This window comes from Rhodococcus sp. MEB041 (assembly GCF_030208955.1).
In the GTDB taxonomy this organism is placed as follows: domain Bacteria; phylum Actinomycetota; class Actinomycetes; order Mycobacteriales; family Mycobacteriaceae; genus Rhodococcoides.
In genome coordinates this window covers 54,575-109,502 of record NZ_JARVSZ010000001.1, presented here as the reverse complement: position 1 = coordinate 109,502, position 54,928 = coordinate 54,575, and the positions used below count along the sequence as shown (strand labels likewise).

Sequence of the window (54,928 nt, the reverse complement as noted above, 5' to 3'; positions counted from 1 at the left end):
ATGGTCATGCGTGCCCTGCTGCGGAAGGCGAGCGACCTGCGCGCCGACCTCGAGGGCGTCATCTGATGCCCATCGTCGTCCGCATCGACGTGGAGCTGGCCAAGCGCAAGATGAGCGTCGGCGAGTTCGCCGAGCGCGTCGGACTGACCCCCGCCAACGTCGCCGTACTCAAGAACGGGCGGGCCCGCGCGGTGCGGTTCAGCACCCTGGAGACCATGTGCCGGGTGCTGGAGTGCCAGCCGGGTGACCTACTCGAATGGGTGGACGACGAGACATGATGCGGGTGCCCTAACTTATCGGTACGGCCCGGCGAACACGATCGCGCCGGCTGCCCTACACTTCCGTCATGGTCGACCGCATCGGAACTCGTCCACCCACATCCGGAGGCATCACTCCCGTCCGGCTGTTCACGCTGCTCGGCCCCGCGTTCGTCGCCGCCATCGCCTACGTCGACCCGGGCAACGTCGCCGCGAATCTCACCGCGGGTGCGCGCTACGGCTACCTCCTCGTGTGGGTGCTCGTGGCCGCCAATGCGATGGCGGTACTGATCCAGTACCTCTCGGCCAAGCTGGGCCTGGTCTCCGGACGATCACTGCCGGAGATGCTCGGCGACCGCATGCGTCCCTGGCCCCGCCGGGCGTTCTGGGTGCAGGCCGAGGCCGTGGCGATCGCGACGGACCTCGCCGAGGTGATCGGCGGCGCCATCGCGCTCAACCTCCTGTTCGGCGTTCCGCTCTTCGTCGGCGGTCTCATCACCGGCGTCGTGTCGATGGTGATCCTGGCCGTCCAGTCACGGCGGGGTCAGCGCACCTTCGAGTTCGTCGTCATCGGCATGCTCGCCATCATCACGATCGGCTTCCTCACCGGCCTGCTGTTCACCGACATCGACGCGGGCGGTGTCGCCGGCGGTCTCGTACCGGGGTTCGACGGCTCCGGATCGGTCCTGCTCGCGGCCAGCATGCTGGGCGCGACGGTCATGCCGCACGCCATCTACCTGCACTCCGCGCTCGCCCGCGACCGCCACGGCGTCGAGAAGGACTCCGGCAAGCTCGACCGCCTGCTGCGCGCGACCAAGTGGGACGTCACGTTCGCGCTCATCATCGCCGGCAGCGTCAACATCGGCATGCTGCTGCTCGCCGCATCGGCGTTCCGCGGCGAGGAGGGCACCGACACCATCGACGGCGCGCACGCGGCCATCGAGAACAATCTCGGGCCCGCGGTCGCCGCGATCTTCGCCGTCGGCCTGCTCGCCTCGGGTCTCGCGTCGACCTCGGTGGGCTGCGCCGCCGGTGCCGAGATCATGAAGGGACTGCTGCAGAAGCGGATCCCGATCCAGGTGCGCCGCGTCGTCACGTTGATTCCTGCGCTGGTGGTCCTGGGTATCGGCGTCGATCCGACGCTGGCGCTGGTGCTGAGTCAGGTGGTGCTGAGCCTGTGCATTCCGTTCGCGCTGATCCCGCTGGTGCGCATGACCTCCAGCAGCGCGGTGATGGGCGCCCGCATCAACTCACGGACCACCGTGGTCCTCGCCGTCGTCACCACCGGCCTGATCGTGGCGCTCAACGCGGCACTGCTCTGGCTCACGGTCACCGGCCAGGGTTAGCTACCAGCGCGGTCCGCGCTGGATGTCGTCGACCTTGGGCCGCACGTCCACGAGGTACACACCGATGGCGACGACGGCGATGATGCCGACGAAGCCCACCACCGGGAAGACGAGCAGGATCAGCAGCGCGACCGCGAGAATGGCCACCCACCCCGGCTTGTTCAGCTTGTCCGCGGCGGTGAAGGCGTCGGGGCGCTGGCGGATGGCGTGGAAGAGCGCGAACGCCACACCCACCAGAGCGATGAGTTGCAGGATGTTCATGATCGCGCTGGTCGCGCTGTACGCCATGGGCATGCGGTCATCCTAAACGACACCGACCCCCGCGCTTCGTCAGCGCGGGGGTCGGAATTGTCGCGATCGACTAGCTGGTCGACTTCTTGGCCGGAGCCTTCTTGGCCGGGGTGGCCTTCTTGGCGGGGGCGGGAGTCGAGGCCTTGGCCGGGGTGGCCTTGGCGGGAGCCGACTTCGTGGCCGGGGTCTTCTTGATGGGCGAGCCCGCGTTGTTGCGCGTCTTGCCCTCGACCGTGCCGGCTGCACCCGAGGCGCGATCCGACGCCTTCTGGCCTGCGGTCTTCGCCTTCTGGCCGAGCTCGTCGATCTTCTCGCTCAGCTCGTCGGCAGCCTCGTCGACATTGTCGACGGCGTCCTCGGCGCCTTCCTTGATCGCGTCGGTGGCCTCGTCGGCACCTTCCTGCACACGATCGGACGCGCGGCCCGCGAGGGCTGCGGCGCGCTCACCGACGGCGCGGGTCTGCGAGGCGACGGTGCCGAGGGTCTGCTCGGTGAGGTCGACAGCGTCGTTGGCGACGGCGTTGGCGCGCTCGAGACCGTCCTCGACCGCCGGGTTCTTGCGGATGCGCTCGACCGTCTCCTCGCCGCGCTCGGCGAGTGCGGTGTAGAGGTCCGACGCCACCTTGAGGTAGGCCTCGGCGACCTTGCGGAGCTCCTCGGGGGTGAAACGCTCGCGGAGATCGGCGATCTCGTCCGGCAGCTCCTGCGGCAGCGCGTTCAGGCGTCCGCGGAGCGTCTCGACGCTCTCGGTGACGTCTTCCTGCAGGTCGGCGAGGCGGGCGCGGGCGGTGTCGACGCGGTCGTTGACGTCGGCCTGCGTGCTCTCGGCGCGGTGGCGGACCTGGGCGACGACGTCGGCCACGGCCTGGACCACGGCGTCACCGGCGCCGACGGCGGCGAACAGCGGGGTCTTGACGGTGTCGAACTTCGGGTCGGTCATGTGTGATCTCCTGATGTCGTTTCGTGGTTGATCTCTGATCGCAGCGTGGGGGTGCCGGTCTCGTTCTCGCGGCGGAACGAGTAGTAGATCTCGAGGAGCACCTGCTTCTGACGCTCCGTGATGGAGTCGTCACCGTGCACCGCGTCGATGATGGGACTGTGCGGCCGTTCCTCGAGCAGACCGGCTTGCACGTACAGGACCTCCGAGGACACACGAAGACCCTTGGCGATCTGACTCAGAACCTCTGCCGACGGCTTGCGCAGGCCCCGCTCGATCTGGCTGAGGTAGGGATTGCTGACGCCGGCGGAGAGTGCGAGTTGCCGCAGGGACACCTGGGCCGACTCTCGCTGTGCCCGAATGAAACTCCCGATGTCCTGTGTCGCCGTGCTGACGACGCGGGCGGCGAGATCTCCGGCTGCCGACACCACTGTGGTGTCGTCGCCTTCCTTCTCCTCGGATGCCATCTCGAACACTCCTGACTCATGTCGAATGCGCCTCGCCAACGACGATAACCAAGGGTGCTAGCAATTGCAAGCACTGTGCTAGCACCCACACCCGAGGGCACGCGGTGGTGGTGTCGACCAGCCACACACCCTGCTCGGCGCTGCGCACCCCGACCAGTCGGCGGAAAGGGGTGGGCACCTCACGCACCCCGTGCACGGCCGCGGCGGCTACCCGAACAACAGGTGCGAGATCGAATAGATCGCCAGACCCGCAAGCGAGCCGACCACCGTGCCGTTGATGCGGATGAACTGCAGGTCCCGTCCCACCTGCAGCTCGATCTTGCGGCTGGCCTCGTCGGCGTCCCATCGGGCGACGGTGTCGGTGATGACGGTGGTGATCTCGTCGGTGTAGTTCTCGACGATGTAGCGCACGCCGGCCATCAGCCAGCCGTCCGCCTTGCCGCGCATCGCGTCGTCGTCGCGCAGGCGGAGCCCGAACTTCTGCACGTTCTCGCTGATCTTGGCGCGCAGGGTGCTCTTCGGGTCGTCCACCGAGTCGACGATGAGCCGCTTGGCCACCTTCCACGATGCCGCCGCGAGGCCGGTGACCTCGTCGCGGCCCATGATCTCCGACTTGATCGACTCGGCCTTGGCGATGGTGTCGGGGTCGTTCTGCAGGTCGTCGGCGAAGTCGGTGAGGAACTTGTCGGCCGCGAGCCGCAACTCGTGCTGCGGGTTCGACCGGACCTTCCACGTGAACTCCACGAGTTCGCGGTGGATGCGTTCTCCGAGAAGCACATCGACGAACTTCGGCGACCAGGACGGAGAGTCCCTCGACACGATCCGGTCGATGGTCGGCAGGCTGTTCTGGGCCCATTCGTGTGCGCGCTCGGCGAGCAGATCGATCAGTGGCTTCTGCCGGTTGTCCTCGAGCAGCGAGCCCAGGACGCGTCCGATCGGCGGCCCCCACTGCGGATCACCGAGGCGCTTGACGATGGTGTTGTCGATGACCTGCTGAATGTCCTCGTCGTCGAGCACGTCGAGGAAGCCGCGCAGCACGGTCGCCGTCTCCTCCGCGACACGGTCGGCGTGGGCCGGGTCGGCGAGCCAGGTGCCGAGGCGCAGCGGGATGCGCGCGGACTCGACCTTCTGCGACACGACGTCGACGGCGAGGAAGTTCTGCCCGACGAACGATCCGAGGCTGGTGCCGAGCTGGTCCTTCTTCCGCTTGATGATCGCGGTGTGCGGGATCTTCAGACCCATGGGGTGCTTGAAGAGAGCGGTGACGGCGAACCAGTCGGCGAGCGCGCCGACCATGCCCGCCTCCGACGCCGCCCGGACGAAACCGACCCAGCCGCCGGCGCCGCGGGACTCCTGCCACCGGCAGAAGAGATAGACGATGGAGGCGAACACCAGGAAGCCGGTGGCGACGATCTTCATCTTGCGGAGGTCGCGTCGTTTGACGTCCTCGTCGAATGTCATGAGCTGCACCGACTCCATTGTGCAGGGTCGGCGCGCGACTCGTGCCCCGACCGGCGACGACGTCTCGCCCGGACGCGGGTCCGACGGCGCCGGGCACTACTGTTGGAGTGGGCGACGTGACATGCGCCGCCGCACACGAGTGCGCCAGAAGCGCAGTCGGACATCGGGACGGAGTACACGCGCGTGGCGAGCAGATCGGCAGCGAGGAAGAGCGACGGGGACACCGCCGACCAGGACGCCGACGAGACCGGGGCCCGGAAGACCGGGCGAACCCGTTCCGCCAGGGCCGAGACGGTGAAGCCGGATTCCGACGACACCGCGACCGACGCCCCCACGGACAAGCCGGACGGCCGCAAGCGACGCTGGCGCGAGCACAAGATCGCCCGTCGCGAGGAACTGGTGGACGGCACTCTCGCCGCCATCCGGCTGCGCGGCCGCAACATCGGCATGGACGAGATCGCCACCGAGATCGGTATCTCGAAGACCGTCCTGTACCGCTACTTCCACGACAAGAACGATCTGACCAACGCGACGCTCGAGCGATATGTGGAGACGACTCTCGCACCGCGGATCTACGACGCGATCAGCGTCGAGCTCGACGAGTACAACCTCACCCGCCAGGTGGTCGCCGCGTACGTGGAGACCGTCGCGGACGACCCCGAGGTCTACCTGTACGCGATGTCGAACAGCTCGGGGCCGAACCGCGACGTGGTCGCCGAGTCGGAGCGCATGATCGCCGAACTGCTGGCGACGGTGCTCGGTGAGCGCCTGCGCCGGATGGAGATGGACTCGGGCGGCTCGCTGCCCTGGTCGTACGGGATCGTGGGCGGCGTCCAGTTGGCCACGCACTGGTGGATCTCGAACCGGTCGATGTCGGCAGCGGACCTCATCGACTACCTCACCATGATGGTGTGGGGCGGCATCCACGGTGTCGCGGAAGCGGGCGGTTCGCCCTCACGCTTCAACGCGGTCGACCACCCACTCGTCGACGAATAGAGGCGCCTAGCGGTCGTGCTCGTCGTCGAGCGGGACGTCGCGACTCTGCTCGAGCAGGTCCGCGTCGGAGGCGTCGTACGTCACGGCGACCGTGGGCGTGACCGCGTCGGTGTCGTCGTCCCGCACCGTGTCCCGCTCCTGCTCGAGAGCGTCCTCGACGGGAAGTTCCGGGCTCGTGAAATCGGGCATCTGTCGTTCCCTCCCTCGGTGAGTCTGCGTGGGCCGTTCCGAGGTTACCGGCGCTCGACCGGAACCAACACCACGGCCATACCGGCCATACCGATCATGAGGACACCGACCAGGGCTCCCAGGGCGAAGGAGTTCACCGCGGCCGCCACGAAGGCCGCCATCCCGGCGCACAGGGCGACCATCAGGACGATTCCCGCCGTGGTGTGCTCGAAGAGGCAGGTCATCACGGGTGCCTCGGCGGCATCGCCGGCGGTGTCGGGCACGACCGCTCCGGCCGCGTCCACTGTCGGTGTGCTCACTGGTGTTCCCCTCTCCCGCGTCACCTCTCGGTGAACGCAGCGGTGCCTCGATCGGACGTGCTCACCATCCGGTCGAAGGGCAGATACCCGCGCCCGGGCCGATCCAACCCGCCGAGGGTGTGCCGTTTCCCACCACCGGGTGCCGGGTAGATCGGGACAGCCGCATCGCGTCCCGCGACACGGCGAGAACGAGAGAGGTTCACGATGACTGACACCCCGAACACCGACTCCGAGTCGGCCCGCCGCACCGTGGCGTTCCTCGCGACGGACGGTGTCGAGCAGATCGAGCTCACCGCTCCCCGCGAGGCACTCGATCAGGCCGGAGCGACCACGGTGCTGCTCTCGCTGACCCACGGTGAGATCCAGGCCTTCGAGAACGACACCGAACCTGCCGACACCTTCGCCGTCGACCAGTTGGTCGCCGAGGCCTCCGTCGACGACTTCGACGCGCTGGTCCTGCCGGGTGGAACGACCAACCCCGACACGCTGCGCCTCGACACCGACGCGGTGTCGTTCGTCCGCGACTTCGTGAACTCCGGCAAACCGGTGGGGGTGATCTGCCACGGCCCGTGGACGCTCGTCGAGGCCGACGTCGTACGCGGTCGCACGCTGACCTCGTACCCGAGCGTGCGTACCGACATCAGGAACGCCGGCGGCACGGTGGTGGACGAGGAGGTCGTCGTGGACGGCAACCTGATCTCCAGCCGCAACCCGGACGACATCCCCGCGTTCTGCGAGGCCGTGGTCCAGGCCGTCACCGCTCTCGACGCGGCCGAGTGAGCCGGGGTCAGCCGTTCGACTCGTCGGCCGGCTGATCCTGCGCGGGCGGCGGGAATCCGCCGGTCGCGATCGGTCCCCACGTGTCGATGGCGATGCGGATGATCGACTTGCCCTGCGTCACCATCGCCTGCCGGTACTCGTCCCAGTCGGGGTGCTCGCCCGCGATCGCCCGGTAGTAGTCCACGAGCGGCTCGACGGAGTCGGGCAGGTCGATGACCTCCGCGGTGCCGTCGATCTGCACGTAGGGGCCGTTCCAGTCGTCGGAGTGGATGCAGAGCGTGACGGCCGAGGACCGACGGATGTTCACGGTCTTCGCGCGCTGCGGGTACGTCGAGACGACGATGCGCCCCTGCGCGTCGAGCCCGCAGGTCACGGGTGAGATCTGCAGTCCACCGGACTGCTTCGTGGTGACCAGGGTGGCGTGGTGCCGCTCGGCGACGAAGCGATGCAGGGCATCGAGATCGACTCGGTCGGCTGTTGCGTACGTCGGTGCCATGATTCGAGGGTAGGTGCTCGCCCGCCGGGGGCTAGAATCGGTGCCGACAGACGACACTCGGTCCGGACTCACCGGCCACGCGGTTCCGGGGGTGCCGCGGTCGACCTTCCGCCCTCAGGACAGACCGTGACCGTTCCACCTCGTCCCCCCTCGATCGCACCGCCGCCCTCCGCGCTCTCCACCTTCGACGCCGCGGGTGCGGCCGTCGTCGCGTATCTCGACAGCATCCTTCCCGCGACGGCCTGGGCCGTCTCGCGCGTCGTCGACGACAAGCAGATCTTCCTGCGCACCAACACCAACGGCCTGGGGATCGACACCGGCCTCGTCGTGGGGTGGAACGAGTCGCTGTGCCATTCGATGACCGAGGGCGAGATCCCGTCCGTCGTGGAGGACCTCGACGACGCGGGCATTCCGCGCATCGGCGTTCCCGGGCACGACCCGGTCCGGTCGTACATCGGTGTGCCCATCCGGCGGGCGGACGGCTCGCTGTTCGGCACGATGTGCGGTTTCGGCTCGCGGCCGATCATCGGGCCGCTGCCCGCCGGCATGACCGCGCTGCTCGATCTCCTGTCCGGGCTGCTCACCACGGTGTTCGAGACCGACCACGCCCGCGCGGTCGCGGAGCGGTCCGCCGAACTGGCTCGGCGCGAGGCGGAGACCGACCCCCTCACCGGACTCTTCAACAGGCGGGGATGGAACCGGGTGCTCGAGCCCGAGGACGCGCGCTGGACTCGCTTCGCCGACCCCGGCGCCGTGGTGGTCGTCGACCTCGACGGGATGAAGCAGGTGAACGACCGGCACGGCCATGCCGCGGGAGACCGGGTGATCCGACGCGCCGCCGAACTGCTGCGGGCGTGGGCTCACGAGTCCGACGTCGTGGCCCGTCTCGGCGGCGACGAGTTCGGAGTCCTGGTGTTCGACCGCGACGCCACCGACGTCGACGGCATGCTCACGGCCCTGGAGTCCTCCGCCCACGCGGCGGACGTGCCGATGTCGGTCGGATGGAGCACGGTCACCGAGGCCGGCAGCATCACCGCGTCGTGGTCGCTCGCGGACGAGAACATGTACGTGTCGAAGCGTCGGTCACCGAGCAGGTCCGGCATCGACATTCATCCGACCCCCGGACGCCACCAGGGCGGTCACGTCGCCCGGCGGTAGTGGTCGCGCCATCAGGTAGCCCTGGGCGTAGCCGCATCCGCACCGGACGAGGCTGTCGAGTTGGGCCGTGGTCTCCACGCCCTCGCCCACCACGTCGAGACCGAACGCGTCGGCCACCGACACGACGGCGCGGATGACCGCCTCCGACTGCTCGGTCGGCAGGTCGGCGACGAACGATCGATCGATCTTGATGGCGTCGAGGATCGGGAAGCGCGTCAGGTAGTCCAGCGAGCTGTGGCCGACACCGAAGTCGTCCAGCAGGATCTTGATGCCCATCCGGTGCAGCTCGTCGAGGTTGTTCTTCACGGCGGACGTGTCCTCGAGCCACAGGGTCTCGGTGATCTCGATGCCCAGCAGATCCGGGGCGAGACCGGTCCGCTCGAGCGTGTCGGCGAGGGACGACGCGAACGTGCGCTGACGAAGCTGCAGCGGACTGACGTTGACGCGAAGTTCCACCGGATCACCGGTCTGCCAGCGTGCGGCCTCGGTGCACGCCCGGCGCAGCACCCAGCTGCCGAGCGGCCCGATCAGGCCCGCGCGTTCGGCGGCGGGAACGAACTCGTCGGGCCCGACGACGCCGAGACTCGACGTGGTCCACCGCGCGAGCGCCTCGACCCCGGTCATGCGTCCGGATCGGATGTCGAACACGGGTTGGTACGCCACGTCGAGGTCGTCGTTCTCGATCGCAGACCGGAGCTCCGAGGCGATGGTCAAGCGCCGCAACGCTTCTCCGCCCTGCACCTTGTCGTACAGCTCGTAGCTCCCCGGCCCCTCCTTCTTCGCGCCGCCCATGGCGACGTCCGCCTGGCGGACCATCTCCGCGGCGGTGTGCTCGCCGTACCCGACCGAGATGCCCATGCAGGCGGTGACGGTCGTCGTCCGGTTCCCGATGGTGAGCGGACGGCGGAACATGGCCAGCACACCCTGGGCGACGCCGATGGCGTCGAAGGTGCTGCGCAGGCCCGGGCACACGAGCAGGAACTCGTCGCCGCCGAAGCGGGCGACGGTGTCGGAGGGCCTGACGGTGCGGGTGAGCATCGGCGCCACCGCCGTGAGCACCGCGTCCCCCGCCCCGTGGCCGAAGCTGTCGTTGATGGTGCGGAAGTCGTGGAGGTCCACCAGGATCACCGCGGTGAGCGTCCCGTCCTCGCGCGAGACTCCGAGCGCGGAATCGATGCGTTGGTACGCGAGCGTGCGATTCGCCAACTGCGTCAGCGGGTCGTGCAGGCTGCGGTATCGCAGCTCGCGTTCGAGGTCGGACCGGCGCACGGCGGACGCCAGCACCGCGGCCACCGTGACGACGAAGGACAACGTGTCGGCCGACGGCGTGTGCGGCTCGGTGCGATAGACGACGAGGACACCCCACGTGCCGTCGCCCCCGCGGACGGGAGCCGCGATACCGCTGCGGAGGTCGTGGTCCTCGAGCAGGGTGACGTCGAAGCGGGTCTCGTCGCGGGTGTCCGCGCACACGATCACCTCCTCGCGCTCGAGCGCGTAGCCGGCCAGCGTCGCGGTGCCCGAGGGCAGGGTCTCCTCGTCCGGCGGCTCGAAGGTGGCCGCGTGGACGGCCAGGCGGTCCGCACCGCGTCGGCGGAACACCACGGCGTGCGTGGCACCGACAAGGTCCACGATGGACTGCAGAGCGGTGGCCACGAGGTCGTCGAAGGATCCGGTGAGCGCCGCACGGTTGAGCCCGGCGACGATGCGCTGCTCGCGCGCTCGGCGGCGGACGGCGGTGAGGGCGTCGACGAGCTCCTCCTCGCGCTCCTGCCGCTCGGAGCCGTCCACGAGTGTCGCGACCACGACCTCGTGGCCGTCGGTGGGCCCGAGTACCCAGGCGGACACCAGGATCGGTCGGGCCGGAGTTCCCACCGCGACCCGACCGGTCCAGGCTCCCGTGGCGTTCAGCTCGGCGAGAATGAGGTCGAGTGTCGAGGCGGCCGTGTCCGCGACGAGGTCTCGCGCGGACGGGTTCTCGTGGGCCGGGAACTCGAGGATGGTGCGGGCGGCGGCATTGGCGTACCGCACGGAGGTGTTGCGATCGAAGACCACGACACCGTCCTGGGACGACTCGGAGATCGCCGTCAGCGCTGCCAGAACGGTGCGCCTGTCGCCGGCGTCGCCCGAGTCCGAACCACCAGAGTTCAGGCCACCCGAGTTCAGGCTTCCCGTCACCACGTCTCCGCCCCCAGACCCGTTTCCGCCCCCAGCAACACCTCGCGATTGTTCCACCTTCGACGCACTCTGCCCGTTCTTTGCCCGCTTTTCCTCTCGGGGACCGGTACCTGCCCGCGTCACGCTCCGTCCGACGACGCCCAGTCCAGCAACCGGTCGACCGGCCAGGTGGTGACGATACGGTCCGGCGGAACGCCCACCGCGGTGGCACGCGCACAACCGTGGCCGAGCCAGTCGAGTTGGCCGGGGGCGTGCGCGTCGGTGTCGATGCTGAACAGGCAGCCGATCTCCAGAGCGAGCTCCATCAACCGCTCCGGCGGGTCCTGGCGCTCGGGACGCGCGTTGATCTCCACCGCGGTCCCGTGGTCACGGCACGCCTCGAACACGGCACGGGCGTCGAACGTCGACTCGGGGCGGGTGCCGCGTCCGCCCTCGACGAGACGGCCGGTGCAGTGGCCGAGAACGTCGACCTGCGGGTTCGTCACCGCGGCGATCATGCGCGCCGTCATCGTTGCGCTGTCCGCGCGCAGGTGGGAGTGGACGCTCGCGACGACGATGTCGAGGTCGTCGAGCAGCTCCGGCTCCTGGTCCAGCGACCCGTCGTCGAGGATGTCGACCTCGATGCCGGTCAGCACCCGCATCGGCCGCCCGCCGTCGGTCTCGAACCGTCGCTGCACCTCGTCCATGACCTCGAGCTGGGCGCGCAGTCGGTCGGCGGAGAGCCCGTGGGCGACGGTCAGACGCGGTGAATGGTCGGTGAGCACCCAGTACTCGTGCCCGATCCTGCGCGCGGTCTCCGCCATCTCCTCGATCGGACTTCCCCCGTCCGACCAGTCGGAGTGCGTGTGCAGATCCCCGCGCAGAGCTGTTCGCAGTTCCTCGCCGCCGACACCGATGGGCTGTGCCTCGGCGCGCAGTTGCAGGAGGTACTCGGGAACCTCGCCGGCCGCGGCCGCCGCGGCGACCGCGGAGGTCTTCGGACCGATGCCGCGCAGGGTGGTCCAGCCGTCGATGCGAGCGAGCTCGGCCACCCTGTCGGCGTCCAGTGCGGCCAGGACGTCGGCGGCGGTGCGGTAGGCCTTGACCCGGCGCGTCTCGGCCCGCGACCGCTCGAGCCAGAACGCCACCTCTCGCAGTGCGGCAACAGGTTCCATGCCGTCAGAGCCTACGGCCCCGGACATGACACTGCCCCTGCCACCGGGAACCGGCGACAGGGGCAGGGGGGAGCGACGACCCGGACGAACCGGATCACGCCGAGTTTCGGTGCAGCGTGGTCAGCGGACCACGCGTGCGGTGGGCTCCCACCGAGCGGCACCCATGACGCGGGTGACCGCGTCGCCGACCACGAGGGTCAGGTGGGAACCGTTCGCCGCGCTGCGGTCGTCGAGACCCGCCACGACGGAAAGTGCTGCGGTGCCGAAGAAGTCGACTCCGGACAAATCGAGCACGATGCTTCGTCCCGCCTCGACGTCGTTGCTCACGACGTCCGAGAAGGTGGACGAGTTGGACAGGTCCACACTGCCGGTGACGCGGTACGTGGTCTCCGAGTCGGTGCGCACGACGGAGATGAGTCCGCCGAGCATGACGACGTCGTCGCCGAGAGTGGTGGTGGTGGATGCGTGTGAAGTCGAAACAGTCATGATTCTCCAAATGCCGATCTAGCTGGAGAAGCAGAGCAATGGTGCTGCAGGAGAAAGAACCCGTCCGCGACTGCAGAATGAGTGGCGGTTGATGGAAAGGAGTCCGAGCGACCATCGACGGTGCTTCGTACGTCGGCTGCTGACTCAACCTGTCTCTGAACCTACGCTACCCGGAGCGGTCTGCCAACCACTTCGGTGAGGATCCTGGTGAACATCGAGCGACGCCGCGGGAGACGCCGCCGGTACGGTGCACGTTTTGCGACGACGGCCCCCGGGTAATCTCGACCGGTCGAACACGTACGAGGTTCGTCTGAACCGACACGCGACACGAAGAAGTGGGAGACCTCATGACACGGGCCATCACGACGGAGCCGAACACGGAGGGGGCCGACGCCACCATCGAACTCGGTGTCCACGCCGACGCGAGCCAGCTGTCGGTCACTCGCGCCGTGGCCGCGACACTCGCCGCCCAGGACGACTTCGATCTGGACAGCATCGCCGACATCCGGCTCGCCATAGACGAGTCCTGCAGCCGCCTCATCGTGCGTGCCACCCCGGGTGCCCGCATGGTGTGCCGTTTCCTCACCGCGGACGACGCCCTCCACGTGTCGGTGACGACGACGACCGAGGCCGGCGCCGATCTGGACGCCAGTGGTTTCGGCTGGCACGTTCTCAACGCCCTGACCGACTCCGTGTCGACGTCGCAGTCCGAGAACGAGCACGGTGTCGTCTCGACCACCATCGAGTTCACCAAGAGCAAGCACGGCTGGGACGAGTGACGACAAGCGAACGCAAGCCGAAGTCACGGCGCTCGGCGGACGAGTACGCCGACGTCGCCGAGCGCTTCACCCGCATCCGCACGCTGCCCGAGGGCGATCCCCTGCGAGGCAAGCTGCGCGACGAGCTGGTGACGCGGTGTCTGCCACTCGCCGAACACATCGCCCGCCGATTCGACGGCCGCGGTGAGGCGCACGACGATCTGGTGCAGGTCGCCCGCGTCGGGCTGGTCAACGCGGTCGATCGCTTCGACGTCGAACGCGGATCCGATTTCGTGTCCTTCGCGGTACCCACGATCATGGGCGAGGTACGCCGGCACTTCCGTGACGCGGGATGGGCCGTCCGCGTCCCTCGGCGCATGAAGGAACTGCACCTGCAGCTCTCCCGTGCCATCGCGGATCTGTCGCAGACGCAGGGGCGGTCACCGACCGTCTCCGAGTTGGCCGAGTATCTCGACCTGGACCGCGACGAGGTCGCGATGGGGCTCACCGCCGGTAACGCCTACCAGACACTCTCGGTCGACAGTGCCTCCAGCGGAAGCGATTCCGAGGGCCTGTCGTTGGCGGACACCCTCGGCGACTACGACAAGGAGATGGAGAACGTCGAGAACCACGAGGCTCTCCGTCCCCTGCTCGAGAAGCTCCCCGAGCGTGAGCGCAACGTGCTGCTGCTGCGCTTCTTCGGCAACATGACGCAGACGCAGATCGCCGAGAAGATGGGGATCTCGCAGATGCACGTCTCGCGTCTCCTCGCCCGGACACTCGCCCAACTCCGCGAGGAACTGCACTAGAGAAGCGGGGCGTACGCCTACGCTCGCGGGATGAGCAGCTCACCGTCGCCCGGCTTCACCACGAATCTGCCCGCGGCCCTGGCCGCGTCGGGCACGTCGTGGTCGACGGTGGACGCCGCGTCGACGCCCGGTTTCGATCGCGACAAGGACGCCGGCAAGGAGTTGATGTCGGCGCGCGGCAAGATCCTGTCGGAACTTCAAGAGCGTCTGTACGCCTGCGGCAAGAGCGGCGACCACCGGTCGGTCCTGCTCGTGCTGCAGGGGATGGACACCTCGGGCAAGGGCGGCATGGTCCGGCACGTGCTCGGCATGGTCGAGCCCCAGGGTGTCGATCACGCGACCTTCGGCACCCCGACGGAGGAGGAGCGGGCGCACCCGTTCCTGTGGCGCGTGGAGAAGAAGCTGCCGCGACCGGGCCAGATCGGGGTCTTCGACCGGTCCCACTACGAGGACGTCCTCATCGTCCGTGTGAACGAACTCGCGCCTCCCAGCGTGTGGCGCACGCGCTACGACGAGATCAACGACTTCGAGCGCCGCGTGGTCGAGAGCGGCACCACCATCGTCAAGGTGGCCATGGCGCTGTCGTGGGAGCAGCAGGGCAAGCGTCTCGCTCGTCGACTGCGCCGGCCGGACAAGTACTGGAAGTACGACCCGAGCGACATCGAGGCGCGCGAGAAGTGGGTCGCCTACCAGGAGGCGTACCAGGCGGTCCTGGATCGCACCGACACGCAGTGGGCGCCCTGGTACGTGGTGCCGTCCGATCACAAGTGGTACAGCCGCCTCGCCGTCACGGAGCTACTGACGGGAGCACTGACGTCGTTGGACCTGCAGTGGCCGCCCGCGGACTTCGACGTGGAGCACGAGAAGCAGCGTCTGGCGTCCCTGCCGCGGCCGTGAACGCCGACGGGCGCCGACCGCGAGGTCGGCGCCCGAAGGTGGTGTTCGCAGCTGTGGCGCTGCGCCTGTGGATCAGAGGGTGGCGGTGTCGATCACGAAGCGGTAGCGCACGTCCGACTTGACGACGCGGTCGTACGCCTCGTTGATCTGGTCGCCGGAGATGACCTCGATCTCGGCGCCGATGTGGTGCTCGGCGCAGAAGTCCAGCATCTCCTGGGTCTCGGCGATGCCGCCGACCATGGAGCCCGCGAACGAACGACGGTTCGCCAGCAGGTTGAAGGCCGGGACCTCGAGGGGCTTCTCGGGAACGCCCAACTCGACGAGCGTGCCGTTACGGGCGAGCAGGCCGAGGTAGTCGCCCATCGGCAGGTTCGCGGAGACGGTGTTGAGGATGAGGTCGAACTTGCCGCGCAGGTCCTTCAGAGCGGTGGTGTCCTTCGTGGCGTAGTACTCGTCGGCTCCGAGTCGCTTGCCGTCCTCCTCCTTGCTCAGCGTCTGGCTGAGCACGGTGACGTGAGCGCCGAGCGCGTGGGCGATCTTGACGCCGACGTGACCCAGTCCGCCCATGCCGATGATGGCGACCTTCTTGTCGGGGCCCGCGCCCCAGTGCTTCAGCGGCGAGTAGAGGGTGATGCCGGCGCACAGCAGCGGCGCGGCGACGTCGAGCTCGACGCCCTCGGGGATGCCCAGCACGAACTTCTCGGTGACGACGATCTGCGTCGAGTAGCCACCGTGGGTGAACTCACCCTCGTAGGTCTTCGAGTTGTACGTCTGGACGACGCCCTTGGTGCAGTACTGCTCGTCGCCGTCCTTGCAGGCCTCACAGGTGCCACAGGAGTCGACGAAGCAGCCGACGCCGACGCGATCGCCGACCTTGCGGCTGGTGACGTCGGAACCGACCTCGGCGACGATGCCGGCGATCTCGTGGCCGGGGACGACGGGGTACGTGGTGCCGCCCCACTCGTTGCGGGCGGTGTGGATGTCCGAGTGGCAGATACCGGCGAACTTGACGTCGATCAGGATGTCGTTCGGACCGAGCTCTCGTCGCTCGATGGTGGTCTTCTCGAGCGGTGCGTCGGGTGCGGTGGCGGCGTATGCGGTTGCTGTGGACATGTACACATGTCTACCCGTGCATCGTTGACTCGTAAACCATGTCCGATTCGTCCCCGGCGACGGATCAGCGAGCGGTGGCCATCCGGTACCCGAGGAAGCCGAGGTACCCCGCGAGCGCGACGAGACCGACCTTGCGCGTGGCCGGGACGGCGATGGCGGTGCCGATCACGAGCTCCGACGCACCGTTGCGGTAGGTCCACGTACGAGTGTCCTTCGGGAACGCCGGCTCGGTGATCGAGCGGAAGGCGTCGGGCGCCACGAAGTGCGCGGCACCTGTTGCAGCGAGACCGATTCCAGCGATGGTGGGCACCGTGATCGAAGCCATGACGTGACGTCCTCCCCTGTACGCGAACGGGTCCGACCGGACCCCGTCGGTCACAGTAGCAACGTCCGCACCGCCGTGGGCGTGGTCACGCTAGCGTGGTCGGTATGGCCGAGACACCCGCGGTACGGCGGACCCGAGAACTGCTCCGAACGGGTGTCGACGCGTCGTCGCCGATGCGCGGAGTGCTCGACGTCCGGGTGACGGACTCCACAGCGCGAGAGGCGTCCCCCGCCTCCGCATCGTCCGTCGCCGGGCGCCTGATGACCTTCTCCCCCCTCGCGGCCGTCTACGAACGCGCGTGGCGGCCTCTGTTCCGCCTGTGGATGGGCGCCGGCGGGCCCTCCGTGGAGGAACAGCGGGCCTACGCGGTGCGTGACCTCGGTCTCGTGTCCCCCGACGTGTCGGTCGTCCTGGACGTCGCGTGCGGACCCGGCAACTTCTCGCGATCGCTGGCCGAGGCCATGCTCACCGGAGCGCACGGTCGGCCTCTCGTGACCGGGCTCGACGTGTCGGAGCCTCTCGTGATCGGCCTGGACGCGTCGGAGCCGATGATCGCCCGCGCGTCGGCGGACACCGACGACGACGAGCACGTCGCCTACCTGCTCGGGGACGCGCGAGAGATCCCGTTCGAGGACGACGCCGTGGACGCGGTGTGCTGCTACGCCGCGCTGTACCTGGTGCCGGAGCCGTACCGGGTCCTCGACGAGATGATCCGGGTGCTGCGACCGGGCGGCCGCATCGCGCTCATGACGACGGTACGTCGCGGCCCACAGCCGGTCGGGGTGGTCACCGCCGCGGCAGCGAGCACCGTGGGACTGGAGATGTTCCGACGCGACGACATCACCGACGTCCTGCGGGAACGCGGGGTCGAGCATGTGGAGCAGCGCATCCACGGCGCAGCCCAGTTCGTCACCGGGCGGCTGAGCCGCAGCGATCAGGACGTGCCGGTGTCGGCTCCGTAGTCCGAGACCAACCACTCGTCGCCGGTGTGCTCGACGGTCACCGTCAGAAGCGTCGGCACGGCACCGGGTTCGGGCTGCTGCAGGTTCTGCGTGGTCTGGGTCGCGAAGACCGACACCGTGTAGGTGTCGCCCTCCTGCGCCGTAACCGTCGCTGCGTTCACCCGACCCGACGCCACCACCTGCGAGTCGGTCATGATCTGCGTCAGCACCTCGCGCACACCGTCGAAGCGCTCACGCAGAGCGTCGGTGGTGCCCTCCTCGACGCCCCCGAAGAAGCCGTCGATGTCCGTGTGGTCGTAAGTCAACGACCGCTCCGTGTACGCCCGCGCCGTGTTCTCGGCGGTGGCGCGGTCGGCGTCGGCTCCGCGTTCCGCGGCCAGGGCCGAGTGGGCGGACTGCCACTGCACTCCTGCCACCACGGCAGCGACGGTCGCGAGCACGGCGACCACGGTGGCGACGATCGCCACGAGGCGCGTCCGGGACGACACCGCGGGCACCGCCGTGTCCGGCGCCGCGTCGTCCTCGGTCGAGGTGGTGTCGAGTTCTGTTGTCATGATGGCCTTCTCGTCGTCCGTCTGATGCAGGAGGGGTACGTCAGTTGCCGGGCAGGGTCACGGCCACCCGAGCCGGTCCGCCGCGCGGGAAGACCTGCTCGAGCATCGTCACCAGGGCGCCGGCATCGACCCGGAGCGGGCGGATCGGCTGTGTGACCGGGCGCAGCACGGTGGCGATGAAGCCGAGGTCCGGCGACAACTGACTCAGGTACTCGTCGATCTTGGGCACCAACCGGGCCAGTTCGCCGTCCCACACGGTCTCGCCGACGTACGAGTAGTCCTGGTACGAACCGATCAGGTGGTCGAGACCTGCTCCGGAGGCGTTCAGTTCGGGAACCGCGTCCGCGAGCCGCGGGCCCAGCGCATCGGCGTACGCGTTCTCGCCGAGCACCTGCAGGTTGCGATACAGCCGCCGGATCTCGTCCTTCTTGTCGGCCAACGTGAGGGACAGCAGCCGCAACACCTCGACGACGTTGTCGATGTCCGACTCCCGGCCCCGCGTGGCGGTGTCGACCGTGTCGACGATGCCGCCCAGCGCATCGGTGTCGATCTCGCGCGTGAGTGCCTCGGCGACCGCGAGGGTGTCGCTGACGCTGGGAGCGACCGAGACGTCCGCCGCGTCCACCACGTCCCCGTCCGCCAGGTACGGCCCGGAGTCCGAGTGCGGACGGAAGTCGAGGAACTGTTCGCCCGCCGCGGAGAGATTCGAGACCCGCACCTCGGTGTCGACCGGAATCTTCTGCGCGGCATCCACTCTGACGACGGCACGGAGTCCACCGCCCTCGACGTCGATCCGCTCGACCCTGCCGATGGCGAATCCTCGCAACGTCACCTGAGAGGTGTCGATCAGGCCGCCGGACGTCGTGAGCGGCACGGTGATCTCGGCGTGGTCGCGTCGCGGATCGATGTCCAGGACGTTCAACGACAGGTATCCGACACCCAGCACGGCGACCGCCGCGAGCGCCGTGGCGGACAGGATCGAACCCCTCATCGCACGAATCCGATCGATCGCAGAACCTGAATCATCTCGTCGGCTCGATCGAGGCCGTCGGCCGGCCTCCGGCCTTCCCGGTCGGGTGCTTCTCCCGCGGGCGTGTCGCCCGAGACGGAGGCGATGCGGACGTTCGGCGACGACGTGAAGAACGGCACCAGCTTCTCGCGCAGCAGGGCGTCCATGCGGGACGCCAGCATCGGCGCCGTCAGATCGGCCGTGGCGAGAGTGCGGATCATGGGCTGCAGAGTGGCGATCACGTCGTGCAGATCTCCCGCCACCGGGTTGATCACGGCACCGATGTTCCGCGACATGTACCCCAGATCGATCAGCGCGTCGACCACGACCAACAGGGCGTCCGCGAGTCCCGCGACACGTTCCGGACCACTCGTCAGGATGGTGTCGAGCGTGTCCGTCTTCTCGGCGAACGACCGGGTCACCGCCTCGGCGCCGCCCAGGATGCGGTCGAGCTCCGTCGTGTTGGTCGCCAGGTCCCGCAACGCCTCTCGGGCCTTGTCGTTGATGAGGTCGACCGTCGCCGGATCCGGTGGGATCGCCCGGTTGAACCGATCGATGGACCGCTGGAAGTCGACGATGTGCCCGCCGGCCACCACCTCGGAGAGCCCGCGCAGCACGTCTTCGACGTTGTCCGCCGGCGTCGTCCGCTCGAGCGGGATGACATCGCCGTCCTGCAGGGTGGCACCCGAAGTGTCGGATCCGTCCTCCGGACGCTGCAACGCGACGTAGATCTCGCCCAGGATCGTGCCCTGGCGCAGTTCCGCTCGCGTGAGCGCCGGCAGTGCGACGGTGCGATCGACGTTCACGGCGGCGACGGCGGTCGAGCCGGTGAGGGTGACCGACTCCAGGAGCCCGACGTCCACACCGTCGAGGACCACCTTGGCCCGCGCCGGCAGATTCAGCACACTCGAGAACTCGATGTCGACCCGGTAGGTCGGGCCCGGAACGTAACTGCCCGGCACGGGCAGGTCGGCGATCGAGGCACCGCAGCCCGACGCCGTCACGGCCGCGGCCGCCACGGTCAGCGCCGCCAGGAGCCGCTTCACCGGGACCCTGCCGATCCGAGCACGAGCGGGACCAGATCGACGTTCACGGTGGACCCACCCGCGACGGGCACCGCGAACTGCGGAGGTGCGAACGTCAGCCGGGCGGCCTGCGTGTCCGGATCCTGGAGGGAGGCGAGCTGTTCCGTCTGCTTCGGCACCCGCGACAGGATGCTCGCGATGTCGCCGACTCTGCTGACGATGATCGCCACGATCGGGACGACGACGTCGAGCACGCGGTAGAGCGTGGGTGCGAACTTCGGCAGCGTCTTCTCGAGGACGGGGAGAAACTCGACCGTCAGGTCGATCGCCTGGGCGAACCGCTCCGAGAAGTCGCCCGCGGCCCCGAGCCCCTGCTTCAGGTTCTCGATCAGCAGGGTGATGTCCGGCCACCGGTCCACCAGGGTCGCCGTCAGCGTGTCGACGTTGTCGACCATGCGGCGCACCTGGGTGTCCTTGTTCGCCGGATTGCCGACCAGATCGGAGACCTGGGACAGCGCGGTCCCGAGTTGCTCCCCGCTGCCGTCGAGTGCGGTGTCGAGCGAGCGCAGGGTGTCGCCGAGAATCTCCTCGTCCGGCGGCCGCGGGTTGTCCGGATCGGTCGTCGACGTCGTTCCGAGAAGCTCCGCGCCGAGCTTGTTCACCGCCTCGAGGGTGTCGCTGATCCCGATGGGGGTGCGGGTGCGCTCGAGCGGGATGCACTCGTCGCGATCGAGGGGCACGCCGTCGCGATACGGCGTGGTCAGTTCGAGCCGGCGATCGGTGACGATGGAGTCCGACATCGTCACCGCACCCACGTCGGCCGGCAGCGTGAGCGAGTCCTCGACGGACATCGTGACCCGGACGTGGTCGCCGCGAGGCTCGATGCCGGTCACCTCGCCCACGGGGATGCCGAGGAGCGTGACGTCGTTCCCCTCGTAGAGACCGACCGAATCGGTCATCTCGGCGCACAGATCCGAGCGCGGGGTCCCGACGAGCTGGGCTGCGGACGACGCCGCGGTCCCGGCGCCGACCAGGACGACGGCGGCGACGGCCACTGCCACCACCTTGCTGCGAGCGGCCACGTCAGCACACCTTTCCGGGAACCGGGACACACAGCGTCGATCCGGTGACGACGGCGGCACTGCGGTCGATGACGGGCCCGGCGCCGGTGTCGAGAAGGCCGGCCATGGACTCGGAGAACTCGCGGCCCGCGGAGATCGCGTCGTCGATGGACCCCGTGCGCTCCTTCAGCGACGCCACGAGATTCTCGACCTCGTCGATCGTGGGGCCGAGCCCCTCGTCGAGCGCCATGATCGGTCGGTGCAGGAGCGAGAACAGCCGGTAGAGCTTGTCGGCGGCCGCGGCGACGTCGGCGCGCTTCGCGCCCAGCTTGGAGGTGATGATGCCGATCTGCTTCAGCAGCCCCAGCAAGATCTCGCGATCGGTCGCCAGTTCGCCGATGTACTCGTCGGCCACGTCGAGGCTCCGGTCGAGATCGTCCTGGCGATCGGCGATCGCACCGGTCATGGACGTCAGGGTCGTGGTGATGTCACGGATCGACTCCGGCTGAGCCTGCACGGCCCGATCGATCTCGGCGATGTTCTGCCGCAACGACGTTCCGTCCAGATCACGGAGGATCGGCGTCGCCGCCTCGACCGTGTCGGACAGCGAGAACGGCACGCGGGTGTGCTCGAGCGGGATCTCCCCGTCCTGCAGCTCTCCGGTACCGCCGGGAGTCAGCGAGAAGTAATGGCCCCCCACCGGCGTCAGCAGGCGCACCCCGAGCGACGTCGCGTCGCCCAGTTCGACGTTCTCGTCCACCTCGAAGGCCACCTGGACGTGGTCGCCGTCCAGCTTCATCGACGTCACCGATCCCACCGAGATACCGGCGATGCGGACGTCGTCCCCGGCGTGCGCTCCGCCGGTCGTCTCGAATGCCGCTGTGTACGTGCGATGCCCGATGGGAAGCGAGTACACGACGACGGCGGCCACCACGGCGACGACGAGCGCGAGCACGCCCACGATTCCCCAGACGGTCTGGCTTCCCTGACGCACGGAGCTCATCGGCACACCACCAGGCGCTGGGTTCCGAGCACGACCGAGCCGATGCCGGGAATCTCGGTGTCGCCGGCCGAGCACGCGGAGACCTGCCCCTCGGGGGCGTTGCGCACCGTCTGGTCGACACCGCGCAGCAGACTGGGCACCATCGCGAGCAGGTCCACCAGTTGCTGAGCTCCCGGTACGAGCCGCCTGAACGCCGAGTCCACCGGGCCGTACTCGGAATCGTAGGTGTCGCGCAACTGCTCTCCGATCGAGATGAACGGTCCCTGACCGGAATTGATGTCGTCGACGGACGAGAGCAGGGTGTCGGCCCTGTCGGCGAACGTCGACACCACGCGGTCGAGTTCGGCGAACAGTCGACCCAGTTGCTCCGAGCGCTCGGCCACCACACCGGAGATGGCGCCCAGGTTGCGGATGAGGAGCACGATGAGGTCCTCGCGCTGCGAGGCATAGGTGGTCAGCCCGTCCAGGTCACGCAGGACCGGCCCGAGGCCCGACCCGTCGCCCTGCACGAGATCGAGCACGTTCTGCGCGAACCGGTTCACCTGGTCGGTGTCGATGGTCTCGAAGATGGGCTGGAACCCGTCGAAGAGCGTCGTGATGTCGAACGACGGCACGGTCATGTCGTCCGCCAGCGAGGACCCCGGTGCCAACTCGGATCCCGAGTCGTCGGTGCTGATGAGCTCGAGATACCGCTGACCCAACAGGTTCTGGTAGCGCACAGCAGCTTTCGTGGTCGTGAGCACCGGCCGGTCGGAGTCGACCTCGAAGGACACCCTGGCCCGGTTCCCGTCGAGTTCGATGTCGTTCACCGACCCCACGAGCACGCCCGAGAGGCGGACGTCGTCACCGGCGTAGAGACCGGAGACATCGTCGAAACGCGCGTCGAACGTCGACCGGTCGTCGCCGCCGCCGTTGCGCAGCGCGCCGCCCACGAGGACGAGACACAACACGGCCACGAGCGCGAACGCACCGAGCTTCACCAGGGTCGCCACCGGCGTCCCCACCACCGACGAGCGCGTCACAGCACACCGCCCAGTCGCGCCGCGAAGGCTTCCGCCGGACCGGCCATGGCGGGCATGTTCTTCACGATCACCTGAAGTTGCAGCTGGGTCCGGCCGTCGACGTTCGGGAAAGCGTCCTCGACGCCGGAGATCACGTCGGGTACACGCTGGTATGCCGGCGCGAGCGTTCCCGCCGAGAGCGCCACCGGCAGCAACACGTCCAGCAGGGTGTCGAGCAGCGGGCGGAGGTACGGACCGTTGTCGCGCAACAGATCTCCCAGTGGGATCGAGAGGCCGGATCCGAGTCCGGACATGGCCTTGATCGCCCGCGCACTGTTCTCCGGATTCTCGAAGTACTCACTGCTGGTGACGACCTGGTCGATCACGTCGGTGACCGGTCCGATGGAGGCGCCCAGCCCGTCCGCCAACTCACCACCGCGGTGCAGCTTCCAGGCGAGCGGCGCACGCTGGGTCTCGGCCATCATCTGCGCGGTGTCGAAGAAGGGCTTCAGGCTGTCGCCGAACTCCGACGACACGCGGGACGCCAGGTCGAGCACCCGCTCGGTGTTGTCCGCGTCCAGCACGTCGGTCAGATCGGCGAGTCGGCGGAAGACGCCGGTGACCGTCGCCGTCTCGGTGTCGTCGCCCAGTGCCAGGACGGTGTCCTCGCGCAGCGGGGATCCCTGTCCCTCCGAGTACAATTCGATGACCGTCGCTCCGAAGACCGTCGCGGAGGAGAACCGCGCGGTGACGTCGTCGGTCAGGACCGAGGCGACGGCCGGCTCGATGTGGGCGTGCACTCGCTGCGATCCGAACCCGAGCGGCTCGATCTCGTCGACACGGCCTATGGGTAGTCCGCGGTACTTGATGTCCGACCCGACCGCGAGGCCGTCACCGACGGCGGTGCTGTCGATCGTGAGATCGAAACGGGACTCGAAGTCACCGGTGGCGTACTTGCCGAGCACCACACCGAGGACCACGAGCACGACGGCCACCACGAGGCCACGTACCCGGAGCGAGCGAGGGCCCGCGGATCTGCGGGACAGATCGTCGAAGACTGCCATGGTCCCCTACCCCGAGATCCTGATGCCGACGTCGACTCCCCAGATGACCACGGTGAGGATCATGTCGAGGACGACGATGACGATGAGCGACGCGCGGATCGCGCGGCCCGACGCACGGCCGACACCCTCGGGTCCGCCCGTCGCGTAGTAGCCCTGGTAGCCGTGGATCATGATGACGGCGCCGACGAAGATGGTGGCCTTGAGCAGGGAGTACAGCAGATCCGACGGCTGCAGGAACGCCGAGAAGTAGTGGTCGTACGTCCCCGACGACTGATCGCCGAACGCGGCGACGATGAACGCGCACGAGACGTAGCTCAGGATCAGCGTGAGCAGGTACAGCGGAATGATCGTGACCACGCCGGCGATGACGCGCGTGGTGACGACGAACGGGATCGAGCGGATCCCCACCACCTCGAGCGCGTCGATCTCCTCGGAGATGCGCATCGCACCGATCTCCGCCGTCATGCGGCATCCCGCCTGGGAGGCGAACCCGATCGCGGCGATCATCGGGGCGAGTTCCCGCGTGCTGGCGTAGGCCGAGATGAAGCCCGTGAGAGGACCCATGCCGACGAGATTCAGGGCGTTGTAACCCTCGATCCCGATGGACGACCCCACGGCCACGCCGAGGATGACCAGCACCGAGACGGTACCGCCGCCGACCACGAGATTACCGCTGCCCCAGGTGATGTCGGTGAGCACGATCATGGTCTGGCGCCGGTAGGCACGCAGGGTGTGCGGAATCGCGACAAGCACCTGCCACACGAAGGTGAGCTGATGCCCGAGGTGCTCGACCAGCCCGAGCGGTACGCGGGCGATGCGCTTGCCGCCGCGGACGAGCGGCGCGGTGCCGGGCGGGGTGTAGCGAGCGACGGTCATGGCGTCACCCGAGCCGCTGCGGAAGGAACATCGACACCAACTGGGTGGCGAGGACGTTGACGATGAAGGCCGACAGCACACCGACGACGACCGAGGCGTTCACCGCGTTCGCGACACCGCGAGGGCCCGACGTGGCCTCGAACCCACGCTGGCACGCGACGAGAACCACGATGATGCCGAAGATCTCGGCCTTCACCATCGCGACGACCAGATCGGTGGTCGAGGCGAAGGACGCGAAGGAGGACAGGTAGCTGCCCGGCGTACCGCCCTGGAACCCGACGTTGACGACGTACCCGGACACCAGACCCATGAAGATGACCAGCGAGCACAGCAGCGGTGCGACGACGAGCATGGCGGCGAGCCGGGGGGTCGCGAGCCGACGCACCGGGTCGATGCCCATGACGCGCATCGCGTCGATCTCCTCGCGCACCGTGCGGGCACCGAGATCGGCCGCGATCGCGGATCCTGCTGCGCCGCCCAGCAACAGCGCGGTCACGATGGGCGCTCCCTGGCGGATGACTCCGAGGCCGCCCGCGGCGCCCGCGATGGACGTGGCACCGATCTGGTTGGTCAGGCTGCCCACCTGGACCGAGACGATGACACCGAACGGCACCGAGACGAGCACGGCGGGAAGCACGGTGACCGTGACCATGAACCACGCCTGGTCGAGGAACTCGCGCCAGGCGAAGCGCAGGCCGACCAGGTCCCGCACCAGGTGACCGAACGCAGCGACCACGAGGTCGGCGAAACGACCCAGCGTGCGGGTGCCCGTGGTGACGCGGGAGACGAGCGGCATGCTGCGCGCCATGTCGATCCCCCCGTACGTCTCGAGTCAGTCGGACGCAGGTGGTGCGCCGCGCTGAAAACTAGCGCGGCAGAACGGGGATCGAGTCGGTTTCTCGGGAGTTCAGTGACGCCTGACAAACATCGGGCCCCGGACTAGGTCGCGATGCGACCGTTGACGTACTCGTAGAACCCGGCACTGGTCTTCTTGCCCAGCAGGCCGGCCTCGACCATGCGGAGCAGGAGAGGCGGCGGCGCGTACAGCGGTTCCTTGTACTCGGCGTACATCGAGTCGGCGATCGACTTCACGGTGTCGAGCCCGATGAGGTCCGACAGTGCGAGCGGGCCCATGGGATGCGCGAGGCCCAGCACCGTGGCCTTGTCGATGTCGTCGCGCGTGGCGAAGCCCGACTCGACCATGCGGATCGCCGAGAGGAGGTACGGCACCAGCAGAGCGTTGACGACGAAGCCGGACCTGTCCGCCGCGCGGACGACCTGCTTGCCGAGGACGTCCGCCGCGAAACGTTCCGCGCGTGCCAGGACGGCATCGGACGTCTTCAGCGACGAGATGAGTTCCACGAGAGGCAGAACCGGCACCGGGTTGAAGAAGTGCATGCCGATGACCCGCTCGGGGCGGGTCGTGGCCACGCCGAGCTTCATGATCGGGATCGACGAGGTGTTGGAGGCGAGCACCGCGTCGGGATCCGTGACCACCCTGTCGAGCTCGACGAAGAGAGCCATCTTGATCCCCTCGTCCTCGAGCACGGCCTCGACGACGATCTCGCGATCGGCGAAGTCGGACAGCTCGGACGTGAAGGTCAACCGTGCGGCGGCCTGCTCACGTTCGCGCTCGGTGATCTTGCCGCTGCTGACGCCGCGGTCGAGCGACTTCAGGATGCGCGCCTTGCCCGCGGCAGCCAGTTCGCGTGTCTGCTCGAACACGATCACGTCGACGTGGGCGCGTGCGCACACCTCGGCGATTCCGGCCCCCATCTGTCCGGCGCCGACGATCCCGACACGTTCGATCTTGTCCACGGCCACGAAAACTCCTTCGAAATGGGACTCCCTGCGCGACAACGCGAAAGGGTGAGACGGGGGTGACTCTGCTGGGGCACGGGCGAAGCCGGGCCGATACGAGACAGGCGGCCCGCAACGAATGTCGCGAGCCGCCTGACTAGTGCGCTGAAACCTCGGAGTGGCGGATCAGTGGAACTGGCCCTCTTCGGTGGAGCCCTTCAGGGCTGCGGTCGACGTGTTGGGGTCGACGGTGGTGGCGATGCGGTCGAAGTAGCCGGCGCCGACCTCACGCTGGTGCTTGATGGCGGTGAAGCCACGCTCCTCGGCCGCCTTGAACTCGCGCTCCTGCAGGTCGACGAACGCCGTCATGCCCTCGCGGGCGTAGCCGTGCGCCAGATCGAACATGCCGTAGTTGAGCGAGTGGAAGCCGGCGAGGGTGATGAACTGGAACTTGAAGCCCATCGCGCCGAGCTCCTTCTGGAACTTCGCGATGGTCGCGTCGTCCAGGTGCGCCTTCCAGTTGAAGGAGGGCGAGCAGTTGTAGGCGAGCAGCTGGTCGGGGAACTCGCTGCGGACCGACTCGGAGAACTTCTTGGCGACCTCGAGATCCGGCACGCCGGTCTCCATCCAGATGAGGTCGGCGTACGGGGCGTAGGCCTTCGCACGGGCGATGCAGGGCTCGATGCCGTTCTTCACGCCGAAGAAGCCCTCGGCGGTGCGGGTTCCGTCCAGGAACTCCTGGTCGCGCTCGTCGACGTCCGAGGTGATCAGCGTGGCTGCCTCGGCGTCGGTGCGGGCGATGATGACGGACGGCACGTCGGCCACGTCCGACGCGAGACGCGCGGAGGTCAGGGTGCGGATGTGCTGCTGGGTGGGGATGAGCACCTTGCCACCGAGGTGGCCGCACTTCTTCTCCGAGGCGAGCTGGTCCTCCCAGTGCACGCCTGCGGCGCCGGCCGCGATCATGGCCTTCTGCAGCTCGTAGGCGTTGAGCGCGCCACCGAAGCCGGCCTCGGCGTCCGCGACGACGGGCGCGAGCCAGTTCTTCACGGACGAGTCACCCTCGACCTTGGCGATCTCGTCGGCGCGCAGAAGAGCGTTGTTGATGCGACGCACGACGCTCGGAACCGAGTTGGCCGGGTAGAGGCTCTGGTCCGGGTAGGTGTGGCCGGAGAGGTTGGCATCACCGGCGACCTGCCAGCCGGAGAGGTAGATGGCCTGGAGGCCGGCGCGCACCTGCTGCACGGCCTGGTTGCCGGTGAGGGCGCCCAGCGAGTTGATGTAGTCCTCGTTGTTCACGAGATCCCAGAGGATCTCCGAGCCGCGACGCGCGAGCGTGGCTTCCTCCACGACGCTGCCCTGCAGGTCGGACACCTGCTGTGCGGTGAAGTTGCGGGTGACGCCCTTCCAGCGGGGATTGGTGTCCCAGTCCTTCTGGATCTCTTCCGTGGTCTTCGGTGTGCCGGTGGTCGACATCGAAAAGCTCCGTCTCTGTTGCGTCTGCGTCGGCAGCGTGCTCGTGCTTCGCAGGCTTGCCAGGCATATCGGATGTACGACCCCACGATGGCACAGAGAAAAAGTGGTGTCTACCTGCTGAGACTGTAAATCTACGCTAAGCAGTACGCGCGTTCTGCGAATCTTGCGAAGAACGTCGCGAGTGTCGTGGCGACTCCGTACCCGTCAGTAACCTGATAACCGCAGTTCGGGAACGAAATGCACGCAATGCCGAACACCGACGAGATCGCCGTGCGACACACTCACTCCCGGCGTCGCCCGCGGCCGGCTGTGACCACCGTCACCGTACGTTCGTACTGTTTTCTGGTGCGTCAGGCTGTCGCAGCGACCCGACGACGCTCGGTCAGCACTCCCAAGACACCCATCGCCGCGATCACGACGCCGCCGACGAGCGCGTAGTAGTCCGCCGTGCTCGCACCGGCGGGGAATGCGAGGACGACGGGTGACGTCGCCAGCACGACACCGAGTACGACGTGGGCCCAATGGCTCGAGCGCGATGCACTGCCCATGGCCCACAGCGCCGAGAATGCCGCCAGCAGACCCAGCACGAGGATGGCGCCGGCCACCTCGCTGCGGTGGGGCACCGGGAGCCAGAGCGTCGACAACACCAGAACGGTGCCTGCCACCAGCACCACCGCGTCGCGGGCAATTTCCTGTCGTACCGAGTGGGCCATCTCGCTTCTCCTCACAGTCGTCTCTCACGTGCACTGCACATCTGCCCCCTGCAACGCCCAGTGTGCGCCCGTCTTCCCCGGCGCGCCCGTGTGTGACAGACCAGACCTGAAACCCGTCTCACCTGCAAGGACCTGGCAAAGACGGGGTAATGCCGGGGGCGTCCTAGACTGTCCGCATGGCACGGACCTACGTCGGCGGCCGGCTTCGCCAACTGAGGGTCGAGCGAGGGTTGAGCCAAGCGGCGCTCGCCAAGCAGCTCGCGATCTCGGCCAGCTACCTCAACCAGATCGAGCACGACGTCCGACCGCTGTCGTCAGCGGTGTTGACGCGCATCACCGCAGTGTTCGGAGTCGACACCACGTTCTTCTCCACCCAGGACGACACGAGGCTCGTCGCCGAACTCCGCGAGGTGACCCTGGACCAGGACGTCGGAGTCGACGCGGACATCGACGAGCTGGCCGAACTCGTGGCCGACCACCCGGCGATGGCGCGAGCGATGGTCACCATGCATCGCCGGTACCGCAACACCACCGCCCAACTCGCGGCGGCGACCGAGGACCGCTTCGCCGACGGCAGCGGCAGCGGATCCATCTCGAAACCGCACGAGGAGGTCCGCGACTACTTCTACCAACGCCAGAACTACCTCGACGCACTCGATCGTGCGGCCGAGGACCTGGCGAACCGATTGCGTTTCCACCGGGCGGACGTCGCGGCCGAGATAGCCAAACGGCTCCGCAATCTGTACGACGTCCAGGTCATCGAGCGCATCGACCTGGGCGAGAACGTCCTGCACCGCTTCGACGCGCGGACCCGTGTTCTCGAGATCTCCCCGCGACTGTCGGCCGGCCAGAAGGTGTTCCGCTTCGCGGCCGAACTCGCGTACCTGGAGAACGGCGACCTGATCCGCAGCATGGTCGAGGACGGGGGCTTCACCGGCGCGGAGTCGCGGGCACTCGCACGACTCGGCTTCGCCAACTACTTCGCCGCGGCGACCGTGCTTCCGTACGCGCGCTTCCACGAGGTGGCGGAGGATTTCCGGTACGACATCGAACGACTCTCCGCCTACTACGCGGTGAGTTACGAGACCATCTGTCACCGGCTCTCGACGCTGCAGCGGCCGTCGCTCCGCGGGGTCCCGTTCTCGTTCGTCCGGGTCGACCGTGCCGGCAACATGTCCAAACGCCAGTCGGCCACCGGGTTCCACTTCTCGTCGAGCGGCGGCACGTGCCCGCTGTGGAACGTGTACGAGACGTTCGCCTACCCGGGCAAGATCATGACCCAGATCGCCGAGATGCCCGACGGTCGGCGCTACCTGTGGATCGCGCGCACGGTGGAGCGGCGAGCGGCGCGCTACGGCGAACCCGGCAAGACCTTCGCCATCGGTCTGGGATGCGAAGTGCGTCACGGAAATCGGTTGGTCTACGCCGACGGCCTGGAGTTGGACGGATCCTCCGTGGCGACGCCGATCGGCGCCGGATGCCGCGTGTGCGAGCGTGCCCATTGCCCGCAGCGTGCGTTCCCGCCGCTGGGCAAGGAACTCGACATCGACGAACATCGAAGCTCGGTGTCGCCGTACACTATTCGCTGACTCAGTCCTCTTCGGTCTCGAACTGCTGCTTGCGACGGCGGCTGCGCCGGATCATCAGCGCCACCGCTCCGCCGCCGACGATCCCCCCGACCACCAGGCCCGCCCACGTGTCGGCTCCCGCGCGGCTCGGCAGGTACTTGTCGGGAGCGAGCGTCACGCCGATGCCGACGAATGCGACGAGCATCAACGCGGCAGTCACGTTGGCGCGCGCCGTGAACCACCGCGACTCTGCGAACAGGTCGACGTTCTTGGACTTGGCGTACCCGATGGTCGCGTAGTTCACGACCGCACCGAAGACGATGATGCCCAACGAGATCCACGCACCTGGCGGCCCGACAGCCCACGGGAGGACGGCGGCGGCGATCAGCCCGCCGAAGATGTGCAATTGCAGACCCACGGCGGCAGACTCGTTCCACACGTCCCTCTGACGCTCGTCGTCATAGAATTCGCTGTCCAGATCGCCGACCATTCGCATTGACGAGGTGAAGATGCTCATGTCGATTCCTCCTCAGGTTCGAGCCGATCATCGGGGGTGAGCGGGAAGAGATCCTCGACCGTCGAGTCGAGCGCTCCCGCCAGCTTCAGGGCCAGGTACACGCTGGGCGAATAGTCGCCACCCTCGACCGAGACGATCGACTGCCGGCTCACTCCGCACGCCCGCCCCAGTTCCGCCTGGGTCAGGCGCGACGACTTACGGAACTCCCGCACCCGGTTCGTCACGACCATGATCCGAGTCAACTCCACTTGTCATTACGTGTCAAGAGCTCTTGACATCAGACCACCGAGCGGGGGACGACTCGGGTGTTAGCCTCAGCGACGTGACAGGACACCGCACCCCTCCGGCCACCCTCCGCTCGCTGCGTCCCGTCAACTGGGGCATCGCCCGACTGGCCGGCGCGGTCACCCGCACCGGCGACATGCACCTGTTCTCCACTCTGGGACAGACGGGCGGCCTGTTCCGCGCCTGGCTGTTCTACAGCGGCCGCCTGATGCCGTTCGGTGGGTTGCCCCGCAAGGACACCGAGACGGTGATCCTGCGGGTCGCCGCACTCCGCGACTGCCGGTACGAACAGGACCATCACCTCCGTCTGGGCGCGCGCGCCGGCATCGACGACGCCCTCGCCGACGCCATCGCCGCCGGTCCCGACGCTCCGGGTCTCGACAGTCGGACCGCCCTGATCCTGCGGGCGGTGGACGAGCTGGTGTCGACCCGCGATCTGTCCGACGCCACGTGGACCGAGCTGACGACCGTCTGGTCGTCCCGATCGCTCATCGAGTTCGTGCTGCTGGTGACCCAGTACGACGGACTCGCCACCACGATCACGACACTGCGCATCCCCCGCGACTACCAGTAGCTGCACAGACGAGAACACCCCGGTCGCTCGTGAGCGGCCGGGGTGTTCTCGTCGGAAGATCAGAAGTTGATCATGTGCCCTGCGAGGCCGTGGATGGCCTCCTGCAGTGCCTCGGACAGCGTCGGGTGCGTGTGCACGTTGCGCGCGAGTTCGGTGGCCGTCAGGTCCCACTTCTGCGCGAGCGTCAGCTCCGGGAGGAGCTCCGAGACGTCGGGTCCGATGAGGTGCCCGCCGAGCAGCTCGCCATGCTTCGTGTCGGCGATGAGCTTGACGAAGCCGGTGGGATCGCCGAGTCCGTGTGCCTTGCCGTTCGCCGTCATGGGGAACGTCGCGACCTTGATGTCGTGGCCGGCGTCCTTGGCCTGCTGCTCGGTGAGACCGAAGCTGGCCACCTGGGGCTGGCAGAAGGTCGCGCGCGGCATGAAGCGGTAATCGTCGATGGGAAGCGTCTCGGCGCCGCCGATGGTCTCGGCCGCCACGACACCCTGTGCCTCGGCGACGTGGGCGAGCTGCAGCTTCGCCGTCACGTCACCGATCGCGTAGATGTGCGGCACGTTGGTGCGCATGACCGAGTCGATGGCGATGGCCCCGCGATCGGTGACCTCGACGCCCGTCTTGTCGAGCCCGAATCCCTCGACGCGAGGAGCGAATCCGACGGACTGCATGACCTTGTCGACGGTGACCGTCTCGGTCTCGCCGCTCTTGTTGTTCTTGATCGCGACGGTGACCTTGCTGCCGTCGTCGTCGATGCTCTGCACCGCGGCGCCGGTCATGATCTTCACGCCGAGCTTCTTGTACTGCTTGGCGATCTCCTTGGAGACGTCCTCGTCCTCGTTCGGGAGCGCGCGATCGAGGAACTCGACGATGGTGACGTCGACGCCGTAGTTCTTCAGGACGTACCCGAACTCCATGCCGATGGCGCCCGCGCCGACGATGAGGATGGAGCCCGGGAGCTCCTTCGTCATGATCTGCTCTTCGTACGTCACGACGTTCTCGCTCAGCGACGTTCCCGGCAGCAGCTTCGTGGTGCTGCCGGTGGAGATGATCGCGTTGTCGAAGGTGACGGTCTCGCTGCCACCCTTCGTCAGCTCCACCTCGATGGTGTTGGCGTCGGTGAACGACCCCTTGCCGTCGAGCTGGTCGATCTTGTTCTTCTTCATCAGGAAGTGGATGCCCTTGACGCGACCGTCCGCGACCTTGCGGCTGCGATCGTAGGCAGCGCCGAAGTCGAACGACACGTCACCGGAGATGCCGAACTGCTTGGCTTCCTTGGTGAACAGGTGCGCCAGTTCGGCGTTGCGCAGCAGAGCCTTGGACGGGATGCAGCCCACGTTGAGGCAGACACCGCCCCAGTACTTCTGCTCGATGATGGCGGTTTTCAGGCCCAGCTGCGCCGCGCGGATGGCTGCGACGTACCCACCGGGTCCGGCTCCGAGAACGACGACGTCATAGTGTGAGGTCACGGTTGTCCACCTTAGTCCCGTCGATCCGGACACACATCGAAAGGTCCGGCTACTGGCTGGTAACCGGACCTTTCGTGTCTTTATTTCAGCGGCTCTACTCAGTCGGGGATCATGTCGAACGTGTCGGGGTTCGGGCCGGTGCGGCCGTCCTCGCCCTTGTCCAGCGCCGATATGTCGGCGATCTGACGGTCGTCGAGTTCGAAGTCGAAGATGTCGAAGTTCGCCTCGACGCGCTCCCGCGTGACCGACTTCGGGAAGATGATGTCGCCGCGCTGGATGTGCCAGCGGAGGGTGACCTGCGCGGTGGTCTTGCCGACGTCCTTCGCGATGCGCTCGAGCTCGGGGTCACCGAGAACCTTGCCCTGCGCGATGGGTGACCACGCCTCGGTGGCGATGCCGTGCTCCGCGCCGTACGCGCGCACCTGGTAGTTCGAGAAGTACGGGTGGACCTCGATCTGGTTGACCGACGGGACGGTCTCCGTCTCCTGCGCCAACTTCTGGAGGTGCGGCACCTGGAAGTTCGAGACACCGATGCTGCGCGCCCGTCCGTCCTTCGTGAACTCCTCGAGCACCTTCCAGGTGGAGACGTAGTCACCGTCGTACTGCGTCGGCAGCGGCCAGTGGATGAGGAACAGGTCGATGTAGTCGGTGCCCAACTTCTCGAGTGTCTCGTCGAACGAGCGACGGGCGTCGTCGGGGCGGTGGAAGCCGTTGTTCAGCTTGCTGGTGATCCAGACGTCGTCACGGGAGACGCCCGAGTCCTTCACTCCCTGGCCGGTCTCCTTCTCGTTGCCGTACATCTGCGCGGTGTCCAGGTGGCGGTAGCCCACCTCGATCGCGGTGCGGACGGCATCGGCGGTCTTCTCCGGCTCGATCTGGAAGACGCCGAAACCCAGCTGGGGGATGGACCGGCCGTCGTTGAGGGAGAGGGAAGGAACGTGGCTCATGTGCGTGAACTCCTGTTCGTTGTTCGTGATCCGAGTTCGTGCTCGTGTGCGCGGAGTACCCCGCGACGGGGGCGGTGAAGCCACCCGCGGGCGCCCCGCTCCTCTGGTGCAACGGGTGTGTCGAATCGTTATTCCGGATCGATGGTCGTCGCGACGACGAGGACACCAGAATGACCACCATGAGCGACTTCAACTCGATGGTCATCGCGGAGTTCCGCGACAACGGTGGACACGTGGCGACAGCCGGGTTCGGCGACAACCTCGTGGTGCTGCACTCGATCGGTGCACGTAGCGGCGAGGTGCGGCTGAACCCGCTCTTCGCGATCTCCGAGAACGGCACCTGGTTGGTGGTGGGCTCCGCGGCGGGGGCGGTGAAGGATCCCGCATGGGTGCACAACCTCCGGGCTCACCCACGCATCGACATGGAGGTCCCCGGCGACGACGCGACCGTACGCACCATCGCCGTCGACGTCACCGAGGTGCCCGACGACGAATGGGAGACTCACTGGGCGAAGTTCACCTCGGCGTCCCCCGGCTTCCTCGAGTACACGACGACGGCGGAGGGGCGACAGTTCCCGATCTTCCGCCTGACGCCCGCCTGACAGGGTCGGGTCCAGCCGGCGTCAGGTCCACACGGCGTCGGCCACGCGGCGGAAGTTGCCGCCGAACACAGCCGCCACCGCACTCTCGTCCCAGCCGCGCTCGGCGAGCACGGCCGGGAGCGTGTGGGTGTCCTCGGGCGGAACCCACTGCAGTGCCCCGTATCTCGTGTACTCCTCGGAGAACGCCTCGGGGTGGAGCGCCAACTCGGTGTTGAAGTCCTCGTGGTCGAAGGAGTAGTCGCTGCCGACACCGATGTGATCGATCCCGACAAGGTCGACTCCGTACTCGACGTGGTCGGCCATGGCGCGCACCCGATCCGCGCGACGTTCGGGTTCGTTGACGCCGAGGAAGATGCCCACCCCGTTGATGCCGACCACGCCGCCGGTGTCGGCGCACGCACGCGCCTGCTCGTCGGTGATGTTCCGCGGATGTTCCCACAGCGCAGCGAAATTGGAATGACTGTAGATCATCGGCCGGGACGTCGTCGCGGCGATGTCGAGCCCCGTCCGCCGGGAACAGTGCGACCCGTCCGCTGCCATGCCCGCCTCGTTCATCGCCCGGATCAGGTCGCGTCCGTGGGCGGTGAGACCCGTGTCGACGGCGTCGAGGCATCCGCATCCCGCGGCGTTCGCATGGTTGTAGGTGGGCAGCATCGAGCGCACGCCCAGTTCGACGAAGTAGCGCACGTTGTCGAGGTCGCCGTCCAGAGGAGCGGAGTCTTCGAGGTCGAAGGCGAGGGCACGCAGTCCCCGTCGTCGGGCCTCGTCGATGTCGGCCACGCTCCGGGCCGGAAGGAAGCGACCGTCCGCGAGTGCCCGCGCACTCCACGTCGTGGCCAACTCCGTCGCCGACGCCTTCGTGTGGGGCGAGTAGCCGACGTTGACGGAGAGGTAACTCCCCGCCTCGTACCGCGCCAGTTCGGTGATGTCGGTGTCCGCGTACAGCGGCAGGCAGGTGTGCTGCTCCCACAGCGCTGTCACCGCGCACCCCCGGCCAGCGCGCGAGAGAGCAACGGGGCGAACAGCATCGCGAGCAGTGCGTAGAGGCCCACCGACGGGACGAGCAGCGCCACCGCGGAGACCACCAGGAACAGAACGACCGGAACCCAGGGCACCGCCGCGCCGCGCGCGCCGGGACGCAGATCTCCACGCAGGAAGCCCGCAGCGCGCACGCGTGCTGCGAGGAGACGGGACACGATCATGGTCACGGCGATGACCCCGAGGTACAGCCCCACCGACAACGGGTCCCCGTGGGGAGCCGCGACCTCCAGCACGGTCGCCACGGGCATCAGCACGATGCCGGCGAGCCACAGGAGGTTGAGCCGCACGACGACCTCGTCGTACCCCGTGACACGAGTGAAGAGCGCGTGATGATCGCGCCAGAACCCCGCGATGACCGCGAAACTGATGCCCGCGGCCACGAGTGCGTAGCCGTTCTCCCGCAGGAACGCTCCCGCACCCTCCGGGGTGTCGCGGGCACTGTCCACGAGGGGGAGCACGACGAGCGTGATGGCGATCGCCACCACCGCGTCGGAGAAGAACACGATGCGGTCCAGCCCCTGCTGAGAGCGCACCTCGGTGTCGGGTTCGGTCACCCGGACGACTCTAGGCCCGGCGGCGCCTCGCGAGAACGACGACCGTGCGCACGAGCGATCCGACGTTCGGTCGCGCAGTGCCCGACAGCGGCCGCGTGCTCACCGGCACCTCGGCGATGATCCAGCGCTGATGGTGCACGGCGTGGGCGGAGGTGACGAGGGACGGGAGGAGACCACCGCGCAGCGCCGCAGCGCCGCCGATGGATCGCCAGGCGTCGCCCGTGTACACGCGGAAGCTGGAGGTGACGTCGCGCAGCGGCAGGTCTGCGGTGTGCCGGATCAGCGCGTTCGCCACTCTCGTGCCCACGCGACGCAGCGCGGACGATCCGTCTCGACCACCCGTCGTGCTGCGCGATCCCACCACCATGCCGACACTGCGGCGCGCCGCGGCCTCGAGGAGAGCGGGGACGTCGGCCGGGTCGTGCGACCCGTCCATCAGGACCATCGCCTCACCGTCGACGGACAGCTCGTGCAGACGATCCGCCTCGACGAAGGTCACCTCGGCGCCGGGCAGGATCAGGCGCATCGCTGCCGTGACCACCGCCGATCGGTGACCGAGGTACACGACGTGCACGCCGGCGTAGTCGGTTCCCCGAGCCGAGGTGCCGTGGACACGGCTCCTGGAACCCGTCACACCGTGGCCCGCCACATCGTGGTTCGTCACGGCTCCGACGCCGTCGCTCTGGATCGACACGGTCATCATCCACTCCCTGTGATGGTCTCCCCGACCGAATACGGACTCTTTCCGTCCTTTGTGGCGTGATACTACCCTATAAACATACCGCGATCTTGTTTTGATGCCACTACGATTCCTCCACGCGCTGTTTCCGCACGCGGCGGCGGTGTCGCCCCACGGGCAGAATGGTGCGTGTGACCGACAAGTACGAGTGGCTCGAAGACGTGACCGGCGACGCCGCCCTCGAGTGGGTGCGTGCCCGTAACGAGCGCACGGTCGACGAGTTCACCGCGAACGACGAGTTCCGGACGCTCGAGACCGACATCCGGAGCATTCTCGACACCGACGCGCGCATCCCGTACGCGCGCAGGCGCGGCGACCACCTCTACAACTTCTGGAAGGACGCGTCGCACCCCCGCGGGCTGTGGCGGCGCACCACCATGGAGGAGTACCGGAAGGACAGTCCCGCCTGGGACGTCATCATCGATCTCGATGCTCTCGCCGAGGCCGAGGGCGAGAACTGGGTGTGGAAGAGCGCGCAGGTGCTCCGTCCGTCGTTCGACCGCGCGCTGATCTCCCTGTCGCGCGGCGGCGCGGACGCATCGGTGATCCGCGAGTACTCGCTCACGTACCGCTCCTTCGTCGCACCCGACGAGGGTGGCTTCGTCGTCCCCGAGGCCAAGACGGACATCGACTGGATCGACGCGGACACGGTCTTCGTCGGCACGGATCTCGGACCCGGGTCGCTCACCGATTCCGGGTACCCCCGGCGCGCACACCGGTGGCTCCGTGGAACTCCTCTCGCGGAGGCTCCCGTCGTGTACGAGGGTGAGCAGACCGACGTCGCGGTGTCCGCCTCGCACGATGCGACGCCCGGCTTCGAGCGCAGCCTGGTCCAGCGCGCCACCGACTTCTTCAATGCCGTCACCTCCATTCTTCACGACGACGGATCGACCACGGTCCTCGACGTGCCCACCGATGCCTCGGTGTCCCTGCACGAGAACTGGTTGACCGTTCGCCTGACGACCGCATGGACCGTCGACGGCACCGAGTACGCAGCAGGGTCGCTGGTGGCCGCGAAGATCGACGAGTTCCTCTCCGGTGCAAGGGATCTGGTCGTCGTCTTCGCTCCCGACGCCCGCACGTCGCTGCACCAGTACGCGTGGACCGAGAACCATCTGCTGATGGTGCTGCTCGAGGACGTCCGCTCCAGCGTGCACGTGGTGACGCTGGGCGACACGGTCACCTCCGAACGCCTGCAGGGGCTCCCGGACGCCGTCGACGTCACCGTCATCGGCACCGACCCCGAGTTCGGCGGTGACGAATACTTCCTCGACGCGAGCGGCCACCTCACTCCGTCCACTCTTCTGGTGGGCACCGTCGGGACCGAACCCGAGGTCCTGAAGTCCGCTCCCGCGTTCTTCGACACCACGGGCCTCGCGGTCGAGCAGTACTTCGCCACCTCACTCGACGGCACACGCGTGCCCTACTTCGTCGTACGGAACCCCGGAACGCAGGACCGTCCGACGGCCGCAGGCCCCACCCTCCTCTACGGATACGGCGGTTTCGAGGTCTCACTCACCCCCTCGTACAGCGGCGTGGTCGGCGCGGCCTGGCTGGCTCGGGGCGGTACCTACGTGGTGGCGAACATCCGCGGCGGCGGCGAGTACGGGCCGTCGTGGCACACCGAGGTGCTGAAGTCCGGTCGACACAAGGTGCACGAGGACTTCGCGGCGGTCGCGAGCGATCTGGTGGAGCGCGGCATCACCACCCCGGACCAGTTGGGCGCGCAGGGCGGCAGCAACGGCGGCCTGCTCATGGGCATCATGCTCACCAAGTACCCGGAGTCGTTCGGCGCCATCGTGTGTCAGGTGCCGCTCCTGGACATGAAGCGGTATCACCGCCTGCTGGCCGGGGCGTCGTGGATGGCCGAGTACGGAGATCCCGACGATCCCGACGAGTGGGCCTTCATCTCCGAGTACAGCCCGTACCAGAACGTCTCACCGCCGGGGAACTCGATCGGTGTGTATCCGCCGATCCTCATCACGACGTCGACGAGGGACGACCGTGTGCACCCCGGGCACGCGCGCAAGATGGACGCCCTCCTCGAGGAGTACGGGTACGACGTCTCCTACTACGAGAACATCGAGGGCGGCCATGGCGGTGCGGCCGACAACGCGCAGGCCGCATTCAAGTCCGCGCTGGCGTACACGTTCCTGTGGCGGACGCTCGGGGGCGGTACCCGCTAGGTCAGTCGGTGTCCGGTTCCGCAAGTCCGACGATGGACGGATCCGGGCGCCCCACCACCTCGTGGTCCTTGTTCGAGTAGTCGAAGCTGTTCAGCACGAAGCGCATCGCCTCGAGTCGGGCGCGTTTCTTGTCGTTGCTCTTCACCGTCGTCCAGGGGGCGTGATCGGTGTGGGTGAACCGGATCATGTCCTCCTTGGCCCTCGTGTACGCGTCCCACTTGTCCAGGGAGGCGAGGTCCATGGGCGAGAGCTTCCACTGCCGTACCGGATCGACCTGGCGGATGGCGAAGCGCGTCCGCTGTTCGAGCTGGGACACCGAGAACCAGAACTTGGTCAGCTGCACTCCGTCGTCGACGAGCATCTGCTCGAACAACGGTGCCTGGTGGAGGAATCGGTGATACTGCTCGTCGCTGCAGAATCCCATCACACGTTCCACGCCGGCCCGGTTGTACCAGGAGCGGTCGAACAGGACCAGCTCTCCGGCAGCCGGTAGGTGGGTGACGTACCTCTGGAAGTACCACTCCGTCGACTCGCGTGGCGACGGCTTCTCGAGTGCCACCACCCGCGCGCCGCGAGGGTTGAGATGCTCCATGAAGCGCTTGATCGTGCCGCCCTTGCCGGCGGCGTCGCGACCTTCGAAGACGATGACGTGGCGGCCACCGGTCTCCTTGATCCACATCTGCAGCTTCAGCAACTCGATCTGCAGAAGACGTTTCGTACCTTCGTATTCCGCGCGCGGCATCCGTTCGTCGTACGGGTACGCCTGGCGCCAGGTGTCCACCGGGACTCCGTCACCGGTCAGCAACACGGGGTCGTCGTCGTCGTCGTCCCGCACGCTGAACGACGAGGTGTCCGAGAGGTCCACGATCCGGGACAGGGCGAAGTCATCGAGAGCGGTCACGCCAGGAACCTACGAGCCGCCGGAGACGGGACGGTGATCACGGGGTGAACAGCAGATGCCGTGACAGGCGGAGTTTCAGGGTACGTCTCGGGGTGGTCACCGATGGTGCAGCGCGCGGGCGGAACTCAGGATGGAGACATGACATTCCACGAGAGCAACTCCACCGTCCACCCGAACCCGAACCACACCACGCAGCTGACGCGAAGCCGAGACGACGCCTGGATCGCCGGGGTCTGCGGCGGTGTCGCCGCGTACACCGGATGGGATCCCAGCCTGGTGCGCGCCCTCACCGTGGTCGGCGCCCTCGTCTCGTTCGGCACCGTCGCCCTGCTCTACCTCGCGATGGTCATGCTCGTTCCCCGAGCATGACCATCGCGAGTTCGGTCACTTGCCTCCGGTCACCAACCAACCACAGGGAGAGGCCAAGTCGTTCGCTGCCTCGGGTCCCATCGAGCCGGGCTCGTACGGGAGCACGGCCGGCGGAGAGGTCAACAACGGTGCGGCGACCTCCCACACGTGAGCCAGTCCGTCGGGACGGGTGAACAACGACCGGTCACCGTCGAGTACGTCGAGAATGAGTCGTGAATAGGGCGACAGCGGCTCGGCGTCCGACACCGTCGACAGGTCGAGCGACATCCGACCGATCCCGAGGTCCTCGCCGGGGCCGGGCTCCTTGACCGTCATGGCGATGTCCACTCGGCCGTCGCCCGACAGGTCGAACGTCAGCACGGCGCCGTCGGCCGGCAGGTGCTTCACCGGTCCCTCGGGGCGACGGAACACCAGCGACACCCGCTGCGTGCTGGTTCCCAGCATCTTGCCGGTGCGCAGGACGAAGGGAACGTCGCGCCACCGGTCGGTGTCGACCCACATGCGTGCGGCGACGAACGTGTCGGTCGACGAATCGTCCGCGATCCCCTCGACGTCCTGGTAGCCGCGGTACTGACCGAGGACCACCTCGGACGTGTCGAGCGGGCGGAACGCCGCGATGACCGACTCGCGGGCAGTCTGCAGGTCGTCCGCACCGAGGCTGAGTGGGGGCTCCATGGCCACCTCCGCCGCGACCTGGAACAGGTGCGTCACCAACATGTCGAGCACGGCACCCGTGGCGTCGTAGAACTCGGCACGGTCGTCGATGTCCAGCGTCTCCGGCACGTCGATCTGCACCTGCTCCACGTGTTCCCGGTTCCAGATCCCCTCGATCATCCCGTTCGCGAAGCGCAGGATGTGCAGGTTCTGGGTGTTCTCCTTGCCGAGGAAGTGGTCGATCCGATAGACCTGCTTCTCGTCGACGATGGCATGGACCGCCTCGTCGAGCTTCTCGAAGTTCTCCTGCGACGTGCCGAACGGCTTCTCGTAGACCACCCGCGCGCCCTCGGCGAGATCGTGTGCGCCGAGCGCCTCGGTGTAGTCGATGAAGGTCGAGGGCGGCAGCGCGATGTAGTGCACGAGCTGCACGTCGCCGCCCAGCTCGTCCTTCACGTCTCCGATGACCGACGGCAGGTCACCCGGATCGTCGGCGGTGAATCCGTTGCCCGCGAAGCGAACACGGTCCGCGAACGACGACCACACCTTCTCGTCGATGCTGTCGACACCCTCCCCGGGACCGAACTCCTCGAGCGCCGCGCGGATGTGCTCGCGGAACTCGTCGTCGGTCTTCTCACCTCGACCGTTGCCCACCAACGCCCACTGCTCGGGCAGCAGTCCTTCCTGCGCAAGTTCGTAGAACGCCGGCAGCACCATGCGCTTGGCAAGGTCTCCCGTCGCCCCGAAGAGCACGAAGATGGTCGGAGCCCCGCCGGATTCGGATGTCGCAGTGTCAGCCATGCCTCCATGATGCCCAGTCGGGGGCTCCCCCGAACCTCGATCGCCTCACAGTGCCGCGTCGACGCTACTGTCGAGCCGGTGACACGATCGATCTTCGACGGCGACATCGCCGGTTTCGGGACCTCCAGCGGAACCAGGATCGTCGTCGGCCACTGGACGTCGTCGCCGCTGGGCGACTTCACCGATGTCATGGTCGAGTTCGCGGACGGCGAGCGCCTTCTGCTGGCACCGTCCGACGCGGTCCGCGAGTTCGTCACCGCGACCTACCACTTCGACACGACGACCATCACCGACGTCTCGTATCACCGCCGAGGTGACCGAGTCGGCGTCTCCGCGGGTGATCTCGAGGTGTCGTTCCAGATCGGCGGCCCGACCCTGCTGGGTCGACTGCTCACCCTCGCACCGACGTCGGTGGTCACCGCACCCTGGTTCTGTACGGTGAGCGACCCGATCGCGCGGGTCGTGATGCGCGGCGTGCGGACCAGGGGCACCGCCGGCGGTGGGCGGCGCGAATACTACGGAGCGCGAGGGCAGCGCAGCATCGTCGGCGCGACGGCATCGTGGAAGGGCGACGATCTGGGACACCTGTCGCCGGTGGAGCCGCCGGTGCGGTTCGGATTCGGGTCCACACCCGCGGCCCCGTCGACGACGCGGATACGCACGACGATCGACCACCGCTGACCGATGTCACCGCAGGGTGGTGTTCTCGTCACGGGAGAGGAAGAACGCGTTCGAGCCGACGCGGGCGCACGCGACTCCGTCCTCCCGAGAGACGCAGAAGCTCTGCCCCGTGTTGATCACCTCGCCGTACTGCAGTGTGCGGATGTTCTCAGAGCCGGTGAAATAGCCCTGATTCGTGCAGTAGTGGATCGGCCCGGCGCTCTCCACACGGACGGCGTACTTGCTGGTGGCACCGTTCGAGCAGACCTCGCCCTCGTCGGGAGCGACACTGGACACGGCCTGGCATCCCAGGAATCCGACCGAGGTTCCGTTCGGGAAGAGCCCACACGACACATTCCCCGACGGCGTCCGGAAGTAGTACCCCTCACCCGCCCCGCCACTGTCGCGGAAGAGCTCGGGATCCACCGACACCTCCTGTGACCCCGGACGCGGGAGTGCGTCCGCCGGGTCTGCCGACTCTGCCGACGGCGACTGCTCGACCGGCTGTTCCTCTGCGCCCGGCTGATCCGACGCTGCACCGGTGGGCGGCTCGATCGGCGCCACGACCGATGTCCCCGTCGGCGTCACGACCGAGGTGTCAGCGGGCGCCGGAACCGCCGTCGCCGACGTCACCTGGTCCGGAGCCGAACATGCCCCCAGCACCGCGGCGCCGGCGACCAGGGTGGCCGCGACGGCAGCCCGTGTGCTCATCGAGAACGACATGTCGACTCCTGTCCGGAGCCGGCCGATCGCCGCCCCTCTGACATACCCATCGGTCTCTTTCGTGGCGTCGTTACCTGTACTCACGTCACGATCAGGACACGAGCCGGCTAACTGCCGTCGAGGGGTGCGATGCCGGCAATGAGTTGGTACGGAGTGAACGGACCACTCTGAGGTCAGAACCAGCGGACGCAGTCGACCAGGATCGTGGTGCCCTTGGCGCGCTCCGCAGCAGCGACGTCCGGACACGTGGGGAAGATCCCCGGCACCACCTCGTAGTACAGCGGCCCGATGTAGGTCGGCTCCGCGGAGGCGGTTCCCGCCCCTGCCAGCACCGATCCCGCCGTGACGGCTCCGGCGGCGAGTACTCCACCGACCACTCGCCGTAGTCCGATTCGCACCATGACACACACCTTCCGATGGGAGAGCCCCGGCCTTCGAAAACCGTACCGTGCGGATTGTTACGGAGGAAGAGGCGTGCGGGAACGCAGGCACGGTTGCCGTAAAATACGAGGGTCCACCAGGCACTTGTTTCGATCAGGGGAGTCACGTGACCGCGCACGTCGAAGAAATGCAGTTCCAGGCCGAGACCCGGCAGCTGTTGGATCTGATGATCCACTCGGTCTACTCCAACAAGGACTCGTTCCTCCGCGAGTTGGTGTCCAACTCGTCGGACGCGCTGGACAAGCTGCGACTCGAGTCGTTCCAGAACAAGGATCTCGGCGCCGACACCTCCGATCTCCACATCGACCTGGAGATCGACAAGGAGAACCGCACCCTCACCGTGCGGGACAACGGCATCGGCATGTCGCGCGACGAGGTCGTCGATCTCATCGGCACGCTCGCGAAGTCGGGCACCGCCGAGGTCCGCGCGAAGCTGAAGGAAGCGAAGGACGCGGCCGCGTCCGAGGAGCTCATCGGCCAGTTCGGCATCGGCTTCTACTCCACGTTCATGGTGGCCGACAAGGTCACCCTCGTGACCCGGCGCGCGGGTGAGGACACCGCGACGCGCTGGGAGTCCAGCGGTGAGGGCACGTACACCATCGAGGAGGTGTCCGACGCGCCTCAGGGTAGCGCCGTGACCCTGCACCTGAAGCCGGCCGACGACGAGGATCACCTCTACGACTACACGTCCGAGCACAAGATCCGCGAACTGGTGAAGCGGTACTCGGACTTCATCGCGTGGCCCATCCGCATGCAGGTCGAGAAGACCACCGGCGAGGGCGACGACGCCACGACGGTGCTCGAGGACGAGACGGTCAACTCGATGAAGGCGCTGTGGACGCGCTCGAAGGACGAGGTCTCGGACGAGGAGTACACCGAGTTCTACCGCCACGTCAGCCATGCATGGGACGAGCCGCTCGAGGTCATCCCCATGAAGGCCGAGGGCACCTTCGAATACCAAGCGCTGCTGTTCATTCCGTCGCGCGCACCGTTCGACCTCTTCATGCGGGAGTCGAAGATCGGTATCCAGCTGTACGTCAAGCGCGTCTTCATCATGGACGACTGCGAGGAACTCGTGCCCGAGTACCTGCGCTTCGTCAAGGGTGTCGTCGACGCAGCCGATCTGTCGCTCAACGTCTCTCGTGAAATCCTGCAGCAGGACCGCCAGATCCGCGCGATCCGCCGCCGTCTGACCAAGAAGGTGCTGAGCACCGTCAAGGATCTGCAGGCGAACGAGCCGGAGAAGTACAGCACGTTCTGGGGTGAGTTCGGCCGTGCCCTCAAGGAAGGGCTGCTGTCCGACCACGACAACCAGGAGACCATCCTCGGGCTGTCGTCCTTCGCGACGACGCAGAGCGACGAGAAGCCGACCACGTTGGCGGAGTATGTCTCTCGCATGAAGGACGGCCAGGACGCGATCTACTACATGACCGGCGAGTCGCGTCAGCAGGTGGAGAACTCCCCGCACATGGAGGCATTCACTGCCAAGGGGCTCGAGGTGCTGATCCTCACCGACGCCGTCGACGAGATGTGGACCGGGTCCGTCCCCGAGTTCGACGGGAAGCCGTTCCGCTCCATCGCCAAGGGCGCCGTGGACCTGGGCGACGACGAGGCCGAATCCGAGGAGAAGGACGCGCAGAAGGCGCGGTTCGCCGACCTCACCACCTGGATGGCCGAGACGCTGTCCGACGACGTCAAGGAGGTCCGCCTGTCCTCACGCCTGACCACCTCGCCCGCGTGCATCGTCGGTGACGACTTCTCACTGAGCCCCCAGCTCGAGAAGATGTACCGCGCGTCCGGTCAGCCCGTGCCGAAGACCAAGCGCATCCTGGAACTCAATCCGGATCATGCTCTGGTCACGGCTCTCGAGACGGCCCATGCCGAGCACAAGGACGACATGGCCCTCGCCGAGACCGCGAAGCTGCTCTACGGCACAGCCCTGCTCGCCGAGGGTGGCGAGCTGGACGACCCGGCGTCGTTCGCGAAGTTGTTGGCGGAGAGGCTGACACGCACGATGTGACCTGAGGACATATGCCCACCCGTAGGGTGGGCATATGTCGGGGGACGTGGTCGTGATCGGGGCGGGGCTCAGCGGGTTGGTGGCAGCACTCGACCTGACCAGGGCGGGGCGCTCGGTCATCGTCCTCGAGGCCGCCGATCGGATCGGCGGCAAGGTTCTCACCGTCGACACCGAAGGTCACCACGTCGATCACGGCGCCCACTGGATCGGTGGAGACCAGACCGCGGTGCGCGCACTCGCCGCCGAGTTCGGTGTCGACACGGCTCCCGAACCGCGACGGCGACGCGGTGCGGACGAAGTGTTCGCGGCGGCCGGCCGCGTCCACCGCTATCACGGTCAGGTGCCGCGCATCCCCGTTCGCGAGTGGCTCCCCGTCCGTTCGGGTATCGCGCGCCTCGACCTGGCGGTCCGCACCGTCGACCGCGCGGTGCCGCTGCTGTCGACCTGGCGGCCCGGAGATCACGAGATGTCCGACGTTCTCGCGCGTCGGATGTTTCCCTCCGCCTACGGCCGCGACATCCTCACGTGTTTCTTCCGGCTGATCTTCGGCGCCGACCCGGACGAGGTCCCCGCCCGAGCCGCACTCGAGTACCTGCGCGCGGCCGGCAGCCTGCGGGCGATCGCCGAGGTGCGTGACGGAGCGCAGGAACGCTACTTCGTGGACGGCACCGCATCGCTGATCTCAGCTGTGGCACAGCACCTCTCCGCCCCGCCGGAGACGTCTCGACCCGTCATCGCGATCCGGCCGGACACCTCCGGAGTCGACGTGGTCACCGCGGACGGCACAGTCCGCGCATCCTCGGTGGTTCTCGCGGTTCCCCTCCCCCGCGCCGCCGACATCGACGGCGCGCTCCCCGCCGGACTCGGGGACCGGATGCGCACCTCCCGCATGGGCGAGTACGCGAAGACCATCGTCGTGTACGACAGTCCGTGGTGGCGCGAGAACGGACTCACCGGAACGGCACTCGACGTCGACGGCCCGGTCCAGATGATCGTCGACGGCAACGCCGGACGGGACTCGCCCGGCATCCTGGTCGCCTTCAGTGGCGGTCGAGCCGCGGCAGACCTGTTCTCCCGCACAGATCGCCGTGACATCGTCGTCGCCGAGCTGGTGCGGCTGTTCGGCCCTCGGGCGCGGTCACCTCGTCGTGTCGACGACATCACCTGGTCGGCGCAACCCTGGCTGGGTGGGGCGCCCACCGCGATCCCGCCGTACGGAGGCGTCTTCCACCATCAGGACCTGACCACGGACCGCGTGCACTGGGCAGGAACGGATCTGGCCGATCGCTGGCCCGGCTACCTCGACGGGGCCGTGCGTTCCGGTCGGCGAGCGGCACGTGAGATCCTGACTACGTCTCGAGGTGGGACCGTCTGAGATCGGGCAGTCTCCGCGGTGCCGCGAGCCGACGCAGAGCCGGTGCCACCGGTCGGCCTCGGAGAAGCCCCTCGGTGGTGCCCGCCTCGAGGGCCTTCCGGTAGACGAGGACCGCCTCCCGCACAGCATCGACCGTGTGGTCGATGTCCGAGTCCGTGTGCGCCGCGGACACGACGAACGACTGACCGAGGACACCGCGGGACAGCATCTCCTGCAGGAAGAGAGTCCGGTAGGCCTGCGAGGGAACCCCGTCGGCATCCGCGGTGGCGAACACCAGGCAGCTGGGGCGTCCGAGGACCCGAAGGTGCTCCCCGACACCGGCATCGAACGCCACCTCGGTCACGGCGTCACGCAACCGGGCGCCGGCGCGCTCCATGGCGCCCACGGGGTCCTCCGTCTCGTACGCCCGGACGACGGCACGAAACGCGGCGAGCCCCGTCGTCTCCGGTCCGTGCGTCGTCGACAGCAGGAAGACTCGGTCGGAGTCCGTGCGCAGACCGCCGAGTTCCATCAGATCGCGGCGGCCGGCGAGCGCGGACAGCGGGAGTCCGTTGCCCATGGCCTTGCCCCAACACGACAGATCGGGAGTCACGCCGTACACACCCTGCGCACCCGCGGACGACCATCGGAACCCGGTGATCATCTCGTCGAACACGAGAACGGTCCCGTGTCGATCACAGGCTGCGCGGACGGCCTCGAGATACCCCGGTGACGGTTCGGCCAGCGCACCGGCTGCCTCCATGACGACGCACGCGATGTCGTGATCGGCCAGGATCCGTTCCAGCGCAGGGGTGTCGTCGAACGGAAACCGATGCACCGCGCCGTGCGGGATTCCCGCGTTCATCTCCGTCGTCCCGATGAACCAGTCGTCGACCGAGAAGAACGGCTGCGCACAGACCGCGATCTCGGTACGGCCGGTGACCGCACGCGACAGGCGGACGGCCGCGGTGGTCGCATCGGAGCCGTTCTTCGCGAACTTCACCATCTCCGCGGTGGGAACGGTCCTCAGGAAGTCCTCCGCCGCGAGCACTTCGAGCTCGGTCGGCCTCGAGAAGTTGGTTCCCCTGGCGACCGCGTCCGCCACGGCGTCGACCACGGGACGGTACCCGTGTCCCAGTGTGACCGAGCGCAGACCACTCCCGTACTCGACGTACTCGTTGTCGTCGACGTCCCACACACGGGCGCCGACCCCGTGCGTGAGGATCGGGGTGAGGTGCTCCGGGTACTGATCCGAACCCCGTGCGTACGTGTGGCTTCCACCGGGGACGAGGCGGTGCAGACGTTCCTGGAGTTCCGAGGATCTCTCGTGTGTCATCGCGTGGCCTCTCGGCGGTCGTCATGGGAGGGACGGGTGACGTCAGGGTGGTCCGCCTCGCGCCGCAGGACGGTCCGCGCGGTCGTGGCGACGAACCACAGCGCCACCGCCCACTCGGAGACGAGCACCCCGACGACCATGGTCACGACCGATCCGGTGACCGAGGTGATCAGCAGAGCCGACGCCGCGAGGATGACGCCGAGGACGGCGCCGCCGAGGACCGTGGACGTCCGACCCTGCGCCGGCAGCACGGCGGTGGTGACGTAGGACGTGAGCGTGGTGGCTGGGAGGATCCAGGCGAGGATGCGCAACAGGTCGGTCGCCTCGGCGAACTCGGTGCCGTAGACGATGCGGATCACCAGGGGGGCCACGAGCGTCAGCCCTGCCGCGGCGACGACCGCGAGTGCGAGACACCCCGCCGCACCCTGCATCGTCCGCGCCCGGAAGGCCTGGCCGTCCCGAATTCGGGTCATCCGCGGGAGCAGCGCGAACCCGATCGGATCGAGAACCGACTGTCCCGCTCGGACCAGCCGGTCCGCGGCCGAGAACAGGCCCAGGGAGACCGCGTCGAGCACCGTGGAGTACGCCGCCGCGCCGCCCTGTCCGTAGCCGGTCAGCAGGAGCCGCGACGCGAGCACCGGTGCCGCCGTTCTCAGAGTGTCACCGACTCGCCACGAGGGAACGAGGCGTCCGAAGTGCCGGTCGGCGTCCACGCCGGTGGCGATCACGGTGACGATGGACGAACCGCCCAGACAGGCCAGCGCGACCTCGGGCGACGGGAACTGCGGCAGCAGAACGACCAGCGCCACCAGGTATGCCACACGTCCGGCGGCCTGGTACGCGGTGGAGGCACCGAAGCGGCCACGACCGATCAGCAGCCAGTCCTCCGACAGTGACCAGACACCCCCGGCGACCGCCCCGAGCAGGATCATCCGGGCGGCCCCGTCCACACCGGCGGCCCACCCGACCAGCGCCGCGACGGCGAGCACGGCGAAGAGGCCGCACCGCACCACCGCGTACGCGCCACGCACCTGCGTGATGTCGGGGTCGTCGACGCGCGCAGCGAAGTACTGCGTGGCACCGAGATCGACGAGAACCGAGCCGAGGAAGTACGCCGACATCCCCACCGCGACGAGCCCGACTCCTTCGGTTCCGAGCAGCCGGGCTGTCAGCGGCAGGGTGACGAGCGTGACGAGGAACTGACCGTAGGTGCCGAAGCCCACGAGCAGGACGTCTCGGGCGAGCCGCAGCATCAGCGCCGCAGGAGGCGGTCGGCCACGTCGCCGGCTCGCGCACGTAACCGGGTGAGCACGGCGCCGAGAATGCGTCCGTCTCCGGCGAGGACGTCGCCGGTGGAGACCAGAGCCGGGAGTTCGCGTGCGAGACGGTGATGCAGCCGGACCGACTCGCTGAGCTTGCTGTAGCTCGACGTCCGGCTGCACAGGTTGAAGGTCGAGTCGCGCCACGCTGCGTCGATGGTGGAGACGCCGTGGAAGTCCCCGTGAGCGCCCATGCGAGCGAACAGATCGACGTCCATCGGGAACACCAGGTCGCCGCGGAAACCGCCGACCCGGTCGAACAGATCCCTGCGGAAGGTGGTGGCCGCGGTCGGCCCGAACTCGGCGGGACCGCGGCGCACGATGATGCCCGCGAGGTCCTTGCCCGGGCGTCGACCGAGCAGGCCGGGGAGGCCGAGCCCGGTCTCCTTCACCGACCCCTGCTCGTCGATCACCTCGAACTTGGACGAGACCACCGCGATCCCGGGATCGTCCAGTACGGCCTGCTGTCCCGCCAGCGCACCGGGACGGAGCACGTCGTCGGCGCACACCACCTTGACGAGCCGGCCCGTCGAGGCCCGCACGGCCGCGTTCCAGTTGTCCCCGATGGCGAGCACCCGGTCGTTCCGCACGATCCGGACGCGCTCGTCGCGGAAGGAGCGGGCGATGTCGCCGGTCGCGTCGGTGCTCGCGTTGTCGAGCACCAGGACCTCCATGTCCTCGTCCTGGTCCAGGACGGAGGCCAGTGTGGTCTCCAGGGTGCGCGCGGCCTCGTAGGCCGGGATGCACACCGAGAGCGGAGCGGTCATGAGCGGAGTCCTTCCGTGGCCGAGTCGAGATCGACGAACGACATCTCCGGATGTGCCGCAGCGACTTCCGGGAGGAGATCCGGGACGGTCACCACCACACGGTCGGGACGATGGGTGTACAGCCATTCCGGGCCGACGATGGGAACGTCCGTACCCGGCATGCGGCGGCCCCATTTCGCCGGGGACGCATCGACGACCGCGCCGACCGTCTCCGTGGTCACCCCCGCCATCGCGAACAGAGCGACCGCGCGCGACGCCGCTCCGTACGCGGCGAGCGTCACACCCGCGCGAGACGACGCGCCGAGTCTCGCCCGCACCGCCTCGACCTCGGCGACGGCGGCTGCTCCGAGGGACGACACGACGGTGGGATCGGTGACGGCGGCGGCAGCCTCGGCTTCCCGCACGCGCCGTGCCGTCACGAGGTCGTCCTCCCACACCGGGAGGCGCACCGAGTCGTCGCGCATCGCCGAGACCAGGAGAGTCCCGCCGTAGAGGTCCGACTCCCAACACCCGGTGGGCATCAGACCCGCTGCCCACAGAGCGGTCTCGAGCGCGGTCGACGACCAGTAGGCGAAGTGTCCGTGGCGGAGCGCCGTCCACTGGCGATCCCGCACGATGGTCATGAAGGAGTGGACCTGCAGCACCAGTACGCCGCCGTCGCCGAGCAGCGCCCGACGTTCACGCAGAGCGGCCGCCTGGTCCGGCTCGTGCATCAGCCCGAAACCGTCGACGACGAGGTCGGCGGAGCGCGAACCCGCCACGGCCGGACCGGCATCCGCGACGCCACGGGATCTCACGTCGGGGATCCAGGACCCACCGTGGGGGCTTCCGTACTCGCGGACCACGGCGCCGTCGGGGAGCCACCCGCGTCGCACGATCTCGTCCATCGCCCGAGAAGCGGCTCGCGTCAACGCCTCCGGCTCCACTCCACGCGGCTCATTCGCGCGGGTGTCGTCGTCCAGGAGCTGTGCCAGGCCGCACGTCGTGCACAGGCCCATCGCGAGAGCATGCATCTCGTCGCCCTCGGGAGAGGACTCGGCCGTCGGGAAACTGTCCGCGGCCGGCACGAGACCGAGATCGAGCACCGTGGACACCGTCGCCGAGGCGCAGGCTCTGCACGAACTCATGAGATTCTCCGGCTCGTCGTACGCGGGGAGCACCCGTCGGCGACACTGGACTCATGCGCGTCGAGACCACACCTCTGCGAGACGTCCTGCTCTTCCTGCCCACCCCGCATCGCGACGATCGGGGTTTCTTCACGAGGACCTTCGACACCGAGATCTTCGACGCGGCGATCGCCGAGCACACGACCCTGTCCACGAGAGCCGCTGATTTCCGTCAGGACTCCCAGTCCCGTTCCGCCGGCGGCGTTCTGCGTGGCCTGCACGGGCGAGGAGGCCGAGGCGAGGCCAAGTTGGTGCGGTGCGCCCGCGGCGCCGTCCAGGACGTCCTGGTGGACACCAGAACGGAGTCGCCCACCTTCGGTCAGTGGTTCGACGTCGTGCTCGACGACGTGGAGTGCGCGCACCTGTTCGTGCCCCCCGGCTTCCTGCACGGCTTCCTCACCCTGGGCGAGACCGCAGACGTGTGCTACCGGATCGACCGTCCGCACGAACCCTCCGAGGACGTGGGCGTCCGCTGGGACGACGCGGATCTGGCGATCCGCTGGCGCGGGACGCCGAGCATCGTGAGCGACCGGGACGCGGCAGCGCGGTCCTGGCGCGACCTCGTCGCCGGCGGGTGATCTCTCACGCACTGCCGACACCCACCCGCGTCCTGCGGAGGTTCTCGTCGATCGCGCCGGTCCGCTGGAGCTCGGTGACGCGGGCCAGACGCGTGAAGCGCTGCGCCAGTGCGTCCGCGGTGAGACCGTGGCGGGCGTATGCGGCGACCAGCTCTTCAGCGCCGGCTCGGACACTCCACTCGGGGACGAAGGCGGGCAACACCTCTCGCGCCGCGGAGAAGTCGACGCGGTAAGACCGCGGGTCGGCGCCGTATTCTCCGGTGACCACCACCTCGGCACCCGTCACGTCGGCGACCGTCTCGGCGATGTCGCGCACCGTCACGTTGTTCGCCTCGGTGCCGATGTTCAACGCCCGGTTCCGAATTCGGTCGACCGGCGCCTCGAGCGCGGCCGCGAAGGCGTACGCGATGTCTCGCGCGTGCACGAGGGGTCGCCACGGCGTGCCGTCGGACTTGACGACGATGCGTCCGGTGAGGAACGCCGACGCCGTGAGATCGTTGACCACGATGTCCGCCCGCAGCCGCGGTGAGTAGCCGAAGGCCGTCGCGTTGCGGAGGAACACCGGCGCGAAGCTGTCGTCCGCCATGGCCGCGACGTCGTCCTCGACGCGCACCTTGCTCACGGCGTAGGGGGTGAGGGGCCTCAGCACCGCGTCCTCCGTGACCGCGTCCTGACCGGCGGCGCCGTAGACCGAACAGGTGGACGCGTACAGGAACCGGCCCACCCCCGCATCCTTCGCGGCACGTGCGAGACGCACGGAGGCATGGTGATTGATGTCGTGCGTGATCTCCGGCGCCAGCGTGCCGAGCGGATCGTTCGACAGTGCGGCGAGGTGCACCACCGCGTCGACACCCGTGAGATCGGCGGCTACGACGTCGCGCAGATCCGTGGCCAGGGTGACCGGATCCGCGGGTGCGTCACCGAGAACGCAGTCCGCGAACAGGCCGCTGTCGAGCCCCACCACGGTGTGACCACGCTCCTGCAGGAGCGGAACCATGACGGTACCGAGGTATCCCTGGTGTCCGGTGACGAGTACACGCATGCTGTTCACGACCCTTTCGTCTGCGGTGCCGGACGGTCCGACCGCAGGTTCTCCGTGTGCAGGAGTATCTTCTCCACGACGAACGCCTCGGCATATCTGCTGCGGCACTGCACTCCTCGCACGCGCGCCAGCCCGAGAAAGGTCTCGGAGTCGTACCAGTCGTGGTGATGCTGCGAGGGGTAGTGCCGCGACAGCAGCTCCGCCTTGCGCACCGCCACGTCGTCGGCGAGCGGATAATAGAGACCGGGTGTCGGAAGATCGGACTCCCACTTGACGATCTCGTAGCCCAGCACCAGATGGTCGCGAAAGACGGTGGGAACCAGCTCCGCCAGCAGGCGGTGATCCTGGTGCGCGTCGCGCCGCTGCGGTGCGAGTACGACGTCGGGCTCGCACGTACGCCGGAACTGTTCGAGTCCGTTCTTCACCGCGCTCCAGTGATCAGGGGAGCGGCCGTCCGGCACGTCGAGCACGGTGAGCGACACCGGTCCGTCCGAACAGAAGTCCGACAGTGCCTTTCGCTCCTCGGCTTCCCGCTCGGTACCGCCGCCCGACAACACCAGAGCGTGCACCTCGACATCTCCCCCACGGGTGAGGTCGAGGAGCGTTCCTCCGGCGCCGATGGCGATGTCGTCCGGATGCGCCCCGAGCACCGCCACCGAGCGGATACGGCTGGGGGACAGGCCAATCACGCGACGACGCTCGACAGTGGCGGTCGATTCCGATCGCCCTCCCACACCGCCCACGGGCGAATGCCGCGCCCGTAGTCGTTGTCGAGTTCCGCACGCTCCTTGAAGGTGTCGGCCGGCTTCCAGAATCCCTCGTGCCGGTATCCGAACAGTTCCCCGCGGCCCGCCAGTGTCATACACGCATCGCCGACCAGATCGCCCCCCTCCGGAATGTGGTCGAAGACCTCCTGACTGAGCACGAAGTACCCGCCGTTCTCCCAGATGGGAAAGCGGCTCACCGGAACGATGTCCTTGATCTCGCCGGCCTCCGACACGTCCACGCAGTGGAAGCTCGACTGCGGCGGCACCACCAGCATGGACGCCACGGCGCCCGACTCGTGATAACGCTCGATCATCGTGTCCAGCGGGGCGTCGGTCAACACGTCCGAGTAGTTGGCGAGGAAGTACGGATCGCCGTCAAGGTGGTCACGGACGCGCCGCAACCTCTCGCCGATGGGCGACTCGACGCCGGTGTCCACGAACGTGATCGACCAGTCGCTCATGTCCGTGCTCAGCAACTCGACCTTGCCGTCGCGCATGACGAAGTCGTTGGACTGCTCCTCGTGATAGTCCAGGAAGAACTGCTTGATCGCTGCCGCGCCGTAGCCGAGGCACAGCACGAAGTCCTTGTGGCCGTAGTGTGCGTAGTACTTCATGA

The 54,928-nt window shown here is 67.9% G+C and carries 61 protein-coding genes (2 of these 61 cut by a window edge); 19 read left to right on the top strand and 42 right to left on the bottom strand.

The genetic code is table 11. The features are described from left to right. From QRN16_RS00620 to QRN16_RS00610, 3 genes are all read left to right on the top strand, one after another. A protein-coding gene (locus QRN16_RS00620; RefSeq protein WP_027506328.1) for a DUF2975 domain-containing protein crosses the window boundary here: on the top strand, positions 1–66 show its 3' end. 414 nt of this gene lie to the left of the window's left edge; 66 of the gene's 480 nt are visible here — the last part of the coding sequence; its start codon lies off the left edge, out of view; its stop codon occupies positions 64–66. Beyond that, the gene (locus QRN16_RS00615; RefSeq protein ID WP_027506327.1) at positions 66–278 is read left to right on the top strand and encodes a helix-turn-helix domain-containing protein; all 213 of its coding nucleotides are present in this window, start codon (positions 66–68) and stop codon (positions 276–278) included. The genes QRN16_RS00620 and QRN16_RS00615 overlap by 1 nt, the downstream gene beginning before the upstream one ends. A 68-nt stretch (positions 279–346) precedes the next feature. Further along, entirely contained in the window at positions 347–1,603 is a 1,257-nt protein-coding gene (locus tag QRN16_RS00610; protein WP_051613478.1) for an Nramp family divalent metal transporter, read from the top strand. Here the strand turns inward: QRN16_RS00610 and QRN16_RS00605 are convergent, their stop codons facing one another. The 4 genes from QRN16_RS00605 to QRN16_RS00590 form a co-directional block, all read right to left on the bottom strand. After that, positions 1,604–1,897, bottom strand: coding sequence for a DUF2516 family protein (locus tag QRN16_RS00605; protein WP_027506325.1), 294 nt, complete (start codon positions 1,895–1,897; stop codon positions 1,604–1,606). 67 nt (positions 1,898–1,964) lie between these two features. Beyond that, the gene (locus QRN16_RS00600) at positions 1,965–2,834 is read right to left on the bottom strand and encodes a heparin-binding hemagglutinin (RefSeq protein WP_056441562.1); all 870 of its coding nucleotides are present in this window, start codon (positions 2,832–2,834) and stop codon (positions 1,965–1,967) included. After that, positions 2,831–3,298, bottom strand: coding sequence for a helix-turn-helix domain-containing protein (locus QRN16_RS00595; RefSeq protein WP_037186255.1), 468 nt, complete (start codon positions 3,296–3,298; stop codon positions 2,831–2,833). The genes QRN16_RS00600 and QRN16_RS00595 overlap by 4 nt, the downstream gene beginning before the upstream one ends. Positions 3,299–3,505: 207 nt before the next feature. Continuing rightward, positions 3,506–4,777 carry a DUF445 domain-containing protein gene (locus QRN16_RS00590; protein ID WP_027506323.1) on the bottom strand — a complete coding sequence of 424 codons (1,272 nt, stop codon included), beginning with the start codon at positions 4,775–4,777 and terminating at the stop codon, positions 3,506–3,508. 276 nt (positions 4,778–5,053) lie between these two features. Here QRN16_RS00590 and QRN16_RS00585 point away from each other — a divergent pair, with 276 nt between their 5' ends. Continuing rightward, a complete protein-coding gene (locus QRN16_RS00585) occupies positions 5,054–5,755 on the top strand; it encodes a TetR/AcrR family transcriptional regulator (protein WP_285184672.1) in 702 nt (233 codons plus the stop codon). Positions 5,756–5,761: 6 nt separating this feature from the next. Here QRN16_RS00585 and QRN16_RS00580 read toward each other — a convergent pair whose 3' ends face one another. Both QRN16_RS00580 and QRN16_RS00575 read right to left on the bottom strand, forming a co-directional pair. Then, complete coding sequence (locus QRN16_RS00580) at positions 5,762–5,944, bottom strand: Rv3202a family protein (RefSeq protein ID WP_027506321.1); 183 nt, start codon at positions 5,942–5,944, stop codon at positions 5,762–5,764. A gap of 44 nt (positions 5,945–5,988) precedes the next feature. Next, positions 5,989–6,243 carry a hypothetical protein gene (locus tag QRN16_RS00575; RefSeq protein WP_155957058.1) on the bottom strand — a complete coding sequence of 85 codons (255 nt, stop codon included), beginning with the start codon at positions 6,241–6,243 and terminating at the stop codon, positions 5,989–5,991. A gap of 204 nt (positions 6,244–6,447) precedes the next feature. Here QRN16_RS00575 and QRN16_RS00570 point away from each other — a divergent pair, with 204 nt between their 5' ends. Then, positions 6,448–7,023: a type 1 glutamine amidotransferase domain-containing protein gene (locus QRN16_RS00570; RefSeq protein WP_285184309.1), complete on the top strand. Its 576-nt coding sequence runs from the start codon at positions 6,448–6,450 to the stop codon at positions 7,021–7,023. A 7-nt stretch (positions 7,024–7,030) separates the two neighbouring features. Here the strand turns inward: QRN16_RS00570 and QRN16_RS00565 are convergent, their stop codons facing one another. Then, a complete protein-coding gene (locus tag QRN16_RS00565; protein ID WP_037186134.1) occupies positions 7,031–7,519 on the bottom strand; it encodes a PPOX class F420-dependent oxidoreductase in 489 nt (162 codons plus the stop codon). Between the two features lie 126 nt (positions 7,520–7,645). Here QRN16_RS00565 and QRN16_RS00560 point away from each other — a divergent pair, with 126 nt between their 5' ends. Further along, positions 7,646–8,677, top strand: coding sequence for a sensor domain-containing diguanylate cyclase (locus QRN16_RS00560; RefSeq protein ID WP_285184308.1), 1,032 nt, complete (start codon positions 7,646–7,648; stop codon positions 8,675–8,677). Here QRN16_RS00560 and QRN16_RS00555 read toward each other — a convergent pair. From QRN16_RS00555 to QRN16_RS00545, 3 genes are all read right to left on the bottom strand, one after another. Further along, positions 8,603–10,852, bottom strand: coding sequence for an EAL domain-containing protein (locus QRN16_RS00555; RefSeq protein ID WP_222631974.1), 2,250 nt, complete (start codon positions 10,850–10,852; stop codon positions 8,603–8,605). The two genes, QRN16_RS00560 and QRN16_RS00555, sit on opposite strands and share 75 nt — an antisense overlap. Positions 10,853–10,971: 119 nt before the next feature. Further along, positions 10,972–12,006, bottom strand: a complete 1,035-nt coding sequence (locus QRN16_RS00550) for a PHP domain-containing protein (protein ID WP_285184307.1) — start codon at positions 12,004–12,006, stop codon at positions 10,972–10,974. A gap of 120 nt (positions 12,007–12,126) precedes the next feature. Further along, a complete protein-coding gene (locus tag QRN16_RS00545) occupies positions 12,127–12,492 on the bottom strand; it encodes an STAS domain-containing protein (RefSeq protein WP_037186133.1) in 366 nt (121 codons plus the stop codon). Between the two features lie 347 nt (positions 12,493–12,839). Here QRN16_RS00545 and QRN16_RS00540 point away from each other — a divergent pair, with 347 nt between their 5' ends. From QRN16_RS00540 to QRN16_RS00530, 3 genes are read left to right on the top strand one after another with little or no spacing between them, the layout of a single operon-like run. Next, positions 12,840–13,271, top strand: a complete 432-nt coding sequence (locus tag QRN16_RS00540; protein WP_222630200.1) for an ATP-binding protein — start codon at positions 12,840–12,842, stop codon at positions 13,269–13,271. Then, positions 13,268–14,059, top strand: a complete 792-nt coding sequence (locus QRN16_RS00535) for a SigB/SigF/SigG family RNA polymerase sigma factor (protein WP_027506315.1) — start codon at positions 13,268–13,270, stop codon at positions 14,057–14,059. The genes QRN16_RS00540 and QRN16_RS00535 overlap by 4 nt, the downstream gene beginning before the upstream one ends. A gap of 30 nt (positions 14,060–14,089) precedes the next feature. Further along, positions 14,090–14,956, top strand: coding sequence for a PPK2 family polyphosphate kinase (locus QRN16_RS00530; RefSeq protein WP_056441540.1), 867 nt, complete (start codon positions 14,090–14,092; stop codon positions 14,954–14,956). Between the two features lie 72 nt (positions 14,957–15,028). Here the strand turns inward: QRN16_RS00530 and QRN16_RS00525 are convergent, their stop codons facing one another. After that, positions 15,029–16,069 (bottom strand): NAD(P)-dependent alcohol dehydrogenase, encoded by a 1,041-nt coding sequence (locus QRN16_RS00525; RefSeq protein ID WP_027506313.1) that lies wholly within the window; start codon positions 16,067–16,069, stop codon positions 15,029–15,031. Between the two features lie 64 nt (positions 16,070–16,133). Further along, the gene (locus QRN16_RS00520; protein ID WP_027506312.1) at positions 16,134–16,394 is read right to left on the bottom strand and encodes a DoxX-related protein; all 261 of its coding nucleotides are present in this window, start codon (positions 16,392–16,394) and stop codon (positions 16,134–16,136) included. A gap of 104 nt (positions 16,395–16,498) precedes the next feature. Between QRN16_RS00520 and QRN16_RS00515 the strand changes: the two genes are divergently transcribed. Beyond that, on the top strand, positions 16,499–17,356 hold the full coding sequence (locus QRN16_RS00515; protein WP_285184306.1) for a class I SAM-dependent methyltransferase: 858 nt from the start codon (positions 16,499–16,501) through the stop codon (positions 17,354–17,356). On the opposite strand, the gene QRN16_RS00510 is transcribed toward QRN16_RS00515, so the two are convergent. The 12 genes from QRN16_RS00510 to QRN16_RS00455 form a co-directional block, all read right to left on the bottom strand. Then, positions 17,329–17,910 carry an Rv1363c family protein gene (locus tag QRN16_RS00510; protein ID WP_051613463.1) on the bottom strand — a complete coding sequence of 194 codons (582 nt, stop codon included), beginning with the start codon at positions 17,908–17,910 and terminating at the stop codon, positions 17,329–17,331. The genes QRN16_RS00515 and QRN16_RS00510 overlap by 28 nt on opposite strands. Before the next feature lie 40 nt (positions 17,911–17,950). Beyond that, positions 17,951–18,901, bottom strand: coding sequence for an MlaD family protein (locus QRN16_RS00505; protein WP_037186130.1), 951 nt, complete (start codon positions 18,899–18,901; stop codon positions 17,951–17,953). Next, the gene (locus tag QRN16_RS00500; protein WP_222631988.1) at positions 18,898–19,965 is read right to left on the bottom strand and encodes an MlaD family protein; all 1,068 of its coding nucleotides are present in this window, start codon (positions 19,963–19,965) and stop codon (positions 18,898–18,900) included. Before QRN16_RS00500 ends, QRN16_RS00505 begins: the two co-directional genes overlap by 4 nt. Continuing rightward, complete coding sequence (locus QRN16_RS00495; protein WP_056441526.1) at positions 19,962–21,026, bottom strand: MCE family protein; 1,065 nt, start codon at positions 21,024–21,026, stop codon at positions 19,962–19,964. The genes QRN16_RS00500 and QRN16_RS00495 overlap by 4 nt, the downstream gene beginning before the upstream one ends. A gap of 1 nt (position 21,027) precedes the next feature. Continuing rightward, the gene (locus QRN16_RS00490) at positions 21,028–22,008 is read right to left on the bottom strand and encodes an MlaD family protein (RefSeq protein ID WP_156380447.1); all 981 of its coding nucleotides are present in this window, start codon (positions 22,006–22,008) and stop codon (positions 21,028–21,030) included. Continuing rightward, positions 22,005–23,030 carry an MCE family protein gene (locus QRN16_RS00485; RefSeq protein WP_285184305.1) on the bottom strand — a complete coding sequence of 342 codons (1,026 nt, stop codon included), beginning with the start codon at positions 23,028–23,030 and terminating at the stop codon, positions 22,005–22,007. The genes QRN16_RS00490 and QRN16_RS00485 overlap by 4 nt, the downstream gene beginning before the upstream one ends. Then, on the bottom strand, positions 23,027–24,073 hold the full coding sequence (locus tag QRN16_RS00480) for an MlaD family protein (protein ID WP_027506308.1): 1,047 nt from the start codon (positions 24,071–24,073) through the stop codon (positions 23,027–23,029). The genes QRN16_RS00485 and QRN16_RS00480 overlap by 4 nt, the downstream gene beginning before the upstream one ends. Positions 24,074–24,079: 6 nt before the next feature. Next, on the bottom strand, positions 24,080–24,949 hold the full coding sequence (locus QRN16_RS00475; protein WP_056441517.1) for an MlaE family ABC transporter permease: 870 nt from the start codon (positions 24,947–24,949) through the stop codon (positions 24,080–24,082). A 4-nt stretch (positions 24,950–24,953) separates the two neighbouring features. Continuing rightward, positions 24,954–25,757, bottom strand: coding sequence for an MlaE family ABC transporter permease (locus QRN16_RS00470; RefSeq protein WP_051613460.1), 804 nt, complete (start codon positions 25,755–25,757; stop codon positions 24,954–24,956). Between the two features lie 131 nt (positions 25,758–25,888). After that, entirely contained in the window at positions 25,889–26,773 is an 885-nt protein-coding gene (locus tag QRN16_RS00465; protein WP_285184304.1) for a 3-hydroxybutyryl-CoA dehydrogenase, read from the bottom strand. 162 nt (positions 26,774–26,935) lie between these two features. Further along, on the bottom strand, positions 26,936–28,225 hold the full coding sequence (gene aceA / locus QRN16_RS00460; RefSeq protein ID WP_027506305.1) for an isocitrate lyase: 1,290 nt from the start codon (positions 28,223–28,225) through the stop codon (positions 26,936–26,938). Positions 28,226–28,575: 350 nt separating this feature from the next. After that, the gene (locus QRN16_RS00455; RefSeq protein ID WP_037186125.1) at positions 28,576–28,938 is read right to left on the bottom strand and encodes an SPW repeat domain-containing protein; all 363 of its coding nucleotides are present in this window, start codon (positions 28,936–28,938) and stop codon (positions 28,576–28,578) included. A 176-nt stretch (positions 28,939–29,114) separates the two neighbouring features. Between QRN16_RS00455 and ramB the strand changes: the two genes are divergently transcribed. Next, on the top strand, positions 29,115–30,527 hold the full coding sequence (gene ramB, locus QRN16_RS00450; protein WP_027506304.1) for an acetate metabolism transcriptional regulator RamB: 1,413 nt from the start codon (positions 29,115–29,117) through the stop codon (positions 30,525–30,527). 1 nt (position 30,528) lies between these two features. Here the strand turns inward: ramB and QRN16_RS00445 are convergent, their stop codons facing one another. Beyond that, a complete protein-coding gene (locus tag QRN16_RS00445) occupies positions 30,529–31,023 on the bottom strand; it encodes a DUF2029 domain-containing protein (protein WP_285184303.1) in 495 nt (164 codons plus the stop codon). Continuing rightward, a complete protein-coding gene (locus QRN16_RS00440) occupies positions 31,020–31,253 on the bottom strand; it encodes a helix-turn-helix transcriptional regulator (RefSeq protein ID WP_027506302.1) in 234 nt (77 codons plus the stop codon). The genes QRN16_RS00445 and QRN16_RS00440 overlap by 4 nt, the downstream gene beginning before the upstream one ends. Before the next feature lie 92 nt (positions 31,254–31,345). On the opposite strand from QRN16_RS00440, the gene QRN16_RS00435 reads away from it, so the two are divergent. Beyond that, positions 31,346–31,882, top strand: a complete 537-nt coding sequence (locus tag QRN16_RS00435; RefSeq protein WP_027506301.1) for a carboxymuconolactone decarboxylase family protein — start codon at positions 31,346–31,348, stop codon at positions 31,880–31,882. A gap of 59 nt (positions 31,883–31,941) precedes the next feature. On the opposite strand, the gene lpdA is transcribed toward QRN16_RS00435, so the two are convergent. After that, positions 31,942–33,345 carry a dihydrolipoyl dehydrogenase gene (gene lpdA / locus QRN16_RS00430; RefSeq protein ID WP_027506300.1) on the bottom strand — a complete coding sequence of 468 codons (1,404 nt, stop codon included), beginning with the start codon at positions 33,343–33,345 and terminating at the stop codon, positions 31,942–31,944. 98 nt (positions 33,346–33,443) lie between these two features. Then, the gene (locus QRN16_RS00425) at positions 33,444–34,292 is read right to left on the bottom strand and encodes an aldo/keto reductase (RefSeq protein WP_285184302.1); all 849 of its coding nucleotides are present in this window, start codon (positions 34,290–34,292) and stop codon (positions 33,444–33,446) included. Between the two features lie 179 nt (positions 34,293–34,471). On the opposite strand from QRN16_RS00425, the gene QRN16_RS00420 reads away from it, so the two are divergent. Next, positions 34,472–34,894: a nitroreductase/quinone reductase family protein gene (locus QRN16_RS00420; protein WP_027506298.1), complete on the top strand. Its 423-nt coding sequence runs from the start codon at positions 34,472–34,474 to the stop codon at positions 34,892–34,894. Positions 34,895–34,915: 21 nt separating this feature from the next. Here QRN16_RS00420 and QRN16_RS00415 read toward each other — a convergent pair whose 3' ends face one another. From QRN16_RS00415 to QRN16_RS00405, 3 genes are read right to left on the bottom strand one after another with little or no spacing between them, the layout of a single operon-like run. Continuing rightward, positions 34,916–35,875 (bottom strand): dipeptidase, encoded by a 960-nt coding sequence (locus tag QRN16_RS00415; protein WP_027506297.1) that lies wholly within the window; start codon positions 35,873–35,875, stop codon positions 34,916–34,918. Next, the gene (locus QRN16_RS00410) at positions 35,872–36,489 is read right to left on the bottom strand and encodes a TMEM175 family protein (protein ID WP_285184301.1); all 618 of its coding nucleotides are present in this window, start codon (positions 36,487–36,489) and stop codon (positions 35,872–35,874) included. The genes QRN16_RS00415 and QRN16_RS00410 overlap by 4 nt, the downstream gene beginning before the upstream one ends. A 10-nt stretch (positions 36,490–36,499) precedes the next feature. After that, the gene (locus QRN16_RS00405; RefSeq protein WP_222638045.1) at positions 36,500–37,189 is read right to left on the bottom strand and encodes a glycosyltransferase family protein; all 690 of its coding nucleotides are present in this window, start codon (positions 37,187–37,189) and stop codon (positions 36,500–36,502) included. A gap of 161 nt (positions 37,190–37,350) precedes the next feature. Between QRN16_RS00405 and QRN16_RS00400 the strand changes: the two genes are divergently transcribed. Further along, positions 37,351–39,414, top strand: a complete 2,064-nt coding sequence (locus tag QRN16_RS00400; protein ID WP_285184300.1) for a prolyl oligopeptidase family serine peptidase — start codon at positions 37,351–37,353, stop codon at positions 39,412–39,414. Between the two features lies 1 nt (position 39,415). Here the strand turns inward: QRN16_RS00400 and ppk2 are convergent, their stop codons facing one another. Then, positions 39,416–40,282, bottom strand: a complete 867-nt coding sequence (gene ppk2, locus QRN16_RS00395) for a polyphosphate kinase 2 (protein WP_027506294.1) — start codon at positions 40,280–40,282, stop codon at positions 39,416–39,418. Positions 40,283–40,453: 171 nt separating this feature from the next. On the opposite strand from ppk2, the gene QRN16_RS00390 reads away from it, so the two are divergent. After that, a complete protein-coding gene (locus QRN16_RS00390; protein ID WP_037186123.1) occupies positions 40,454–40,684 on the top strand; it encodes a PspC domain-containing protein in 231 nt (76 codons plus the stop codon). A gap of 15 nt (positions 40,685–40,699) precedes the next feature. Here QRN16_RS00390 and QRN16_RS00385 read toward each other — a convergent pair whose 3' ends face one another. Beyond that, the gene (locus tag QRN16_RS00385) at positions 40,700–42,139 is read right to left on the bottom strand and encodes a glucose-6-phosphate dehydrogenase (protein WP_056441505.1); all 1,440 of its coding nucleotides are present in this window, start codon (positions 42,137–42,139) and stop codon (positions 40,700–40,702) included. Between the two features lie 78 nt (positions 42,140–42,217). Between QRN16_RS00385 and QRN16_RS00380 the strand changes: the two genes are divergently transcribed. Then, on the top strand, positions 42,218–42,820 hold the full coding sequence (locus QRN16_RS00380; protein WP_285184299.1) for a hypothetical protein: 603 nt from the start codon (positions 42,218–42,220) through the stop codon (positions 42,818–42,820). 6 nt (positions 42,821–42,826) lie between these two features. Here the strand turns inward: QRN16_RS00380 and QRN16_RS00375 are convergent, their stop codons facing one another. Beyond that, positions 42,827–43,510, bottom strand: a complete 684-nt coding sequence (locus tag QRN16_RS00375; protein WP_222632012.1) for a hypothetical protein — start codon at positions 43,508–43,510, stop codon at positions 42,827–42,829. A 185-nt stretch (positions 43,511–43,695) separates the two neighbouring features. After that, positions 43,696–43,923: a hypothetical protein gene (locus QRN16_RS00370; protein ID WP_285184298.1), complete on the bottom strand. Its 228-nt coding sequence runs from the start codon at positions 43,921–43,923 to the stop codon at positions 43,696–43,698. Between the two features lie 146 nt (positions 43,924–44,069). Between QRN16_RS00370 and htpG the strand changes: the two genes are divergently transcribed. Together htpG and QRN16_RS00360 are read left to right on the top strand one after the other, a co-directional pair. Continuing rightward, a complete protein-coding gene (gene htpG / locus QRN16_RS00365) occupies positions 44,070–45,983 on the top strand; it encodes a molecular chaperone HtpG (protein WP_285184297.1) in 1,914 nt (637 codons plus the stop codon). A 34-nt stretch (positions 45,984–46,017) separates the two neighbouring features. Next, complete coding sequence (locus QRN16_RS00360; RefSeq protein WP_285184296.1) at positions 46,018–47,358, top strand: flavin monoamine oxidase family protein; 1,341 nt, start codon at positions 46,018–46,020, stop codon at positions 47,356–47,358. Here QRN16_RS00360 and QRN16_RS00355 read toward each other — a convergent pair. The 4 genes from QRN16_RS00355 to QRN16_RS00340 are packed head-to-tail and all read right to left on the bottom strand — an operon-like array spanning position 47,333 to position 51,886. Beyond that, positions 47,333–48,673, bottom strand: a complete 1,341-nt coding sequence (locus QRN16_RS00355; RefSeq protein WP_285184295.1) for a glutamate-1-semialdehyde 2,1-aminomutase — start codon at positions 48,671–48,673, stop codon at positions 47,333–47,335. The two genes, QRN16_RS00360 and QRN16_RS00355, sit on opposite strands and share 26 nt — an antisense overlap. Beyond that, entirely contained in the window at positions 48,670–49,926 is a 1,257-nt protein-coding gene (locus tag QRN16_RS00350) for a lipopolysaccharide biosynthesis protein (protein ID WP_056441488.1), read from the bottom strand. Before QRN16_RS00350 ends, QRN16_RS00355 begins: the two co-directional genes overlap by 4 nt. Continuing rightward, complete coding sequence (locus QRN16_RS00345; RefSeq protein ID WP_056441485.1) at positions 49,926–50,759, bottom strand: glycosyltransferase family 2 protein; 834 nt, start codon at positions 50,757–50,759, stop codon at positions 49,926–49,928. Before QRN16_RS00345 ends, QRN16_RS00350 begins: the two co-directional genes overlap by 1 nt. After that, positions 50,756–51,886 carry a class I SAM-dependent methyltransferase gene (locus QRN16_RS00340; RefSeq protein WP_285184294.1) on the bottom strand — a complete coding sequence of 377 codons (1,131 nt, stop codon included), beginning with the start codon at positions 51,884–51,886 and terminating at the stop codon, positions 50,756–50,758. The genes QRN16_RS00345 and QRN16_RS00340 overlap by 4 nt, the downstream gene beginning before the upstream one ends. 53 nt (positions 51,887–51,939) lie before the next feature. On the opposite strand from QRN16_RS00340, the gene QRN16_RS00335 reads away from it, so the two are divergent. After that, positions 51,940–52,503 carry a dTDP-4-dehydrorhamnose 3,5-epimerase family protein gene (locus QRN16_RS00335; protein WP_027506284.1) on the top strand — a complete coding sequence of 188 codons (564 nt, stop codon included), beginning with the start codon at positions 51,940–51,942 and terminating at the stop codon, positions 52,501–52,503. Between the two features lie 4 nt (positions 52,504–52,507). Here QRN16_RS00335 and QRN16_RS00330 read toward each other — a convergent pair whose 3' ends face one another. The 3 genes in view from QRN16_RS00330 to QRN16_RS00320 are tightly spaced (at most 5 nt apart) and all read right to left on the bottom strand, a layout consistent with a single transcriptional unit that may run on beyond the window. Beyond that, positions 52,508–53,545 (bottom strand): NAD-dependent epimerase/dehydratase family protein, encoded by a 1,038-nt coding sequence (locus tag QRN16_RS00330; protein ID WP_027506283.1) that lies wholly within the window; start codon positions 53,543–53,545, stop codon positions 52,508–52,510. 5 nt (positions 53,546–53,550) lie between these two features. Continuing rightward, a complete protein-coding gene (locus QRN16_RS00325) occupies positions 53,551–54,234 on the bottom strand; it encodes a PIG-L deacetylase family protein (RefSeq protein WP_285184293.1) in 684 nt (227 codons plus the stop codon). Continuing rightward, positions 54,231–54,928: the 3' portion of a glycosyltransferase family protein gene (locus QRN16_RS00320; protein WP_027506282.1), read on the bottom strand. The gene runs 112 nt beyond the window's last position; only the last 698 of its 810 coding nucleotides appear in the window; its start codon lies beyond the right edge, outside the window — the gene reads right to left on this strand; its stop codon occupies positions 54,231–54,233. The genes QRN16_RS00325 and QRN16_RS00320 overlap by 4 nt, the downstream gene beginning before the upstream one ends.

Coding starts and splice junctions, on each gene's coding strand:
- QRN16_RS00615 (WP_027506327.1), top strand. CDS start 66: ATGCCCATCGTCGTCCGCATCGACGTGGAGCTGGCCAAGCGCAAGATG.
- QRN16_RS00610 (WP_051613478.1), top strand. CDS start 347: ATGGTCGACCGCATCGGAACTCGTCCACCCACATCCGGAGGCATCACT.
- QRN16_RS00605 (WP_027506325.1), bottom strand. CDS start 1,897: ATGCCCATGGCGTACAGCGCGACCAGCGCGATCATGAACATCCTGCAA.
- QRN16_RS00600 (WP_056441562.1), bottom strand. CDS start 2,834: ATGACCGACCCGAAGTTCGACACCGTCAAGACCCCGCTGTTCGCCGCC.
- QRN16_RS00595 (WP_037186255.1), bottom strand. CDS start 3,298: ATGGCATCCGAGGAGAAGGAAGGCGACGACACCACAGTGGTGTCGGCA.
- QRN16_RS00590 (WP_027506323.1), bottom strand. CDS start 4,777: ATGGAGTCGGTGCAGCTCATGACATTCGACGAGGACGTCAAACGACGC.
- QRN16_RS00580 (WP_027506321.1), bottom strand. CDS start 5,944: ATGCCCGATTTCACGAGCCCGGAACTTCCCGTCGAGGACGCTCTCGAG.
- QRN16_RS00570 (WP_285184309.1), top strand. CDS start 6,448: ATGACTGACACCCCGAACACCGACTCCGAGTCGGCCCGCCGCACCGTG.
- QRN16_RS00565 (WP_037186134.1), bottom strand. CDS start 7,519: ATGGCACCGACGTACGCAACAGCCGACCGAGTCGATCTCGATGCCCTG.
- QRN16_RS00550 (WP_285184307.1), bottom strand. CDS start 12,006: ATGGAACCTGTTGCCGCACTGCGAGAGGTGGCGTTCTGGCTCGAGCGG.
- QRN16_RS00545 (WP_037186133.1), bottom strand. CDS start 12,492: ATGACTGTTTCGACTTCACACGCATCCACCACCACCACTCTCGGCGAC.
- QRN16_RS00540 (WP_222630200.1), top strand. CDS start 12,840: ATGACACGGGCCATCACGACGGAGCCGAACACGGAGGGGGCCGACGCC.
- QRN16_RS00530 (WP_056441540.1), top strand. CDS start 14,090: ATGAGCAGCTCACCGTCGCCCGGCTTCACCACGAATCTGCCCGCGGCC.
- QRN16_RS00525 (WP_027506313.1), bottom strand. CDS start 16,069: ATGTCCACAGCAACCGCATACGCCGCCACCGCACCCGACGCACCGCTC.
- QRN16_RS00520 (WP_027506312.1), bottom strand. CDS start 16,394: ATGGCTTCGATCACGGTGCCCACCATCGCTGGAATCGGTCTCGCTGCA.
- QRN16_RS00515 (WP_285184306.1), top strand. CDS start 16,499: ATGGCCGAGACACCCGCGGTACGGCGGACCCGAGAACTGCTCCGAACG.
- QRN16_RS00510 (WP_051613463.1), bottom strand. CDS start 17,910: ATGACAACAGAACTCGACACCACCTCGACCGAGGACGACGCGGCGCCG.
- QRN16_RS00505 (WP_037186130.1), bottom strand. CDS start 18,901: ATGAGGGGTTCGATCCTGTCCGCCACGGCGCTCGCGGCGGTCGCCGTG.
- QRN16_RS00490 (WP_156380447.1), bottom strand. CDS start 22,008: ATGAGCTCCGTGCGTCAGGGAAGCCAGACCGTCTGGGGAATCGTGGGC.
- QRN16_RS00480 (WP_027506308.1), bottom strand. CDS start 24,073: ATGGCAGTCTTCGACGATCTGTCCCGCAGATCCGCGGGCCCTCGCTCG.
- QRN16_RS00475 (WP_056441517.1), bottom strand. CDS start 24,949: ATGACCGTCGCTCGCTACACCCCGCCCGGCACCGCGCCGCTCGTCCGC.
- QRN16_RS00470 (WP_051613460.1), bottom strand. CDS start 25,757: ATGGCGCGCAGCATGCCGCTCGTCTCCCGCGTCACCACGGGCACCCGC.
- aceA (WP_027506305.1), bottom strand. CDS start 28,225: ATGTCGACCACCGGCACACCGAAGACCACGGAAGAGATCCAGAAGGAC.
- QRN16_RS00455 (WP_037186125.1), bottom strand. CDS start 28,938: ATGGCCCACTCGGTACGACAGGAAATTGCCCGCGACGCGGTGGTGCTG.
- ramB (WP_027506304.1), top strand. CDS start 29,115: ATGGCACGGACCTACGTCGGCGGCCGGCTTCGCCAACTGAGGGTCGAG.
- QRN16_RS00445 (WP_285184303.1), bottom strand. CDS start 31,023: ATGAGCATCTTCACCTCGTCAATGCGAATGGTCGGCGATCTGGACAGC.
- QRN16_RS00440 (WP_027506302.1), bottom strand. CDS start 31,253: ATGGTCGTGACGAACCGGGTGCGGGAGTTCCGTAAGTCGTCGCGCCTG.
- QRN16_RS00425 (WP_285184302.1), bottom strand. CDS start 34,292: ATGAGCCACGTTCCTTCCCTCTCCCTCAACGACGGCCGGTCCATCCCC.
- QRN16_RS00420 (WP_027506298.1), top strand. CDS start 34,472: ATGAGCGACTTCAACTCGATGGTCATCGCGGAGTTCCGCGACAACGGT.
- QRN16_RS00405 (WP_222638045.1), bottom strand. CDS start 37,189: ATGACCGTGTCGATCCAGAGCGACGGCGTCGGAGCCGTGACGAACCAC.
- QRN16_RS00400 (WP_285184300.1), top strand. CDS start 37,351: ATGGTGCGTGTGACCGACAAGTACGAGTGGCTCGAAGACGTGACCGGC.
- QRN16_RS00390 (WP_037186123.1), top strand. CDS start 40,454: ATGACATTCCACGAGAGCAACTCCACCGTCCACCCGAACCCGAACCAC.
- QRN16_RS00385 (WP_056441505.1), bottom strand. CDS start 42,139: ATGGCTGACACTGCGACATCCGAATCCGGCGGGGCTCCGACCATCTTC.
- QRN16_RS00375 (WP_222632012.1), bottom strand. CDS start 43,510: ATGAGCACACGGGCTGCCGTCGCGGCCACCCTGGTCGCCGGCGCCGCG.
- QRN16_RS00370 (WP_285184298.1), bottom strand. CDS start 43,923: ATGGTGCGAATCGGACTACGGCGAGTGGTCGGTGGAGTACTCGCCGCC.
- QRN16_RS00360 (WP_285184296.1), top strand. CDS start 46,018: ATGTCGGGGGACGTGGTCGTGATCGGGGCGGGGCTCAGCGGGTTGGTG.
- QRN16_RS00355 (WP_285184295.1), bottom strand. CDS start 48,673: ATGACACACGAGAGATCCTCGGAACTCCAGGAACGTCTGCACCGCCTC.
- QRN16_RS00350 (WP_056441488.1), bottom strand. CDS start 49,926: ATGCTGCGGCTCGCCCGAGACGTCCTGCTCGTGGGCTTCGGCACCTAC.
- QRN16_RS00345 (WP_056441485.1), bottom strand. CDS start 50,759: ATGACCGCTCCGCTCTCGGTGTGCATCCCGGCCTACGAGGCCGCGCGC.
- QRN16_RS00340 (WP_285184294.1), bottom strand. CDS start 51,886: ATGAGTTCGTGCAGAGCCTGCGCCTCGGCGACGGTGTCCACGGTGCTC.
- QRN16_RS00335 (WP_027506284.1), top strand. CDS start 51,940: ATGCGCGTCGAGACCACACCTCTGCGAGACGTCCTGCTCTTCCTGCCC.
- QRN16_RS00330 (WP_027506283.1), bottom strand. CDS start 53,545: ATGCGTGTACTCGTCACCGGACACCAGGGATACCTCGGTACCGTCATG.